Consider the following 55,987-nt stretch of genomic DNA (forward strand, 5'->3'; position numbering starts at 1 on the left):
GCCTCGATGCGGCCCGCCGCCAGCTCGATCGCCAGGGCGATGCCGTCGAGTTCGCGGCACAGCTGCGAGGCCAGCAGCGCGTCGCTGTCCTTCAACTCGAAGCCCGCGCCGCTGGCCGCCGCGCGTTCCACGAACAGCTGCACGGCAGGATAGGCCAGCGCCGCCCGGGCAGTGGCGCCTTCGCCCGGTGGGGGAAAGGCCAGCGGCGGCAGGCGGTAGACGAACTCGCCCTCGGCTCGCAGCGCCTCGCGGCTGGTGGCCAGGATGTGAACGAAGGGGCAGTGGCGAACGAGCCATTCGGTCAGCTCCGCGGCGGCCACGACGACGTGCTCGCAGCAGTCCAACACGATCAGCGCCTTGCGCTCGGCCAGGTGGGCGGCGATGAGCGGCAGCTCGTCCTGGCCGTTCTGCAGGCCGACCGCATGGGCCACGGCGGCGCGGATGGAGCCCATGGCGCCGACCTGCGCGAGGTCCACGAAGTGCACGTCGTGCGCGAAGTGCTCCGCCGCCGCCTGGATCGATGCGATGGCAACCGTCGTCTTGCCGATGCCGCCGGCGCCGACCACCGAGACCAGCCGCCGCTGCAGCAGGTTGGTGACGATGGCGTCGATGTCGCCGCCGCGTCCCACGATCGTCGAGCCGAGCGCGGGCAGGGCCGTGCCGGGGCGGGCCGTGGGCGCAGGGACCTCGGCGCCATGGCTCTGGCGCTCGACGGCGGCGACGAAGGTGTAGCCCTTGTTGGCGGTGTTCACGACGTAGCGCGTGCCCGCGACGCCGTCGCCCAGGGCCTTGCGCACCGCGTGCATGTGAAAGCGCAGGCTGCCTTCCTCCACCACCACGTCGCGCCACACGCGCGCGAGCAGGTCGTTCTTGCTGACGACGGCACCCGCGTTCTCGACCAGCACCACGAGCAGGTCGAGGGCCCGGCCGCCCAGGCGCACCGGCACGCCGTCCCGCTGCAGCAGGCGTTCGTCGGGCGAAAGGAGGAACGGTCCGAAGGTGGCTTGCCACCGGGCAGCGGGCGGGGTGGCGGGGCGATTCACGATGGGAAGATCAGGCGTGGACCAGGCGGCAAATTCTACGGCGGGGCCTGCGTTTCATGGGACCTTCCGGATGTCCGCTTCCTCGTCGTCGTCGCGCACCATGAGCAGCTGGAGGCGAACGATTTTTTCGTCCTGGATGGTGAAGTAGATGTCCACCATCACGGGCTGCGACATGCCGGCCACCGCGAAGTCGCCGCGCAGCCCGGCGGCCAGGATCACGACGTCGTAGTGCCGGCGCACGTCCATCGCCGTGATGTGCACCCGCTCGCCGATGATCTCGCGCTCGAGCCATTCGCAGATGGCGTGGATGCCCCAGAAATTGCGCAGCTGGTCGTTCACCTGTGCATCGGGTGCAAACAGGCCAATCACGGCGCGCAGGTCGCCGCCGTTGACGGCGGCGATGAAGTCGCTGACGACGCGGTGGGCGTCCGGCGGGAGTTCCGGCGTGCCGGGGTCGGAAGAGGTGTCCATGGTGCGATCCGCAAGGCCTTCGCGCCATCTTGCGCGTTCGCGGGGCGGCTGCGCGTTAGTTCTTGTTAGGGCCTTGCGGGGCGCGAGGCGAGGGCGCACCACGCGCCCCTCTCCAAGGAGGTAGCCGCGAAGAGAGGCGCCGTGGCTTCGCTGCGCGCCGACGATGCCTGCAGGCCAGCGCCACCGGTTCTCGGCGGCGGGCCGCAACCCCTCAACCCTGGAGTTCGTCATCATGAAACTGAAGACCCGTGCATTGCTTGCCCCCCTGTTCGCCGCCCCGCTCGTGCTGGGCATCGTCGCCGCCAGCCCGGCCGCCAACGCCGCCACCAGCGACCGCATCAACAACGTGGTGCTGGTGCACGGCGGCTTTGTCGACGGCGGGGGCTGGGAGCCCGTCTACAAGCTGCTCAAGGCCAAGGGCTACAACGTCAGCATCGTGCAGAACCCGACGATCTCGTTCGCCGGCGACGTGGCCGCCACGAAGGCCGTGCTCGACGCGCAGGACGGCCCCGTCGTCCTCGTGGGCCACTCGTACGGCGGCGCGGTGGTCACCGAAGCGGGCAACGACCCGAAGGTGTCGCGCCTGGTCTACATCGCCGCCTTCGCGCCGGACAAGGGCGAATCGGTCAAGACCTTGATCTCCAACCCGGTGCCGGGCGCGCCCGTGCCGCCGATCCTGCCGCCGGTGAACGGCTTCCTGATGTTGGACAAGGTCAAGTTCGCGGGTGCCTTCGCCGGCGACCTGCCGGCCGAGCGGGCCGCGTTCCTTGCCAATGCCCAGGTGCCCTGGAGCGTCGAGGCCCTGACGGGCGAGGTCACGACCGCGGCGTGGAAGACCAAGCCCAGCTGGTACCTCGTGGCCACCGACGACAAGATGATCCCGCCGCCCGCGCAGCGCCTCATGTCCCAGCGCGCCGGCGCCACCGTGGTCGAGACGCGCGGCAGCCATGCCGTGTACGAGTCGAAGCCCTCGGCGGTGGCCTCGATCATCGAGAAGGCGGCGCTGGCGAAGGTGCAGCCGCAGTAAGGCCGGGCCGCCAACAAGCTCTAACTGGACCGGCGCACGCCAGAGGCCGAGCATCCCCTTCGGATCGACGCCGTCGTCGATCGCGAAGGAGATGCCATGTGGAATCGTCCGTTGGAACCCGTGAACGTCCTGGTCTGGCTGGCCGAGCCGCTGCTGCGGGCCGGCGTGCGCGCCACGCTCTTCGGCGCCGGGCTGCCGTGGCTGGCCGAGAGCCTGCCGTCGGCGGCGCAGCGCGGCGGCCATGTCGTCGTGACGGACTGGTCGTCCGGCCTGCGCCTGGCGCAGCGGGGCGAGGAGCCCGCGCTCCCGTCGCTGCAGGCGCATTCGAAGATCCTGGTGATCGCCCCGCGGGCGCGCGAGTGCGCCGCGGCCTCGGCGCTGTGTGCCGGTGTCGACGGCCTGGTGCTGTCCAGCTGCACGCCCGACGAGCTGGTGCTGGCCATCCGTTCGTTGGCCGAAGGCGCGCGCTACGTGTGCCCCGAGGTGGCGCAGCGCGTGGCGGCGCGCGACCCCGGCGGGCAGCTGACGCTGCGCGAGGACCAGGTGCTGCGGCTGCTGGCGCGCGGCCAGTGCAACAAGACCATCGCGCGCCAGCTCGGCATCGCGGTCGGCACGGTGAAGACGCATGTCAAGGGCGTCCTGGCCAAGCTCGGCGCGTCGTCGCGCACGGAAGCGGCGAGCATCGCGGCGGAAAAGGGGATGGTGGAAATCCCCGAGTTCCGCAGCCGTCGCGCCGCATGGCCGCCGGGCCCCGCTGGCGCTGCGCACCTACCGGCATGAGAAGCTGGCCGCGCTGGTGATGCTGCCGCTGTCGTAGGCCGGCATGCGCGGGTAGGCGCACATCAGGCCACTGGCCGCGGGCGCGGTGGCCGGTGTGTTCAGCGTGACCTGGTCGGGCGGCGCGATGCCTTTCTCGACCCAGTCGGTCAGCGCCTGGTAGTTGAGCGCCTCCGGGTACAGCGGCGGGTTGGCCTGCGCATTGGCCGTGCCGTTGGTCGGAAAGTGCCCCATGCCCGGGATCAGGTAGAGCTTGTAGAACCCCTGCACCGCAGGCAGGCCGCCCATCTGCGCGGCCACGCGCCGGTAGTAATCGATGGCGCCCGCATGCGGAATCAGCTGGTCGGACGATCCCATGACGGTGATCAGCTTGCCGCCGCGGTCGCGAAAGCGGCTCAGGTCGGGATTGTCGGTGTCGATGTCCGAGAACTGCGGCTGCAAGGCGCGCCCACGGTCGCCCATGTCGGCCAGTTGCGCGTAGCTCAGGCTTTTCCAGCCGTTCGCGCCGTTGCCGGTCGCGTTCACGAAGCTGGGGCCGGCGCGGGTTGGGTCCTGCAGGAACAGGGCCGCCATGTCCGAGGCGATGAAGAACGGGGCCGCACCGGCCACCAGGCCCAGGTTCGCGCCGCGCGGCAGGCCCCACCACAGCTGCTGGGGCGACAGCGTCACGCCCATGCCGTTGTCGACGGCCGGATCGGGCACCGAGCCGTCGGCCGTCGGGCCGAACCACATCTTGTTGACGGCGTTCGCCTGCACGGTGCTCAGGCAGTCCGCCGTGGTGTTGCTGCCGCTGTCGGCGGTGCACAGCAGGGCCGTGTCTTTCGTGGGGTCGTAGCGGCACTGCGCCGGGTCCAGCAGGTAGCCCAGGTGCTGGCCGCCCACGAGGTCGCAGGCGTTGAGCGCCGCCATCGAGACGGCGGTGGACTGCCCGGCGCTGAGCGGCACGCCGCCCAGGTCGCGCTGGATCACGATCTGCGGATAGAGCGCGCCGATGGAAAAGCGCGACCAGTTGATGGCCGGCGAGGTGGCGATGATGCCGTCGAAGTCTTCGGGGTATTTCTGCGCCTGCTTCAGGCCCTGGCGCCCGCCGGTGGAGCCGCCGTGCCAGTAGGTGTAGCGCGCGGGCGCCGCGAAGTAGGCGGCGGCCAGGGCCTTCGCCTTCAGCGTCATCTGGTGGATGCCGCGCTCGGCGAACTCGTTCCAGCCCACGGTGTTGACGCTGCCGTCGGGGTTCATCAGGAAGCTCGAGTTGCCGGCGGGGTGGCCGGTGTCGGTCGTCGCCGCCACCGCGCCTTCCTCGCCCGCCACGCGCCATGGGGAGGCCGTGGGCGCATCGGCGAAGGCCGTGAGCGAGCTCTGAGGACCACCGGCCATGGCAGCGCCGCCGAGCAGGTGCAGGCGCCGGTTCCACTTGGCCGCCGCAGGCAGCCAGACCTCGATGCCGATGCCCCGCGTGGTCGAGGGCGCATCGGCGGGGCCGGCATGGCCCGGCCCGACCAGCAGCTTGACCAGGCACAGGTCCGACGCGACGACGGGCGTGCTGCCCGTGGCCGTGCCCGACAGCAGCAGCGCCTCGCCCGCCTTGAAGGCCTTGACCAGCAGCACCTGCGTGTCGGCATCGGGCTGGAACGCGGTCTTCAACGAGTCGTCGCAGGCCAGCGGTGCCGGCGACGCGGCCGGTGGCGGTGCGGGGGAGGGCGCGGGCGGCGGCACGAAGCCGAAGAGGCCGCCGCCCCCACCGCCGTTGCCGCCGCCGCAGGCCACGAGCGCGGCGCACAGGCCGCCGGCGGCGATGCGTGCGCTGGCGCGCAGCAGGACGTGGATGTCGATCGTCTTGTCCATGAGGCCTCCGGGTTCGAACGGTGAGAAAGCGATCAGAAGTTGTGCGAGATGCCGAACTGCAGCCCGCGCGCCGGACGGCCCGGCGTGCTGGCCGGCGACGAGTCGGCCACCACATAGGCCGCATTGCCGCGGTTGCGCACGAGCGAGTAGGTGCCGTACAGCGCGGTGCGCTTGCTGAGGTAGTGCACGTAGCCGACGGCGTATTGCGTGGCGTCGTCGTTGTCCAGGCCGCCCGGGCCGGAGCGGTTGGAGCGCGCCACCGAGGCCTTGATGACGCCCGGGCCGACGGGCACGCTCACGCCCAGCAGCGTATTGACCTGCTTGTCGCCTTCGGTCTTCTGGCGGTAGTAGTTCGCGTAGAGCTTCACGGGGCCGAAGTCGTAGGTGCCGCCGATGCTCGCCACGCGGTAGTCGTTGGGACCGACCGGCGTGACGCCGTAGGCCAGGGCGATGTCGGCCGTGCCGTTGCTCCAGCCCACGCGTGCGCCGCGGTAGCGTGCGCCTTCCTGGCCTTCGGGCAGGGCGTACATCGCCTGGCCGTAGAAGCCGCCCAGGCCCTTGGGCAGGAAATAGCCCACCGAGTTGTTGGCGCGCGCCAGCGTGCGCGCACCGCCCAGGCCGAAGGGCCAGCCTTCGATGATGTTGGCCGAGCCACCGACGCCCACGGTGCCGAAGGGCGAGAACTGCGAGATGTTCCAGAAGGTGGGCGTGTAGTCGCGCCCGAGCCGCAGCTCGCCGAAGCTGTTGTGCGACAGGCTCACGGTGGAGCGGCGATGAAAGCCGGTGCCCTGGATCTCGCCCGTGTCGGGCAGCAGCGCCATCTCCAGCCAGAAGCTCGCGGCCAGCCCGCCGCCGAGGTCTTCGGTGCCGCGAAAGCCCAGGCGGCTGGGGAAGATGTTGCCGCCCTGGTCCATCGACTTGACCGAGCGCCCGTCGCTCTTGGAGTAGGTGATGTTCATGTCCAGCGTGCCGAAAAGTTGCACGCTCGATTGCGCCGTGGCGCCCGCGCTGGCGGCCAGGCACAGCGCACCGGCGACGGTGTGCGGCAGCCGTCGGTGCAGGCGTTGGAAGGGGTGGTGGGTGATCCTCATGTCTCTATCTCCTTGTTGTAGAAATGGCGTGCGTCGGCACACGGCGCCTGCAGGGAAGGCGCCGCGGCGTGAAAACTGCGGAAGAAAAAGGGCGCGGCCGTCAGCCGCGCGGGGGCACCGTCGTCAGTCGATGCGGATGTTCTTGGCCTTGATCAGCCGGCCCATGGCCTGCGATTCGCGGTCGATGGCGGCCGCGGCTTCGGCGGGCGTGCTGCCGATCGGGTCGAGGCCGGCGTCGCCGAGCAGCTTGCCCATTTCGGGCGAATGCGTGATGGCGACGATCTCCTTGTGCAGCCGCTCCACGATGGCCGGCGGCGTCTTCGCCGGCACCCAGAAGCCCAGCCAGGTGAACACCTCCACGCCCGGGTAGCTTTCCGACAGCGTGGGCACGTTGGGCAGCGCCGCGCTGCGCTTGTTGCCGGTGTAGGCCAGCGCCTTGAGCCGCCCCGACTTGATGTTCGGCAGCGCCGACACGGGCGGCTCGAAGCCCAGCTGCACCTGGCCGGCGATCAGGTCCGGCGCGGCGCTCTGCTTGTAGGGCACGTGCAGCAGCTCGATGTCGGCCGCGTCCTGGAACAGCTCGAAGCCCAGGTGCGAGGTGGTGCCCGAGCCGTACGACGCGAACGAGATCCTGCCCGGCTCCTTCTTGGCAAGCGCCACCAGCTCGGGGATGTTCTTCGCCGGCATCGCGGGGGTGGCCACGATGAACGAGCCGCCCTTGAGCGCCTGCGTGACCGGCACGAGGTCGTGCTTCGCGTCGTAGGGCATCTTCGAGAGCAGGAACGGCGTCATCGTGAACGGGTTGCTCGTCGAGAACAGCACCGTGTAGCCGTCGGGCGCGGCCTTGGCGACCGCGTCGGTGCCGATGGAGGCCAGCGCACCGGGCCGGTTCTCGACCACAACGGGCGTGTTGAGTGCGCGGCTGAGGCGGTCGGCGTAGGCGCGCGCGAACAGGTCGGAGCCGACGCCCACGGGCGTGGGCGTGATGATCTTGATCGGACGCGAGGGCCAGGGCGCGCCCTGGCCCCAGGCGGGGGCGAGCATGCACGACGTGGCCAGCACGGCGAGCAGCGAGTGAACGAGTCTTTTCATGGGTTGTCTGTCTCCGGTGTTTCTTGTGTTCGAGCTGATGGCGCTCAGGCGGCGTCTGGCAAAGGCGGGTAGTCGACGAGGTCCAGGCCCGGCACCGTCACCCGCGCCGGGTCGTTGCCGTTCGCCTGCAACTGCTCGACGGCGTAGTCGGTCACGCAGCCCGAGAGCAACTGGCGCGGGTCTTCGAGCACCACGCGCAGCCGCGTGTTCAGCGCGCGCCAGTCGTCGGGACCGGCAATGGCCGGCATCTCGGCGACCGCGCGGGTGTCGGCATCGAGCACGGGGCGCACGGTCGAGCCCGGTTCGTAGCGCGGGTAGCCGTCGTACATCAGCGAGCCCAGTTCGCTCACGGCGCGCGTGTGGGCCCACAGCTGGCGCATCGGCGTCTCGAAGGCGCGCACCGCGGCCACGTCGGCACCGGGCTGGAATTCGCCGCCGACGTGCGGCGCGATGAAGAGCCGGTCGAGCGAGAGCGTGTGGCGCGAGGCGCCGAGGATCATGGCGCACACCGAGTTGGTGGTCCACGTCACGCCGGCGGTGGGCCGGCCCTGGCGCCCGACGACCAATGCCATGGCGCGCGACCAGTCGATGGCATGCCGGTCGAGCCAGCCGATCACGCGGTGGCTGATGTCCATGCCGACGAGGAAGAAGGTCGCGATCATCACCGCGTTCATCGGCACCGTGGCGCCGACGGCGCTGCCCGTGCCTTCGAGGTAGTGCGTGCGCATGTCTTCGGGCGTGAAGAGGGCGGGCTGTGCGAGCACGCGCTCGAGGTAGCGTTCGGTGAGCACGCACGAGTAGTGCACCAGCTCGGCGATCTTCTGCTCGCGCCCGCGGTAGGCCGGAACGGCGATCGTGTCGCGCCACAGGGCGACCGAGTTGGCCTCGCGTGCAATGCGCGTGGCCACCAGCAGCCGCTCGGCTTCCTTGCGCCACAGCGGGCCGCCGGGGTCGACCATGCGCATCTTGAGGATCGACGCCACGGCCGGCCCGTGGTGCGAGATGCCCGCCAGCTCCTTGAAGCCGCGCGTGGACAGGCGAAAGCCCTGCACCTCGGGGTCGCGGCCGTTGCCCGGGAACAGCACCACGTCGGCGCTGGTGGCCACGATGAGCGGATCGCCCGCCGTCGCGGCGCCCGTCAGCGCGGCCAGGTTCGCGCCGATGCCTTGCGGCCCGCCCGTGTAGGTTTCGAAGAGCCGCAGCAACTCGGGGCTCTGGTGGGGGTTGGCAGGGGCGTTCATGCAAGCTCCTTGTCTGCAGCGAGGTCAAGCCGGTAGACGCGGCTCGGCGTGCGAAAGCGCACCTCGCCGCTGAGGCTGTTCGTGACCACGAGGTAGTGCTGGCCTTGCGCTTCGAAGCAGGTCGCGTCGGTGCCGCCGGAGGTCGGAAATTCGGCGACAGGCACCAGCTGCCCTTGCGCCATGCGGTAGACCACCGACTGCAGCTGCGGAATCGGCGCCTCGCGCGTGCCGTGCAGGAAGTTGACCTGCACCAGCCGGCCGCCGTCCGCCGTGGCGATCCATTCGAACTCGCGCCCGCCGGGGCCGCTGAGCACCTGGTGCGGCACGAAGCGGCCGTCGCTCCAGCGCAGCAGCACGGTGTTGTCATGCAGGCAGGCGAACACCAGCCAGGTGGCGCCTTCCGCCTCGAAGCAGCAGAAGGCGCGCCCGCTCTTGCCCTCGAAGGTCTGGAACGGCTCGAAGGCCTCGCCGTTCCAGCGCAGCAGGTGCGAGGGCACGGCCTGGTCGGCATACGCCAGCAGCTGCTGGCCGCCCACCTCGATGAAGGCCCAGTTGTAGCCCCAGCCCGAGTGCGCCGTCTGGAACTTGACGAAGCGCTCGCCGTCCCATTCGAAGATGCACGACTCGGCGCCCGGCGCGAGCGGCGTGTCGCCATGGGTCACGCCCTGTGCGAGCGCGAGGAAGTGGCGCTCGCCGATCTGGAAGTGGGCCCACTGCTTGGCGGCCGAGGTGGGCACGCGCTGGAAGACCTCGAAGCGGCCGTCGATCAGCTCGAAGATCGTCGAGTGCGTGTCCAGTGCATAGGGGCCCGATCCGGTGCGCAGGCTGGCGGTGGCCAGGAAGGCGCGCGTGCCGATGCGAAAGAACGCGGCGTCTTCGCCGCCCGGCACCGCAAGGCGCGTGTGTTCCACGAAGCGGCCGTCGTCCCAGCGGTAGACCAGCGCATCGACGTCGCTGTTGCCCAGCGTCATCTGCGCGGGCTGGCCGGCAACGTCCTGGGCCAGTTGCGGCACCACGAGGTAGCGCGTGCCGTCGTGTTCGAAGACCTCGGCGGCGCGTGCGCCCGAGGTGTCCAGTTCCTGGATGCAGTGCATGGTGATGTCGGACATGGTTCAGAAGCCGAAGAGGCGTGCAGGGTTGTCGGCCAGCACCTTGCGGCGCGCGGTGGCATCGGGAATCCAGTCGGCCAGCAGGTTCAGCAGCTCGCCGGTGTCGCGTCCGCCTTCGGGAATGTGCGGCCAGTCGCTGCCCCAGATCACGCGCTCGGGCACGGCCTCGACGATGGCCTGTGCGAGTGGGCGCAGCTTCGCGTAGTTGCCGTCCTTCGCCAGGCGGTACGGGCCCGAGAGCTTGAACCAGCCGCGCCCGTCGGCGACGGCGCGCAGCAGCCGGTCGAAGTCGGCGCGTGTGAGGCCGTCGCTTTCGAGCATGTAGCCCATGTGGTCGATCACGAAGTCCGAGTCGAGATCGGGCAGCACCGGGATCAGGTCGCGCACGACCCAGCCCGGCGTGTAGAACTGCACGTGCCAGCCCAGCGGGCGGATGCGCCGGATGCTGCGTTCGATGTAGGCATGCAGCTCGGCCGTGGGCAGCTGGGCGCGCAGGAACAGGTCGAGCCGCAGCGCGCGCACGCGGCGTGCGTGCATGGCGCGCAGGGCCTCGTCGGACACGCTGTCGTCGACCATCGCCACGCCGCGTGCGCGGTCGCCGGCGGCGTCCAGGGCGTCGAGCATGCAGCGGTTGTCGGTACCGTAGAAGCTGGGCTGCACGATCACGAAGCGCTCGATGTCGAGCACGCCGAGGGCGGCTTGCAGCTGCGCCAGGTTGCCGTCGGGCAGCGTGTAGTGCGGGTGGTCGACGCGCGGGTAGCGCTCGGCAGGGCCGAAGACATGCACGTGCGCGTCGCAGGCGCCGGCGGGCACCTCGAAGGCGGCGCGGGTCAAGGTCTGCGCGTCGCGCATGGGCTTGGAAGTCAGGATCTCGTGGGTCATGGTCAGGCGGTGGCGGGAGAAAGAGATGAGGAAGACGAGCCGACGGACGCATGGCCGGCCAGCGCGCCGCGCACGCGCTCTTGCATCGCGGCGAGCAGCACGTCGGTGTCGATGCCCGTCATGAGGAAGGGCGCCGCGCCGCGTGCCAGCAGCTCGGCGTTGAGCGCCGCGTCGGCGATGCCGCCGATCGACAGCGGCGTGCCGGCGCGCGCGCAGGCGGCGAGGGCGGTGTCCAGCGCGTGCTGCATCAGCGGATGGCGGTAGTCGCCGGGCACGCCGAGTTCGGCGCTCAGGTCGTTGCAGCCGATGCTCACCAGGTCGATGCCGGGCACCCGCGCGATCGCTTCGGCGTTCTCGATGCCCAGCGGGCTCTCGATCAGCACGTTGACCACCACGGCATCGTTGGCCAGCCGGTAGGTCTCGGCCGGCGGCAGGCGGCGGTAGCCGAACTGCGGCAGCGCGGCGATGGCCGAACGGTGGCCGTGCGGCGCAAAGCGGCAGGCTGCGGCCAGGTCGGCGGCCTGCGCGGCGGTCTCGACGCGCGGAAAGATCAGGCCCGACGCACCCGCGTCGAGCAGCCGGCCGATGGCGCCGTATTCGCGCTCGGGCACGCGCACCAGTGCCATCAGGCCCAGGTCATGCGCCGCGGCGCAGATGGCGCCCGCCGCGTCGAGCGCGATGGTGCTGTGTTCGAGGTCGATCCAGACTGCGTGGTGGCCGCTGGCCTTGGCCAGCCGGGCGATGTCGGGCGTGCGCGCCATGCGGATGCCGAAGGCCGTCAGCGGTTCGCCGCGGGCCAGCCCCCGGATCAGCGGATGGCCCTGGAAGGGCTGGGGTGCAGGCGGTTCCTGCGGCGTGTCTCTGCGTGTCATGCAGGCATCGTAGGCAAGCTGTCTTATATTTGGAAATACTGTTTATCGTCGCTTTCTCATACCTGGTAGATATCATGGAACTGCGCCATCTCCGCTATTTCGTCGCCGTCGCCGAGGAGCTCAACTTCACGCGCGCTGCGCAGCGCCTGCACATCGCGCAGCCGCCGTTGAGCATCCAGATCCAGGCGCTCGAGGAAGAGCTCAAGGTCCGGCTGCTCGAGCGCGACAAGCGGCGCGTGTTCCTCACGCAGGCGGGCCGCCACTTCCTGGAGCGTGCGCGCGGCATCCTGCAGGAGGTGGAGACGGCCAAGGGCGAGGCGCAGAGCGCGGCCTCGGGCGAGGTCGGCAGCATCGCGCTGGGCTACACGGCGTCGTCGATGCTGTCGCCGGCCATGCCCGCGGCCCTCCTGCGCTTTCGCAAGCAGCACGCGCGGGTGGTGCTCACGCTGAAGGAGATGACCTCGCTCGACCAGCTCGACGCCGTGCACGGGCACGCCCTCGACGTGGCCGTGCTGCGCCGCCCGAACGTCGAGATTCCGACCGGCCTGATCGTCGAGGAGTGGTACCAGTCGCCGCTGATGGCCGTCGTGCCGCGCGACCACCGGCTCAGCGGCAAGCCGCTGCGCATCGCCGACCTGCGCGACGAACCGCTGGTGATGTACCCGCGCAATGCCGGCATCGGCCTGTACTGGAAGGTGCAGGACCTGTGCGCCAAGGCCGGCTTCAGGCCGCGCATGGTGCAGGAAGCGCGCGAGGCCTCGACCATCGCCGGGCTGGTGGCCGCCGGCGTCGGCATCGCGCTGGTGCCGGGGGACACGCGCTGCATCCAGCTCGATGGCGTGGTCTACCAGTCGGTGCTCGACAAGGAGGCCGTGTCGAGCCTGTACCTGGCGCACCGGGAGGCGGACCCGAATCCCTATGTGGGGCTAATCCTCAAGGAACTTCGGGCGGCGTTGAAGCGCAGGCCGGCCCGCAGCGCAAGGTGACAGGGCGCCTGGCGACCGAACCAGGCGCGCGCCCCGTCACCCGTGCGCGCAGTGGCAAGACGCCCGGTAGCCGCGCAGGCCGCCCAGGTCGAGCACCGTCAGCCCGCGCGTTTCCAGGCGGACGAGTCCCTGCGCCTGGAAGCGTTGCAGCGCCACGTTCACGCGCTGCCGCGACACGTTCGCGAGCAGGCCGATCTCGGTCTGTCCCACTTCCAGCAGGCGCGGCGCATTCGGATAGAGCTCCGGGTTGAACAGGCTCGCCAGGCAGTTCGCGACCCGCGCGTCGGTGTCGAGCAGGCGTTCGTGTTCCAGCGCGCCGATGAACAGGCTGAGCCGCGCGTTGAGCAGCTCCTGCAGGTAGTGGTTGAACGGCACGCTGGTGTCGCGCAGCCATTCGAAGGTGCGGCGCGGCATGAGGGCCACGCGCGTGGGCCGCAGCGCGAACACGTCGTAGCGGCGCGCCTCGTGCTTGAACAGCGAGCCTTCCCCGAACCACACGCCGGACGACACGCCCGTGAGGGTCGAGATGCGCCCGTCCTCGGATGCGACCGACATCTTGGCGAAGCCGTCGATCAGCCCCATCCAGTGCTCGACTTGCTGGCCCGCCCGCGCGATGCAGCCGCCGCGCGAGAACTTTCGTTCCTGCATGCTGCCGAGCACGTGCTCCAGGTCGGCGGGTGACAGGGCCGACGCCCATTTGGAACGCCGAACCATTTCTTCCATGGCCTGCGCCACGCAGGGGAGGGGAGCGTCGGAAGGGTCAGGGATTACCTGTAGCAATTCGCGCGTCATCTGTCGTCGCAACGACCGCGGGCCGGGATGTCCATTCGTATTCTTTCCAAGACATACAACACAGGAGACCTTCATGTTCGCTGCACCCCCACGCCCCCGCAAGCGGGTTTTTCCGTGGCCTCGCCGGCCCCGCGCGATCGCCGCGGGCCTGGCGATGGCCAGCGCGCTGATGCTGGTGGCGGGATGCGGCGGAGGCTCTTCCGGAGGCGGTGTCACGTTTCCGTTCTTCCCCGGCACCAGCACGCCGCCCCCGACACCGGCGCCGGCCGCGTTCCAGGTGAAGACGCTCTCGTCGCCGCCCGACATGGTGAGCGGGGGCGATGCGCTGATCGAGATCACCGCGCCCGCCGGCGTGCCGCTCGACAAGGTGCGCGTGAGCCTGAACGGCACCGACGTGAGTGCGCGGGTGCCGGTGGCCGATGCCGCGGCCCGCGTGCTGCGCGGCCTCGTCACGGGGCTGACGACGGATGCGTCCAGCACCACGGGCAGCAGCAACTCGCTGGTGGTGAGCAACGCCGACAACGCCGCGCAGCGCACCGAGACGAAGCTGGTCAACTACCCCATCACCGGGCCCATCCTGTCGGGCCCGCACATCTCGCCCTATGAATGCCGCACGGTGCAGAACGGCCTGGGCGCGCCGCTCGATGCCAACTGCTCGGCCACGACGCAGGTGCTCTGGTACTACCGCACCAAGGCCAACACCTTCGTGCCGCTGACCGACCCCACCGGCCCGCGCCCGGCCGACCTGGTGACGACCACCACCAACGACGGTGCCACCGTGCCCTACATCGTGCGGGTGGAGTCGGGCACCATCAACCGCGGCGTGTACCGGCTCGCGGTGCTCGACAACCCGGCCAAGGATGCGCCCGCCACTTGGAAGCCCGGCCCGGGCTGGAACAAGAAGTTGGTCGTCTACTTCGACTGCTGCGGCTCGGCCCAGTACAACCAGGGCGTGCATCCCATCGAGTCGATCCTCGGTGACTTCGGCCACGTGCAGCTGTCGCGCGGCTTCGCCTTCATGAACTCGACCGAGCTGTGGAACAACCAGCACGCCAACCCGCACCTGCAGGGCGAGACGCTGATGATGCTGAAGGAGCACGTCATCGAGGAATTCGGCACCGTGCCCAAGTGGACGGCCGGCTTCGGCGGCTCGGGCGGCGCCATCCAGCAGTACCTGATCGCGCAGCTCTACCCGGGCCTGCTCGACGGCATCCAGCCCATCGTGTCCTTCCCCGAGACGCTGATGCCCGAGGTGATGGAGTGCCGGCTGCTCAACAACGTCTACAAGCTCGACGCCGTGACCTGGACCCCGGCCAAGAAAGACGCGGTGAACGGCTTCAACCGCGGCACCTGCGACGCCTGGGACTGGTCGTTCGCGAGCATCATCAAGTCGGACAACGCGGTGGGCTGCGGCTTTCTCGAGCCGGCCCACGCGGCCAACGTGTTCAACCGCACGACCAACCCGGGCGGCATCCGCTGCGACCTGTTCCAGACCAACGTGAACCTGCTGGGCAAGCGTCCTGGCACGCAGGAGGCGCGGCGCCCCATCGACAACGTCGGCGTGCAGTACGGCCTGGCCGCGCTGAACAGCGGGACGATCTCGGTGAAGGAGTTCCTCGACCTGAACGAGAAGGTCGGCGGCTACGACGGCGACGGCAACACGCAGGCCGCCCGCTCCGAGGCGGACGCCGAGGCGCTGAAGCTCACCTACGCGGGCGGCTTCAAGAACGGCTTCAAGGGGCCGGGCCTGGCGAACATCCCGATCATCACGCAGCGCAACAACGCCGACGCGACGGGCGACATCCACGACACGATGCAGGACCTGATCATCCGTGCCCGCCTGCAGCGCGCCAACGGCCGCAGCGACAACCAGATCATCTGGACGATGGGCGCGAACACCCCGCTCGTCGACATGACGGCTTGGTCGATCGACCTGCTCAACCAGTGGCTCGACAACATGGCGGCCGACCCCGCGCCGGCCTCGGCCGACAAGGTGGTGCGCAACAAGCCCGCCGGCGCGAACGATGCCTGCTGGGACAAGGCCGGCAAGCGCATCGACGAGGCCGCCTCGCAGGACCCGGCGGCGAGCTGCAACACGGTCTACCCGCGCTTCAGCACGCCGCGCCTCGTGGCCGGCTCGCCGCTGGTCAACGACGTGCTCAAGTGCCAGCTCAAGCCGGTCAACGCGGCCGACTATGCGGTGACCATCGCCGGCGCCGACCTGGCGCGGCTGCAGTCGCTCTTCCCGAGCGGCGTGTGCGACTGGAACAAGCCGGGCGCGGGCCAGGAGGCGCTGCGCGGCACCTTCCTGCGGCTGCCGCTGAACTGAAGGGGCGAAAGCCCGGGCGGCCCGCACCCCGCCCGGGCTTTCAAAAATTAACGCTGCTCTAACGATTCGGCGCTAGTCTGCGGCCTCCATCGGGAAATTGGGGGCCAGTGTGCGGGTGCTGCTTGTCGAAGACGACGAAATGATCGGGAAGAGCCTGCTGCGCGGCCTGGAGCGCTCGGGCTGGGCGGTGGACTGGGTGCGCGACGGCCTGCTGGCGCGCAGTGCGCTGGCCGACGGCGACTACACCTGCGTGCTGCTCGACCTGGGCCTGCCGGGCCTGGACGGTGTCGAGGTGCTGCGCCACGCGCGCGGCATGGGCAATGCCACGCCGATCCTGATCCTCACGGCGCGCGACGGCCTCGGCCAGCGCGTGGAAGGGCTCGACCTGGGCGCCGACGACTACCTGCTCAAGCCCTTCGAGCTGCCCGAGCTGCTGGCGCGCATGCGCGCGGTGGTGCGCCGGCGCCACGGCGCCGCCAACTCGATCATCGGCAGCGGCAGCGTGCAGCTCGACCTCACCACGCGCGAGGTGCTCTTTCGCGGCACGCGCGAGACGCTCACGGCCCGCGAGTTCGCGCTGATGCACGCCATGCTGGAGCGCCCGGGCGCCATCCTGTCGCGCGAGCAGCTCGAGAACCGCATCTACGGATGGGGCGAGGAGGTGATGAGCAACGCGGTCGACGTGATCATCCACAACATGCGGCGCAAGCTCGGCGCCGACACCATCCGCAACGTGCGCGGCCTGGGCTGGCGCGTGGTCGACGCATGACCACCGGACCCGGCCGGCCCTGGTACTCGCCGAGTTCGCTGCGCAACAAGCTGCTGGCGTGGCTGGTGCTGGTGCACCTGGTCGCGGCGGCGGGCTTTGCCTGGTTCACCTACGAGAGCTACGACCGGCTCATCGTCACCTTCAAGGACGACCAGATGCAGATGCTGGCCGACGCCTACGCCAGCAACGCAGCCGTGCCCGAGCTCAAACCGGCGGACGAACGCAGCACCTTCGAGCGCGGCACCTTCGTCATCCAGGTCTGGAACGGCCGGGGCGAGCTGCTGGCCAGCTCCTGGCCGGCGCTGCCCGTGGTGCGCCAGCCGGCGGAAGGGCTGACCACCGTGCGCACGGGCCCGGGCAGCGAGGGCCTGTGGCGCGTCTACTCGACCGCGCCGGTGGCCGACCCGGGCCGCTTCCAGGTGCAGGTGATCCAGAACGGCGGCGTGGTGCGCCGGCTGGTGGCCAAGCGGGCGCTGTCGTCCATCGCGCCCATCGCGCTGCTGCTGCCGCTGTCGCTGGCCGTGCTGTGGTGGGTGGTGTGGGCCACCTCGCGCAAGCTGCGCAGCGTGGTGCTCGACGTGGCGGCGCAGGACGAGCGCAGCCTGTCGGAGCTGTCGGTGTCGCGCGTGCCCGACGAGATCGCGCCGCTGGTGGAAGCCTTCAACAGCCTGCTCGGGCGCCTGCGCCAGGCCTTTGCCGCGCAGCGCCGTTTCGTGCAGGACGCCGCGCACGAGCTGCGCACGCCCATCGCCGCCATCGGCCTGCAGCTGGACAACATGCGCGCCGAAGTGCCGGGCGAGGCCGTGGCCGAGCACTACACGCACCTCAAGGGCGGCGTGACGCGCGCCCAGCACCTGATCGAGCAGCTGCTGCGCCTGTCGCGCCAGGAAAGCAGCACCGAACCCGAAGCGCCGGTGGCGCTGGACGTGGCCTCGGTGCTGCGCGACAGCGTGGCCCAGCTCATGGTGGTGGCCGACCGGCGCCGCATCGACATCGGCTTCGAGGGCCAGGCCGCCGCGACGGTGACCGCGCCGCCGGCCGAGCTGCGCAGCGTGTTCGACAACCTGATCGACAACGCGCTGCGCCACTCGCCCGAAGGCGGCGTGGTCGACGTGCGGCTGCACGAGGTGGACGGACGGCCGGTGGTCGACGTGATGGACAACGGGCCGGGCATTCCGCCCGAACTGATCGACCGCGCCTTCGACCGCTTCTTCCGCGTGCCGGGCAACCCGACCGAGGGCAGCGGGCTGGGCCTGGCCATCGCGCGCATGGCCGCGCTGCGCAACGGCCTGCGCATCGTGCTGTCCAACCGCCATGACGCACAGGGCCGCCCGGCGGGGCTGCGCGCGCGCGTGCACCTGCGCGCCGCCGATGCGGGCCGCGCGGCTTAACGCTGGGTTAACTCTCGCATAAAGGTCGCATAAAGCGGCCTTCCTACAGTGACTCCTGTCGCGACAGCGGCCGTGCCGCAAGGCGCGATCCCCATCCCCAACAAGGAGTTCACATGCGAAAGACCCTCGGCCTCCTGGCCATCCTGACCCTGGCCGGCGCGGCCTCTGCCGAAACCTACGACGGCGTGCACCAGGGGGGCGGACTGCTCTCGCGCGACGACGTGGCGGCCCAGGCCGTGGCCGCGGCCCATGCCCCCGACCAGAACGTGACGCGCGGCTCGCGCGGGCCCGATCCCTTCACCTCGACCGTCTCGCGCGAGGCCATGCGCCAGGTGGCGGTGGCGACCGCGCATGCGCCCGACCAGAACGTGGTGAGCGGTTCGCGCGTCAACAGCACGATCGTCTCCACGATGCCGAACACGCGAACGGCCGCAGGCGCTGCTGTCGACCGCCAGCCCTGACGCTCACACGCCGAGCGAGCCCTCGATGACAACCGAAACCGGAGACGGTTGCACCCGTCGCACGGTGCTGGTGACCGGCGCAGCCGGCGTTGCAGCGGTCGCGCTGCCGTTGGCGGCGAGTGCCGAACCGGTGGCGCGAGCCGCTGCCGCGCCAGGGCCGACGACCGCCGCCAGCCTGCGCATCAACGGCACGCCGCATGCGCTGTCGATCGACCCGCGGGTCACGCTGCTCGACCTGCTGCGCGAGCAGCTGCAGCTCACGGGCTCCAAGAAGGGCTGCGACCACGGCCAGTGCGGCGCCTGCACGGTGCTGGTCAACGGGCGGCGCATCAACAGCTGCCTCACGCTCGCGGTGTTGCACGAGGGCGATGCGGTGACGACCATCGAGGGCCTAGGCGAGCCGAAGAAGCTACATCCGATGCAGGCCGCCTTCGTCAAGCACGACGGCTACCAGTGCGGCTACTGCACGCCGGGCCAGATCTGCTCGGCGGTCGGCATGCTCGGCGAGCTGCGCGGCGGCATGCCCAGCCATGTCACGCACGACCTGGCGGCGCCCGTGGCCTTCAGCGACGAGGAGGTGCGCGAGCGCATGAGCGGCAACATCTGCCGCTGCGCGGGCTACCCGAACATCGTCGCGGCCATCCGCGAAGTGGCGGGAGCCGCGACATGAGAGCCTTCACCTTCGAACGCGCCGCCACGCCGGCTGCCGCTGCGCTGGCGATGCAGCAGCACCCGGGCGCGCGCTTCATCGCGGGCGGCACGAACCTGCTGGACCTGATGAAGCTCGACATCGAGCAGCCCCCGCACCTGATCGACGTCAACCGCCTCGGGCTGGACCGCATCGAGGCGCTGCCGGGCGGCGGCCTGAAGATCGGCGCGCTGGTGCGCAACAGCGACCTCGCGGCCGACGCGCGCGTGCGGCAAGGCCATCCGCTGCTGTCGCGCGCGCTGCTGTCGGGCGCCAGCGCGCAGCTGCGCAACAAGGCGACCACCGCGGGCAACCTGCTGCAGCGCACGCGCTGCTTCTATTTCTACGACACGACCAAGCCCTGCAACAAGCGCACGCCGGGCAGCGGCTGCGCGGCCATGGAGGGCTTCAACCGCATCCACGCGATCTTCGGCGCCAGCACGCAATGCATCGCGGTGCACTCGTCGGACATGGCGGTGGCGCTGCGTGCGCTCGACGCGCAGGTGGAGACGGTGTCCGCCAGTGGCACCACGCGACGCATTCCCATCGCCGAGCTGCATCGCCTGCCGGGCGACACGCCCGAGATCGAGACCGTGCTCGCGCCCGACGAGCTGATCACCGCCGTGACCTTGCCACCGCCGCTGCGCGGCACGCAGCTCTACCGCAAGGTGCGCGACCGTGCGTCGTATGCCTTCGCGCTGGTTTCCGTCGCGGCCGTGGTGGTGCGCGAGGGCGGCACGGTGACCGCCGCGCGCCTGGCCTTCGGCGGACTGGCCGCGAAGCCCTGGCGCAACGAAGAGGCCGAGCGCCGGCTCGTCGGCACCGACGGCGGTGCGCAGGCGCGCGAGGCCGTGGCCGACCTGCTGTTGGCCGAGGCGCGCGGCCACGGGCACAACGATTTCAAGATCCCGCTGCTGCGGCGCACCCTGCACGCCACGCTGGCGCAGGCGATCGACACCTGAACACAGGAGGGCGACGACATGCAATTCACCGAAGCCGCCGGGCCCAGCGCCCTGGACCGCGAGCGCGTGCTGGGCCGCCCGCTCGACCGCATCGACGGGCCGCTGAAGGTCAGCGGCCGTGCCCGCTACAGCTACGAATACGGCAACGAGGTGCCCGATGCCGCCTATGGCTGGATCGTGCTGGCGGGCATCGCCAAGGGCCGCATCACGCGCATCGACACCGCCGAGGCGCAGCGCGCGCCAGGCGTGCTGCTGGTCTACACCTACGCCAACGTGCCGCGCATGGCGCCGAAAGGGCGCGCCAATGTGGTGTCGCAGCTGTCGGGCCCCGAGGTGCAGCAGCACGGCCAAGCGGTGGCCTTCGTGGTGGCGCAGAGCTTCGAGCAGGCCCGCGCGGCCTCGTTTCTGATCCGCATCGACTACGAGCGCGGCGCGGGCCGCTTCGACCTCGCGGCCGCGCAGGCCGGCGCCCCCAAGCCCGGCGACGACCCCAGCGCCGGCAGCGAGAGCGCGGCCGACACGGCGGTGGGCGACTTCCAGGGCGCCTACGACGCCGCACCCGTCACGATCGACCAGACCTACACCACGCCCGACCAGCACCCCGCGATGCTGGAGCCGCAGGCCACCACCGCGCGCTGGGACGGCGACCGGCTCACGCTCTACACCTCGCACCAGATGCCCAACTGGGCCGCGAGCGACGTGGCCGCCATGCTGGACGTGCCGGCGGCCCAGGTGCGCGTGGTCTCGGCCTTCGTCGGCGGCGGCTTCGGCTCCAAGCTGCGCACGCATGCCGATGCGGTGCTTTCGGCCTTTGCCGCGCGCGAGCTGCGCCGGCCGGTGAAGACGGCGCTGGCGCGCGAGCAGCTGCTCAACCACACGACGCGGCGTGCCGCGACCATCCAGCGCGTGCGTCTGGGCGCCACGCCCGACGGCCGGCTCACGGCCATCGGCCACGAGACCTGGACCAGCAACCTGCCGGGCCGCAGCTACTACGAGGGCGCCTCGCGCCAGACGCGCCTGCTGTACGCTGCCCCGAACCGCATGACGGCGCACCGCGTGGCTGCGCTCGACCTGCCCGAGGCCGCCGCCATGCGCGCGCCGGCGACCGCCAGCGGGCAGATGGCCTTCGAGGTGGCGCTCGACGAGCTGGCTGAAAAGCTGCGCATCGACCCGGTGCAGCTGCGCATCCTCAACGACAGCCCGCACGATCCCGAGCGCGGGCCGTCGCGCCCGTACTCGGGGCGCAAGCTGATCGAGTGCCTGCGCGAGGGCGCGCGGCGTTTCGGGTGGGCCCAGAGAAGCCCTGAGCCGGGGAGGGTGCGCGACGGCCGCTGGCTGGTCGGCATGGGCGTGGCCAGCGCCATCCACCACCACTCGGTGCGCCCGTCGAACGCCAGGCTGAGCCTCGATGCGCAGGGCCGGCTCTTGATCGAAACCTCGATGACCGACATCGGCACCGGCACCTACACCGTGCTGGCGCAGATCGCGGCCGAGATGACCGGCATCCCGATGGACCGCATCGGCGTGCGGCTGGGCGACACCGCGCTGCCGGCCGGTACGGGCTCGATCGCCTCGATCGGTGCCTCGAGCGCGGGCGCCTCGGTCTTCGACGGCTGCCAGCAGCTGTGCCGCCTGCTCGCGCAGCGCGCCGGCTTCGATGCGCAGACGGCGCGCTTCGAGCGCGGCCGCATCGCCCTGGGGCGCCGCTCGCACGCGCTCGGCGAGCTGGCGGGCGCGGAAGGCCTCAGCGTGCTCGGCAACGTCGAGCCCGGCGACCTGCACCGCCGCTATGCGCAGGCCGCGTTCGGCGCCCACTTCTGCGAGGTGGGGGTGGACATCGACACTGGCGAGACGCGCGTGCGCCGCATGCTCGGCGTGTTCGCGGCGGGCCGCATCCTCAACATGAAGACCGCACGCAGCCAGGCCATCGGCGGCATGGTGTTCGGCGTGGGCGCGGCGCTGCACGAGGAGGCCGTGGTCGATGCGCGCCACGGCTACTTCGTGAACCACGACATGGCCGAGTACCTGGTGCCGGTGCATGCCGACATCCCCGACATCGACGCCGTGTACCTGCAGGACAGCGACGACCTCGCGAGCCCGATCAAGTCGAAGGGCATCGGCGAGCTGGGCACCTGCGGCTCGGCCGCGGCGGTGGCGAACGCCATCTTCAACGCCACCGGCGTGCGCGTGCGGAACTACCCGATCACGCTCGACAAGCTGCTGACGGGGCTGCCGATGCGTGCTTGAATGGCTGCGTTGCCAGCGCTTCCACTTGGAGACAAAAGGTGTAGCGCGGACGGCACGAGTCGCGACGGTGTACAAGGCAGATCGGCTCAGCGACCACGCACCACTGACGATGGACTACGAGCTATGCCTGTAGTCTTGGCACTCGCACCAGATACCCAACCCGCTGCGCCGAAGCGCCTCAACCAGCCGACGGCGCAGGGGCTCCCAATACTTGAAGTAGATGCGCTGCAGCGCCCGATACGCGTGGGGGTTGGCGGTGTCCTGCGTGCCGTGCGAGCGTGGCTTCCAGTCCCGGTCTGATCTGGCCATGCGAATCTCATTGGTAGAGGCGGAGTGCTGGGAAGGGTGTGACGGGTCGTGTCGCGGGGATGGACCGACCTTGCTCTCGCATACCCGGATTGGGTGCGGCCTGAAACGCAAGGTAACATTTGGGCCAAGACAGAAGGGAAGTTGGACGGATGTACCTGAGCGAGTATGTGATGGTGGACACGAAAGGGGGCTTCCTCGATCCACTCGGTTTCATGCGGCCGGCAAGTGCGTTCCAGGCCAGCCTGTTCCGGCAGTTCACCGTGCTGTCAAACCACCCGGCCTACCACGGCGTCTTGTGTTCCGTTTGGAAGTACCTGCACGACAAGGGCAGTTCGCCTGCACAGCCCGGTTTCTCGCGCAAATTTCGCGAGATCGAGATCTTCTGGGGGCTGCTCAACGCGCTGAAGGGCGTCGCCGTCCTGAACGTACGCAAGTACAAGAGGCTGACCGAGGACGGCGAGTTCAGCTTGCGCAAAGTGCGGGGGCAGCACAGCCTGTATGCCCGGCTGGCCTATGGGACGCTGGGCCACTACACCCAACCCAGCATTGCGTGGGGCTTCCTGCAACCCGGGGGAAAGGCGATGTCGGAGAACGGGTTCAAGCTCGCGCGTGCGATGGAAGACCGTTGCGATCTTGGATTCCAGCATTGGTTGGGCCGCTGGTCGCAAGGCGACACGTTCGATGCACAAGGGTGCGAACAGCTAGCCGAGTCGCTGCATCTCCTGGCCGCCGCGACGCCTGCCGAACATACGGTCTGGCAGGCGCAGATCGATGAATGGGTCGAACGCAACCCGCGCGGCCGTCCGATCTGGGAGGACCCGGTACCCCTGTCCGAGCTGGAGGAGGCGCAAGCTTCGGCCGAGGCTTACACCGCGCAGTACGTCAAGCTGACCGATCGCTATCCAACCTTGACCTCGGACATCATTGCGATGGCCGAGTTCGAGCGGCTGTCAGGTGCCGTGCAATTCGTCTTCGACCGCAAGCTGCTCAAGCTCCAGTTCACCTCAGGCACCGCGCGCGGCGAGCCGGCAGTACTGGAAGAGCTGCCTCGGGCGATGGTCAAGCTGGCCGCGCGAGCGGCTGAGCGCGGCAGCTCGTTCGAGCCTGCCAAGCTGTTTTCCACGCTCGCAGAATCGGAGCCGACGCTGGAAGCGATCGAAACAGCGATCTGCGACCATCACGCACGCCACCAGAAGCGAAAGGGTGTCAGTGCGTTCCTCGATGAATCCGGCTTGCTGGTAGAGGACACCGTCGACCAGCCCGAGTTCGCGGAAGTTCTCGAGTTGCTGCAGGCCGCCGACACTGTCGATGCCGCCATGGACAAGCTGCAGTTCCGGTCGCGGCGCGACTGGCATTTCCGCCGATGCCGGGTGTATTCGGATTGGGCGAGGGCCAGTGCATGAGCAAGGCACCTGCCCACCAATCGCTGCGCGATTCGTTCGCGGAGGCGATGGACGATTCACAAGGTACGCTGGAGCACGTGCTGGCGCTCACCTACGAGTTCCAGGACCAGCAACTGCTGAACCTGCTGGCGGGCAGGCCGCTGGACGACAACTACGAGCCGCGCAAAAGCGACCTGCAGCGGATTTCGGCCATTGCGCCGGTGGTGATCTACGACTCGCGCAAGACTGGCGAAATGGGGCAGGTTCCGCATTTCATGGAACTGTTGCCAGTGCGTATGCCCGCTTTCAGCTGTCACCACCCGAAGGCTTACCTTGTCGTGCGCGAAAAGGCGATCCACCTGATTCTGGGCTCGATGAACCTCACGCGCTCGGGCATGTTCTCGAACAGGGAGGTGTTCCAGCACTTCAGGTGGCGGCAAAAGGAAACCGCGAACCTGCCTTTGCTGGCCGAATTCGCTGACCTGATCGAGCAGGGCTACCAGGTGCAGGCTTCGACTTCGCTGGCCGGCGTTGTCAAGTCGGTCCGCCGGTGCATCGAGCGGTGGAGCGACGAGCACGCGAAGTCTTCGTGTTTTCTCGTGGCGTCAGGCTATGGGGAAAGCAGCGGGCTTGAAAAGCTGGCGCGACTTTGGGAGAAGAACTTTCCTGGTGCTGAAGTTGAACGCGTGTTCGCGGTCAGTCCTTTCTTCGACACAGGCGAGGCAAATTTCGCGACGGACCTGCGCAAGGCATTCCACGATTTTTCCGAACTACGGATCGTGACCGATGCCGCTCAAGCCAAGGGCTTGGCCAAGCATCATTTCGGCGGTGCCACGGCCTGCACCCTGAACTTCATCGCCGAAGAGCTTGGCGACCAGGAGCGGCTGCGCATCCAGCAGGCCAACGACGGGGCTTCGGTGGACAACATGATCCTGCGGCGCAACCTCCACGCGAAGATCCTTGTGCTGCAGGGCCAGGGTCATGCGCTGGTCTACATGGGTAGCGCAAATTTCACCCGCCGCGCCTGGGATGGCACGAACCGGGAATTGGGCATCGCCTGGGTGCAGGACGAAGACCCCAAGCGTTTCGTGAAGCGGCTGGCCGAAGCTTTCGGAGCGGACGAGACCAACCAGTATTCCGGACTTTGCGATGTCGCCGAAAAGGTGAAGGACGAGGAGGGCTACGAAGATTGGCTCGCCTACCCGGACTTCATCGAACGAATCGAACTGGTCGCGCTGTCGGAGGACGAGGTGCGGTTCGTGGTGGTGGGCGAAGGCCTTGAACGCTTGGCCGATTACGACATCAGCTGGGGCAAGGAGACACTGGCTTTCACGCAGGACCGCAGCGCGCCGCTGCTGGCCCGTACCGTGTTTGCCCGCTTGGTTGGCGGTCGCAACCTGCGATTCGCGTCAAGGACCGTGGTGGACGCGGTGTACTACCTCCCGTTTCGCCACTCGGCCGAACTTTTCGAACAGCGCGAATGCCTGCTGAATGAAACCGCGGCGGACTGGATCGCCTTCCAGATTGGCCGTCAGCCGAAAAACTCGGCGATGACGCCGGGTGAGCTGCTGCCAGACGAAGAAGGCGATGGCGACGATCAGGGCGGCGACGGGCGCATCGGCGAGGACCGGGCCGGCAACGCCTCGATCCGCATGCAGAGCTACCTGCACCTTTTCGGACAACTGGAGGCCGAGTACCGCAAGCGCGCGGATGCCGTGCTGAAGGAGCCGCTCGAGACCCGCGCCGAGCGCTGGGAAGGAATGATCGGCCGTCCGCTGGCCACGCTGGTCAAGGTGCTGCAACGCGAACGGCAGACCGGTGCGTCGACAGACGTACAGCACCTCTTCAAGCTGGGTGAACTTTCCTTGATGTTGAGGACCTTGCCGGCGCCAGCTGGCACACAGGCCATTGCCGATTTGGCCTCACCCATGCCGTTCAGCTCGTCGCTGCTGAAAACCTACATCGATCATTGCCTGTCGTCCCATGTCCGTTGAATCTTTCGATCGCATCGTCAAGGCCCATGCCGCCCGGCCGGAACTGGCGGCGGACTGGAAGCGCCAGCGCGCCACAGCCCGGGAGTTCTGCCGCCGGTTCGCGCAAAACAGCGACACCCAGATGCTGGGCGACCAGGTGGGCATGGGCAAGACCTACGTTGCCATGGCGGTGGTCGCGCAAGCCGTCCTGGGTGAAGGAGGCAAGGCGCTGCTGGTAACGCCGCCGAGCGCGGTGCTGCGCGCCAAGTGGGAGCAGGAGATTCGCGGGTTCGCCGGCGCGTACCTGCATGGGGATGCCGGACTGCTGCGACCGTTGGTGGTCAGCGACCACTGGAGCCTCATCGCGAACCTGCACGACCATTCGGACAAGTCGGTTCCCAAGGTGGGCGGTAAGACTCTGCCTTCCCTCCTGTACTCGCTGTGGGAATGGGCCTGCAAGAAGGGGTGGGTCAAGAACAGCCAGAACTGGTGGCCTCAGCTGAACGGTTTCGATCCGGAGTCCGGTGACGCCCTGGGTTTCTATGCCAGATACTGCATCCCGGCCTGGGAAGCCTTTCTTGAGAAGGAAAACGCGGAGCGCAACAATTTCCTGCGGCGGATGCTGGAGCCCAAAGGCAGGCTGTGGACCCACGACGCAGCGTCCATCCAGCAAGTGAAGGCCTTGTTCAGGGATTTCGCCGCACAGCAGGAAAGCTTCGAGCCGAACGTCTTCATCCTGGGCATGAACGCGCTGCGCAGGCCCAAGAGCAACAGCGTTGAAACCCAACGCTTCGCCGGATTCGTGTTGTCGGAACTGTTGCGAAACAAGCATCAACAGACGTGCGAAAAAATGATCGAGGTGCTTCAGGGCAAAGGGCTGGTGATCTCGCCGAAGCTCAGAGCTTCGCAGTTTGGGGAGATGCGGCAGTCCAACCTCTACAACTTGAGCAAGTGCGTGGAGTCGGCGCTCGAGAACGATGAGACGCTGCAAGAGCGTTGGTATTCGCTAGAGCGGAACGCGCACAAGTTGGCTCAGAACAAGATCGCCGCTTTTTTCTCCGACGTGCTGGATGCGGTGGTCCTGCGCAAGCTGCATGAATCGAAGATCAAGCTCGCGGTCGTCGACGAAGTGCACAACTGGAAGGGCGGCGCGAACGGCAGCAGCCAGTTCAGGGCGAGTTTCGCCAAGGCGGTGCCGCACAAGCTGCTGATGACGGCAACCCCCTTGCAGTTGGGCCCGGAAGAAATGGCGCGCATCCTCGGCTACGCCGTGACGCCGGGCGGTTCCACTTCGGAGGTGTTGAGCCTCGTCGCCGGCGATGACGGGCTGGTGTCGAAGTGCCTGGCCGCCAACGACAGGTTCCTGCAGGCTCTCGAGGCGCTGGCCCCGGTGGAGGTGGCGCAGCTGGCCGCCATGGACCAACAGCCGATCGACGACCTCCGTTCGTGGATGGAAAGCGCCGCGCAAGCGCACGACCTGCCGCCCGCCCTGGCAGTCTTCTACCGCCGTGCCTGCGAGTACAAGTCCGCCGTCGATGCCCTGCTTGCTCAGCAAGGCCGGATCATGATCCGGCACACCAAGGACCAGGGTCACCGCAGTTTCCATGCGGGCAGCGAGTTCAGCGTGGGCCAGGAGCGGCTGCGCAATTCGCTGTACGCCATCGGCGGCATGTGGGACGAACGGCACGAGCTGGTGAATTACATGGCGATGCGCCTCGACCAGCGGCTGCGCGAAGCGGCGCAGGGTGACAAGGAAGACGAAAGCAGTCGCGCCCACCTGGTGCGAGGCCTGACGTCCAGCTATTCCGCCTATGCAGTCAGCAGCAAGAAAACGCGCCGGGCCGGCGCTGCCTGGCCAGGGCCGGTCCTGGACTACATGAAGCTTTTCGACGCGGCCATCAGCCAGTCCGAGCACCCCAAGGTAGCCGCGACGGTGGGCCATGCGGTCGCGAACTATCGCGCCGGCAAGAAGACGCTGGTTTTTTGCGAGCGGGTCAGCACGGTCGCGGAAATCAAGGACGCCATCGAGAAGGAGATCGCCTTCGCCGGTTCATCGCCTGCGGCCACGGAAGCGCGCAACCTTCTGCTGGACCACAGACACCTGTTCGTCGACGTGCAATTGCACCGCAGTTGGTGCGCAAGCCGGTCGGTCGCGGGGGCATGGGACCAGCCCCGCCTGTTCGATTCCGCCAGAGCGTTCGCCGAAAGGTGCCTATGCCGCGAGCAGGCGATTCCGACCTCCCGGCGTGTGCTTCGACTCCTTGACCTCTGGTTCCTGCGGCACGAGTTCCGAAATGGCACGGCCGTGGGGCCGGCCGTCGAAAGCTTGGCGGGGATCGCCGATGACCTCGAGCAGGCGGACGTGAAGGGCGGTCCACAGGCCGCGGAGGTACTCGTCTCCAAAGGGGGCGAGGCGGCGTTCGACGTGGTGGCGTTCGACGTCGCCGTCCAGGAGGTGCACCGCGCCGTCGCGGGGTGCAGCACCAACCTCTGGGCGGATGGCGCCTCGGCCGATTTCGACCGCGCTTTCTGGGCGCTGCTCGACAACGAAGCGTTGTTGCTCGCCAAGGGCGACGCGGATGCCCATGCCGAACACCGGGTCACGTTCTACCGGCTGGTGCTGGACCTGGAAACTGGCTTGCGGCGCGTCGCGCTGCGCCCCGATTTCGTGGGGCGCTTTGCCGAGGGCGAACGCGATGGGCTCCTGGATGCATTGCATGGCGCCGTGCGTGAGCGCGGCGGTACCGAAAGCGTGCTGCAACGGATCGAGCGATTTCTTCGCGCACTGACCCAGGCCAACGGCACGATCAACGATCTGGACAAGACGAACACGGCGCGGCGAAGTCTCTGGCGGGCCGTCGAGCTGAAGGACGACACCACGGTGCAGGTGCTGGATGGCGACGTCGCGGCCGACAAGCGGGTGCGGCTGTGCGCTGCGTTCAACTCGCCGCTCGCGCCCGACATCCTGGTGTGCACGGGCATCGGGTCGGAAGGCATCGACTTGCACCGCGAGTGCGGGGAGATCATTCACCACGACCTGCCCTGGAATCCGGCCAAGCTCGAGCAGCGGATCGGCCGCATCGATCGCGTGGGGCGGCTCGGAGAAGGATCGAACGGCCTCGTGCGCGTCGGCATTCCATTCCTGGCCCAAAGCTACGAGCAGTTCCAGTACGAACGGGTGTTGAGCCGCGCCAGGTTGTTCGAAGTGTTGCTTGGCAAGCCGGACTTCGATATGGATGTGGATGAGGAGGTCTACGACCCACAGGAAAGCGGCGTGGTCAAGGACCCGGACGCCGACGATCCGCTGTCCGATGAGGCCTTGCCTGTTCTTCCGGAAGTGCTTGCCGACTGGTTGCGGGTCGACTTGTCATTGGCGGCATTCGAGGCGCGGCGAAGCTTGGTCACAACCGGCTAACCCGGCATCGCTACCCCATACCCCTTGTCAGATGCGGCAGTCCTTTTCGATCGCGCCCTCGAGTTACCGCCGCTACTGCGCGCACTTGCTGCAGGGCGGCATGCGCATGCACGAGATCCGCCCGAATGCGGGTCGGGCGCTGTTCCTCGGCAGCATCGGTGCGGGTGCGCATGTGCGGGGAGAGGCGAGCGCCTTTTTCAACGAGCTGATGCTTCACGCGGCGTACCAGGTGCGCTGAAGCCGGGCAGCGACGATGCGCTGGAATGGTGGCGCATCGACAGCGACCCGCCCGCCAGGGTGACGGACGACGAGTCCGGCGCGGACCTGCCGACCCGCGTCAGGCTCTACCTGCAGTCGCTGGTGATCCCCGAGTCGATGCTGTAGCGGGCCCGGTCTACCGGTCGAACGCGGCCTGCAGGTCTGCCTTGCTCGTGACACCGCGCTGCAGCTGCAGCATCAACAGCAGGCGCGCCTTCTGCGGGCTCAGGTCGCCGGCCATCACCGCGCCGGCTTCGTCGCTGGTCTTGCCGCCGCCCACGAAGCCGTAGACCGGCCGCGTGCGGCCGTTGTGCACACGCGTGGAGACGACCACCGGCACGCCCTTGGACAGCGCGTACTTGAGCGCCTCGAACATCGAGACGTTCATGTTGCCCATGCCCACGGCCTGCACCACGATGCCCTTGGCGCCCTGGTCGACGGCGTAGCGCATGAGCGAGCCGTCGGCACCGCCGAACATGGCCACGATTTCCACGCGCGGCATCTCGGCGCTGCCGATGTCGATGTGCTGGCGGCGCAGCGGCGCGCGCGTGAAGATGACCTTGTCGTCCCACACCTCGCCCAGGAAGCCGAAGTCGCCCGAATTGAAGGTCTCGACGTTGGCGGTGTGCGTCTTGGTCACGTTGCGCGCCGCGTTGATCTGGTTGTTCATCGCCAGCATCACGCCCTTGCCGCGCGCCTCGGGCGTGGTGGCGATGCGGATGGCGTTGAGCAGGTTGCGCGGGCCGTCGAAGTCGGGCGACGAGGCGTTGCGCTGTGCGCCGATGAGGATCACCGGCTTGTCGGACTTGACGGTCAGGTCCAGCCAGTAGGCCGTTTCTTCCATGGTGTCGGTACCGTGCGCGATGACGACGCCGGCCACCTCGGGGCGTGCGAGCGCATCGTCGACGGCCTTGGTCAGGCGCGTCCACCATTTCGCCTCGATGTAGTTGGACGACATGGCCGAGAAGTTGTTGACCTCGATGGTGGCGTACTTGCCGGCATCGGGCACCGTCTGCATCAGGTCGTCGCCCGAGATCGCGGGCACCACGCCCTTGGTGACGGGGTCGATCTTCATCGCGATGGTGCCGCCCGTGGCGATGAACTGCACGACGGGCCTCGTCTGTGCCTGCGCGTGTGCCGAGGTGGCCACCGCCGCCAGGCCGATCGTCGCGAGAGCCAGTGTCCTCTTCAGTGTCTTCATGGGTGTCCTTGTGTGGTGGTGAAGATAAGCGAGCCGTTGCGCCCGCCGGCCACCCGGCCATCGGGCCGGCGCGGTGACGGGCGAGGGGAAACAGTACCAGCAAGCCCGCCGCGACGGGCGAGGCGCGAAGAAGACCATCCGTTTTTTCGATGGATTCCATCGAATCAAACAGGCTTCCGCGAGAGATGCCTGGCTCCTACGCTAGCGCCATGTCATCGAAGTTGAGTCTTCGTTCTTCGCCCGCCGGCGTTCGGCGATTCCTTTCCAGGAGATACCCATGAGCAAAGTTCTTGTCCTGTACTACTCGTCCTACGGCCACATCGAAACGATGGCCCGGGCCATCGCCGAAGGCGCCCGCAGTGCCGGTGCCGAGGTCGACATCAAGCGCGTGCCCGAGACCGTGCCGCTGGAAGTCGCGAAGGGCGCGCACTTCAAGCTCGACCAGTCGGCGCCGGTCGCTGCCGTGGCCGACCTCGAAAAGTACGACGCGATCATCGTCGGCACCGGCACGCGCTTCGGCCGCATGTCGTCGCAGATGGCGGCGTTCCTGGACCAGGCCGGCGGCCTGTGGGCGCGCGGCGCGCTCAACGGCAAGGTGGGGGCGGCCTTCAGCTCGTCCGCCACGCAGCACGGCGGCCAGGAGACCACGCTGTTCTCGATCATCACCAACCTGCTGCACTTCGGCATGACCATCGTGGGCCTGCCGTACAGCCACAAGGGCCAGATGAGCGTGGACGAGATCGTCGGCGGCGCGCCCTACGGCGCCACGACCGTGGCCGGCGGCGACGGATCGCGCCAGCCGACCGAGATCGACCTGGCCGGCGCACGCCACCAGGGCGAGCTGGTGGCCAAGACCGCGGCCAAGCTCTTCGGCTGAGCGCCGGACCGCCAAGGAGAACCACCATGAACCCGCAGAACACCGCAGGCGAAGCGGCCAAGGCCGTCGTGCGCCGCAACACCGAAGAGGTCCAGGGCGGCGGCAACTACGCGCTCTTCGACGAGCTCTTTGCCGACAGCTTTCTCGACCACACGCCGCAGCCCAACTGCACGCCGGACAAGGCGGGCGCCCTGGGCCTGTACAAGACGCTGCGCGCCGCATTCCCCGACTTCCATGCCGACATCCACTGGCAGCGCGTGGACGGCGACGTGGTGACCACCTTCAAGACCTACCACGGCACGCACCAGGGCGAGGTGTTCGGCATCGCACCCACGGGCCGCAAGATCCACTTCGAGACCGTCGACGCGATGCGCGTGCAGGATGGCCAGATCACCGAGCACTGGGGCGTGGCGAATCTCTTTTCGCTGCTGCAGCAGCTCGGCGCCTGGCCGCCGGCCGCCGCGAGCGCCCGTCAGGGAGCACGGCAATGACCGACATCCTCAAGGACAAGGTCGTCGTCGTCACCGGCGCCGCCAGCGGCATCGGGCGCGCGATCGCCATCGGCGCCGCGCAGCACGGCGCCAGGGCGGTGATCGTCTCGGACATCACCGAAACATCGAACGAAGGCGGCCGCACCACGACCTCGGAGATCGAGGCGCTGGGCGTGGCCGTGCGCTTTCACCGCACGGACGTGAGCCAGCGCGCGCAGGTCGATGCGCTGGTCGAAGCGGCGGCGGAATTCGGCGGCGTCGACGTGATGGTCGCCAACGCCGGCATCACGCTGCGTTCGGACGGCCCCGACGTGGCAGAAGACGACTACCGGCGCCTGATGAGCGTCAACCTCGACGGCGTGCTGTTCAGTGCCCAGGCGGCTGCACGCCAGATGAAGGCGAACGACAAGGCCGGCAGCATCGTGCTGATGGCCAGCGTGGGCGGGATCGCGGGCGCCGGCATGACCGTGGCCTATTCCACCAGCAAGGGCGGCGTGGTGCTCATGGCCAAGGCCCTGGCGGATGCGCTGGGGCCCGACGGCATCCGCGTCAACGCGGTCGCGCCCGGCGTCATCGACACCCATTTGGTGCGCACGAACCCGGGCATCGCAGCCGCGTCCGAGGGCTTTCGCCAGCGCACGCCATTACGCCGGCTCGGCAAGCCCTCCGAGATCGCGGATGCGGTCGCGTGGCTCGGCTCTGACATGGCCAGCTATGTGAGCGGCATCGCGCTGCTCGTGGACGGCGGCTTGCTGTCGGTGATCTGAACCGCGTCTGGACAGGAGAAACACCATGTACGCCGAGCCCGTGAACCCGAAGAACCAGCGCCTGGACACCGCGGACGCCTTGACGCTGATGCACGTGCCGCCGAAGTTCGACGTCACCGAGTGGCCGCGCCAGGTCGAGGCTTTTCTGCAGGCGACCGAGAAGCCGCTGCACCGGGCCATCCTGAAGAACTACCTGCGGCATCTGCTGCTGGAGGTGGCGGGCTACTGGGACCGGATCATCGTGCCCGAGCTCACGGTCGACGAGCCCGAGTACCGCGTGGGCGACCGGGGGACGGTGCACGTCCTGTCGGGCAGGGCGGCGGTGGAGGGCTTCTACCGGCAGACCTTCGAGACCCGGCAGAACGTCATGGGTGCCCGGACGATGAACATGGGGGTGGAAGACTACGGCGTGACCACCGAGGCCGTCTGGACGCACGTGGTGCCCGGCGCCTGCCTGAAGGACCACCCGGTCGATGCCGACCCGCAGGCCTGGTACCTCATGAACCACCACCTGTTCCAGATCTTCACGTACACGCGCGACGCGCAGCCCAAGCTGATCTCGGAGCGCATCTACGACGATCCGCAGAGCTACAGCTACGAGAAGCTCGCGCCCGCGGATGTCGTGACGCCGGAGATGGCGCGCGCGCAGCTGGCGCCGTTTCTTGCGCGGGCGACGCTGGCATAGCGCCGCCTTGCTTCATCACGCGCGGGCGGGCGCATCGGCCTGCTTGAGCTGCTCGAGGAACCAGCGCCCAGCCGGCCCCGGCGGCGCATCCTTGCGGTAGGCCGCGAACATCGCGATCGGCGGTGTGCGCGGCTGGAAGTTCTCGATCTGGATCTGCACCAGCGCACCCGTGTCCAGGTCGTGCCGCACCATCGCTTGCGGCATGTGCCCCCAGCCGAACCCCGCACGCAGGAAGGCGTGCTTGGCGCCCAGGTCCGCCAGGCGCCAGGTCGAGGGCGAGAAGACGCCATAGCTCTTGCCGTCCGACAGGCTCGTGCGGTCCGTGAGGACCAGCTGCACGTGCTCTTCCAGCTCGCGCATCCGGATCAGCCCCTTGCGGCGCGCCAGCGGATGCGCGCTGCCCGTCACCGTGACCATCGGCACGTCGAGCAGCTTCTCGGCTTCCACGGCATCGGGAACGACAGGCATCGACCCGATGATGCCCAGGCGGCACGTGCCCTGCAGCACGGGCTGGATGACGGCGCCCAGCGCCTCCACATAGAGACGAAGCGGCGTGTGGGGAAAGGCCGCGCGGAACAGGCCGACGGCCACCGTCAGCGACTCCATCGGGTACATCACGTCCACAGCGACCGACAGCTCGGGCTCCAGCCCTTCGGCCATGGTGCGCGCCTTGGCCTTGAAGCCGTTCATGCTGCTCACGACCACGCGGGCTTCCGCGAGGAGGGCGGTGCCCTGCTCGGTGAGCTGCGGGTAGCGCGCCGAGCGGTCGAACAGCTGCACGTCGATCTGCGCTTCGAGATTGGCCAGCGTCTGGCTGACCACCGACTGCGCCCGTCGCAGCTTGCGGCCCGCCGCCGAGAAGCTGCCTTCGTCCGCCGCGGCAATGAAGGTGCGCAGCTGGTCCATGGATAAGCCGTCGAGCATCTATCGTTCCTTTGGATGGATCACATCGAAAGATATAGGCTTCTCAGGGGGATGTCCAGCTCCTAACCTTCAGGCCATCTCATCACCTGAAGGAAATTTCATGGAGCACGCCCTCAGCGAATCCCCGCCGGCCCTGTCTGTTCAGACGCGCCGCATCGTGGCCCGCACCCGGGGCCGGGCGCACGGACCGGTCACGCGCGTCGTCAGTCCCTCGGACATCGGCGAGCTGATCAAGCCGTTCGTCTTTCTCGACTACTTCGATTTCAAGCCGACCGGCAACGCGCTGTTCCCGATGCACCCGCATTCGGGCATTGCGACGATCACCTTGCTGCTCTCGGGCGACCTGCGCTACGAGGACACGACCGGCGCCTCGGGCACGCTGTCAGCGGGCAGCGTCGAATGGATGCGGGCCGGCAACGGCGTGTGGCACGACGCGAGCCCGAGTGGCTTCGAGCGCTTCCAGGGCTACCAGGTGTGGGTGGCGTTGCCGCGCAGCCTGGAGAACCGCATGGCGCACAGCCAGTACCTGCCCGCCGAGGCCGTGCCGCAGGTCGGCCCCGCCCGCATCGTGCTGGGGCGCCATGCCGGCGCGCACAGCCGCGTGGCCGCGCCGGAAGGCATGAACCTGCTGCACGTGCGGCTGGCTGCGGGCGAACGCTGGCGCTACCAGCCGCCCGCGGGGCACGAAGTGGCCTGGACCCACGTGCACCGCGGCGAGCTGCGCGTGGCTGGCAAGCAGCTGCAAGGCGAGCTCGCGGTGTTCGATGAATCGAACAGCGCCATCGATTTCACTGCCGAAGGCGACACCGACTTCATCGTCGGGTCGGCCGTGAAGCACCCGCACGACCTCGTGCTGGGCTACTACTCCGTTCACACCTCGCCCGAGGCGCTGCAACAAGGCGAGGCGGAAATCGCCCGGCTCGGGCGGCAGCTTCGTGCGGACGGACGCATCCGTTGACTCGCCGTTCGGCTTTCAGTTTCTTCAACCCCCGTGCTTTCAATCCACTCACTTACTTAGGAAATTCATCATGACCACGACCACCACTCCCACCACCCAAACCACCGTCCTGCCGTTCGTCGGACGCATCCTGCTGGCGGCGATCTTCATCGTCAGCGCCCTGGGAAAGATCGCCGCGCCCGAGGCGACCCAGGGCTACATCGCGTCGGTGGGCCTGCCCGCGCCGCTGCTGGGCTACCTGGCGGCCATTGCCATCGAACTGGGCGGCGGCCTGTTGCTGCTGGCGGGCTACCGCACCCGAGTCGTCGCGCTCGGGCTCGCCGTGTTCTCGATTGCCTCCGCGCTCATCTTTCACCACGCGCTGGGCGACCAGAACCAGCTGTTCCACTTCCTGAAGAACCTCGCGATGGCCGGTGGCCTGGTTCAGGTCGTGGCCTTCGGTGCCGGGGCCTTCAGCATCGACAACCGCAAGCAGGTGCTGCGTCATTCGCTGGCCACCCGCTGAGCTGACGTGAACACAAGGCCCGCCCCAGCGATGGGGCGGGCTTTTTTTCGTGGGTACGGGGAAGGCGAACCCCGGCAGATGGCGTTGGAGTTCGGTCGCTATCCATCGTTCGAATCGATGGCTCGGATCGAGAAATTCAGGCTTCTGCGCGAGGCGAAATCTCCCTAACCTGTCACTTGAATCACCCACCAGGAGATCGAAATGAAGCTCTGGAATTTCATCGACAAGCACCACGAAGACCTCGGCGTTGCGCTCTTCATTCTTCCTTGTCTGTTGACGGCGTTCGCGACGGCCGGGATCGTTTTCGGCATCGGCCTGCTGTTCCGCTAGGACCTCGCGGTATCGGCGTTGGGGCGTCGGGTGGAGGAGGGCGGTCGATGCTTCCGCCTTTCGTGCCCGCCGGCTTCAAGGACGCAAAAAAGCCCGCCAGTGCTGCTGGCGGGCTTTTCCTTCATATGGAAGCGCCGAAGGCGCGTCGGGTCACGGCACCAGGATGGCCGACCCCGAGCGATTGCGGGCTGCGATGTCTGCGTGCGCAGTGGCCGCAGCCGACAGCGGATAGCGCGTGACCTCGATCTGGCCGAAGACGCCTGCACGCAGCGCATCGAACACCGCGCGTGTCGCCTGGGCGCGCGCATCGCCTTGCAGATGCTGTGCCATCGGGCCGCCGAGCACCTTCACACCCCGGGCCGCGAGCGAGGGCGCTTCGATCTCGGGAGCACCGGAGGCGGCGCCGATGTTGACGATCGTCCCGCCGTCGCGAACGCTCGCTTGCGAGGCCGCGAAGGTGGCTTTTCCGACGAACTCGTAGACGACGTCGACACCCTGCGGTGCGATCGCGCGGATCTGCGCCGCGAGGTCGGCGTCGCTGGAGACCAGCGCGTGGTGCACGTCAGCGCGCAGGGCATCGCGCTTGCCGGCGCCCGCGGTGCCGATGACCGTAGCGCCCCGTGCCTTGGCCCACCGTGCAAGCAGCAAGCCGACGCTGCTGGACGCGCCCTGCACCAGGATCGTTTCGCCGGCCTGCAGGCGGTGGAACCCGTTCAGCGCGGTCCAAGCCGTCAGTCCCTTGGTCAGCACGGTGGCCGCCTGTTCGGTCGAGATGTCGTCGGGCAGCTTCACCAGCGCCTCGGCGTCGATCAGCCGGTCGGACGCGTAGCTGCCCGGCGCCAGGAAGTACGCCACGCGATCGCCCGCGGCGAAGGTCTCGACGCCGGGACCGACAGCTTCGACCACGCCGGCACCCTCGACGCCCGGCACCGACGGCAAGGCCACCGGGTAGATGCCCTGGCGAAAGATCGTGTCGATGAAATTGACGCCGATGGCGTCGTGGCGCAGGCGCACTTGGCCGGGACCCGGCGCGCCGACGCTGCGGTCTTCCACCTGCAGGACTTCGGGGCCGCCATAGGCGTGGAAACGGATGACTGTGCTCATGAGGGGCTCTCTTCTGGACGTAGGGGGTTGGGATGGTTGTCAGCAGGGCGCCCACGTCGGCGATCTGCGTGTCCGAAGAGTAGGGGCGCTCCATCCATCGGAACAGCCTGTTTTTCCAGATAGGTTCTATCGAGATGAAAGATGGATCGCCAACGCGGGGCGCGCCATTCGCCCGACGTTCAGGAGAGCCGCACATGCAGAAACTGCACGGCGGACTGGACGGCAATCCTTAGGCGAACTCAATGATCAAGCGATGGAATATGCATTGTGGACCGGCATGACCGTCTCTAACCTTGGGCGACATCCTCCACCGCCCAAAGCTTCGACATGTCCTTTGACGAACCGGCCATTCACGACTTTCACGCCCGAACCTATCCGCTGAGAATTTACTCGGGGACGGATGCGCTGATTGAACTCCCCCGGGAACTCCAGCGCGCCGGCGCCTCCCGTGCGCTGATCCTGTGCGGGCGCAGCGTCCGTGAGCGCACCGGGCTCACGCAAGTGATCGAAACCTTGGCGGGTGGCCGCATCGTCGGCATCTTCTCGGGCATCTCCGAAGGCGCGCCTGCGGAGTGCCTCGAGGAGGCTGCTGCGAAGGCGCGCGAGGTGCAGGCCGATGCGCTCATTGCTGTCGGTGCAGGCAGCGTGATCAAGGGCGTGCGCATCGTTGCCATGTTGCTCGGGGAGAACCGTTCCCTGCTGGAAATGGCAACGGTCCATCGCGATGACGAGCCGCCGGTGAGTCAGCGCCTGGCTGCGCCGAAGATGCCCATCTTCAATGTGCTGACCTCGCCAACCTCGGCGCAGAACCGTGGCGGTTCGGCAGCGCGCTATCGTGGATCGGCGCATCACCTGGAATTTTTCGATCCGAAGACCCGACCACGCGCGGTGTTCTGGGACACGAGGGCGCTGGCCACTGCGCCGGCGGCGCTCGCGCGCTCCACGAGCTTCGAGATCTACTGGTGGGCCTTGATGTGCATGGGGGCCGTGCGCACAGCCAACCCGCTGGTCCAGGCCAGTCGACGTCACGCGTGGGAGCTGGCACGACACGCTTATCCGAAGCTGGGCGAAGCGGACGATGCGGCTGCCCGGATCGACCTGTGCGCTGCTGCGTTGCTGCAAAACCGCGACGAGGAAGATGGCGGGCGGCCCTGGTCGTGCCAGCTTCTGGCGCGCGCGGCTTACGCATCCGCCGTCGGCGTCTTCAACCACTACGAAGGGGTGACGCAATCGCGCGGCTATGCGGCCTTTGCACCGGCCATGATCCGTGAACTGGGCGCGGCGGTGCCCGAGGTGCTACACGCGATGGGCGAGGCACTGGGCATGGAACTGCCATCGAACGGCAACGGCACCGAGGCGGCCGAGCAGGTCGCGGCCCAAGTGGCTCGCAACTTCCAGGCGCAAGGGTGGCGGACTGACTTGCACGATTGTGGAATCCCCGCCGCCGATGCGCCCCGGCTGCTCACGCTCGCACTGCGCAACTTCAACGCCAATCACGACCGGCTGCTGGATCGCCATCGCGAGGCGATGCTCGCCGCCATCACCAGGACGATCGCGCCCTAGCGCTCAGGTGGTGCTGTTTCGCACCTCCTGCCGGATCCATTGAAGAAAGGATCCGAAGGCCGGTGTTGCCGCACGCGCCGTGGACCACACGAGGTAGTAGCCGTTGTCGCTGCGCGCGACCAGGTCGAAGGGGGCGACGAGTGTGCCGACCTTGAGCAACTCCACAGCGTAGGCGCGCTGGACGATGGCGACACCCAGCCCATCGACAGCCCCCTGGATCGCCAGCGAGGAGTTCTCGAACGACAAGCGGCGCTTGGGCTTGAGCTTCGTCAACCCGGCGTGGTCGAGCCAGCGTTGCCAGTCGTCCATGCGACGCACGGAATGCAGGAGCGTCGCCTTCGACAGGTCGGCGGGTGTCGCGAGCGGGCATGTGTCACGCAGGAACGCGGGGCTGCAGACGGGTTGGAAGGCGTCGTCGAACAACCTCAGACCGTCAAGGCCTGGAGGTACATCGGTTCCCATGAACGAGGCCATGTCCACGTCCTCGGCTTCAAAGCGGATTTCGCGAAAGCTCGTCATGAGCTGGATGTCCAGCTCGGGATGCGCCCCGTGGAAACGGGACAGGCGGGGCACCAGCCACTTCTCTGCGAGCGTGGGCAGCAGGCACAGCTTGAGCGTGTCGTGACGCGGCCCGCGAGCGATGGCGTTCAGCGTCAGTTCGATCGTCTGAAATGCCTGCGTGAGCGCGGGCCGCAGCACCTGGCCCGCGTCCGTCAGTTCGACCGAGCGGCCCTTGCGCCGCAGCAGCGGAACGCCCACGACTTCCTCGAGCAGCTTGACTTGCTGACTCACCGCGCCGGGCGTAACGCACAACTCCGCTGCCGCATTCGAGACGCTTTGATGGCGCGCGGTGGCTTCAAAGGCTCGCAGGCCGAGAAGGGGCAGGCGGCTACGGTTCATTTGATTTAGTACTTCTAAAAGGTGCGAAGGAAAAAACTGCCTTGTTTGAGGATGGGCAGCTACATAAACTGAAATCTAGCCAATCTAAAACGACGAGGCAAGACATGGAAATCACCAAGTACCCTGAACCTCACTTCCGCAATGATGCGGACGGCGTGACGCTGCTGGGGGCGCGCTATCGCGACACCGGCGAGTTGCGCTTCCCACCACCCGAGTTTCTCCAGGCCGGAGAGGCCGCGGAGCCGGTCTCCATGGGCGCCAGCGGGCGTCTGTACACCTTCACCACGGTTCACCCCGCCAAGGCGGCCGCGTATGCGCTGGGCATGGTCGACTTTGCCAACGGCCTGCGGGTGTTTGGGCGCCTGGCCTGGCCCGAGGGCCGCGAGCCCGCCATCGGTGACCTGGTGCATGCCGTCGCGTTCGAACTCGCGGATGGCACGCCGGATTACGCCTTTGCGCCGCTGAAGGGAGCCGCAGCATGAACGAGCCGTTGATCACCGGTGTCGGCATCTCCGACTTCGGCCGCTTTGCGCATCTCAACGAAGAGGCGCTCGCGCAGGCCGCCATCCTGTCCGCGTTGAAGGACGCGGGTGTGGGCATGCGCGATGTGCAGGCCTTTTACTGCGGCAACGCCCTCGGCGGCCACCTGCCCGGGCAGCGCGCGCTGCGCGAGCTGGGCACCGGCGGCGAAGCCGTCTACAACATCGACAACGCCTGCTCGAGCGGGGCCACCGCGTTTCACCTGGCGCTGCAGGCGCTGCGTGCCGGACAGTACGAGACGGTGCTGGTCTTCGGCATGGACCACCTGAGCGGTCTCGGCGGCGGCGCGCTGCCCATGAACGAGCGCGACTGGAACAACCGGCGCGGCATGATCATGCCCGCGCTCTACGCGATGCGCGCGAAGCGCTACATGCACGAGCGCGGCGTTCCGGCCGAGGTGTTGGCCGATGTGGCGGTGAAGAACCGGCGCCACGGCATGCTCAACCCCATCGCGACCTTCTGCCGCCCCGTGACGCGCGAAGAGGTGCTGGCTTCACGCATCGTGGCCGATCCGCTGACGCTGCTGCAGTGCTGCCCGGGCGTGGTGGACGGCGCTGCCGCACTGGTGCTCAGCACACGGCCTTCCCGGGGCACGGCGAAGCCGGTGCGTGTGCTGGCCTCGGTGGTGCAGTCGGGCCTGTTCGAGATCCACCAGGTGGACATGACCGAGGCGGAAATCACGCGGCGCGCGGCGCGGCTGGCGTACGAGCAGGCTGGTGTCGGCGCTGGCGATCTCAGCCTGATTGAGCTGCACGATGCCTTCACCATTTCCGAGCTGCTGTACTACGAGGCACTCGGCCTGTGTGAGCCCGGGGAAGGGCCAGAACTGCTGGCCAGCGGCGCCACGACGCTCGGCGGGCGCATTCCCGTGAACGCGAGCGGCGGTTTGCTGGCCAAGGGGCATCCGCCGGGCGCCACGGGTGTCGCGCAGATCGTCGAACTGTGCGAGCAGCTGCAGCAGCGCGCCGGCAAGCGGCAGGTGCAGGGCGCTCGCCTCGGGCTGAGCCAGGTGACGGGGGGCGGCATCTGGGGTGTGGACCATGCCGCGTGTTCCATTCACATCCTCGCCGCCTGAAGAAGGAGCCCGTGATGACAGACCACATCATCCCCAACGAGCTGACCGGCCTGACCGCCATCGTGACGGGCGGCGCCCGGGGCATCGGCCTGGGCATCGCCCGAAGCCTGGCCGAGGCCGGATGCCGCATTGCGCTGTGGGACATTGACGCAGACGCACTCCATGCCGCGACCGAACAGCTCATGGCAGAGGGCGCTGAGGTGTCCGCGCGTCGCGTGAGCGTGACGTCGCCAGAGGACGTCCAGGCCGCCAGCGCCGAGCTGCTGGAGCGCAACGGGCGCATCGACGTGCTCGTCAACAACGCGGGCATCGGCGGCGACAAGCTCGTCACGAAGATGGAGCTCGACTTCTGGCAGCGTGTCATCGAGACCAACCTGACCTCGCAATTCATCTGCTGCAAGGCGGTGCTTCCGACGATGGTCGCGCAGAAGTTCGGCCGAATCATCAACCTGTCTTCGCGCGCCTGGCTGGGCAACCGCGGCCAAGCCAGCTACTCGGCGTCCAAGGGCGGCGTCGTCAGCCTGACCCGCAGCCTGGCGCTGGAGTTCGCGCGCAGCGGCGTCACGGCCAATGCCATTGCGCCGGGGATCGTGGAAACCCCGCTGTTCGGCACGCTCGCGGCCCAGGCCCAGGAAGACCTGAAGCGCACCGTTCCCATGCAGCGCATCGGCCAGGCCGAAGATGTCGCCAACGCGGTGCGCTTTTTCGCTTCGCCCGCATCCAGCTATGTGACGGGGCAGGTGTTGTACGTGTGCGGCGGGCGCAGCCTGAGCAGCGCATCGGTCTGACACCGGCCTCACAAGGAAAGGAGACAACATGAAAAGAAGAGAGTTCACGTTGGCAGCCGCCGCCGCGCTGCTGGCACCGGCAGCGTCCGTGCGGGCAGACAACTATCCGTCGAAGCCCGTGCGCCTGATCGTGCCGTATCCGCCCGGTGGTGGCACCGACACCGTGGCTCGCGCCGTGTTCGAGCGTGTCGCCACGCTCATGGGACAGCCCTTCGTGGTGGACAACAAGGCCGGCGCGGGCACCACCATCGGCCTGGGCGAGCTGGCGCGGTCCCGCCCCGATGGCTACACCGTCGGCGTCGGCGGCACCAGCGACCCGCTGCTGCCCCTTCTGTACGACAGGCTGGCGTTCAATCCCTCGGCCGACCTGGCCTTCGTGGCCACGCTGGCGACCGTGCCGATCGTGCTGGCTGCCGGCCCGAGCATTCCTGCCAAGACCCTGCAGGAACTGCTCGCCGCCGGGCGCGCAAAGGGGGCGCAACCCCTGGCCTATGCCTCGCCCGGGACCGCCTCGCCGCACCATCTGGCAGGCATCTACCTGGGCGAGATGGCGGGCCTTCCGCTGGTGCATGTGCCATACAAGGGCACCTCGCAGGCGCTGACCGATCTGGTCGGAGGTCACGTGCCGCTCGCCATGCTGGGCCTGCCTTCGGCCTTGCCGTTCGCACGCCAGGGCAAGCTGAAGATCCTCGGCGTCGCGACCGCGCAGCGCTCCGCCCTGGCGCCCGAGATCCCCACGATCAGCGAGAGCGGGGTGCCGGGCTTCAATGCCGGTTACTGGTGGCATGTGACCGTGCCGACCGGCACGCCCCAAGCGGTCATCGCGCAGCTGCGCGATGCCGTGGACAAGACGCTGCGCACCCCGGCGCTGACCGAGTCCCTGCTCAAGAGCGGCTTCGAGCCGATGCTGCTGTCGCCCGCCGAGGCGGAGAAGGCACTCAGGGAGGACACCGCCAAGTGGACGAAGGTGATCCGCGCGAACAACCTTCGCGGCGGCTGACCGAGGAGACGAACCGACATGCTTGGAGACTCCCTCAACGGCATCCGCGTCATCGACTTCACCCAGGTCGCCGCAGGACCGGTGTGCACGCAGACACTCGCCGACCTCGGCGCGGATGTCGTCAAGATAGAGACGCCCACGGGCGAGCTATGCCGCGCCTTGGCGCCCTTCGTCCAGGGGCAGAGCCTCGGATTCATGGCGCTCAACGGCAACAAGCGCAGCGTGGCGCTCGACCTCAAGAATCCGCAGCAGCGCGAAGCGGCGCTCCAGCTCGCCGCCGACGCGGACGTGGTGGTCGAGAGCTTCCGTCCCGGCGTGATGCAGCGGCTCGGGCTGGGCTACGAGGATGTGCGGCAACGCAATCCGGGCGTCATCTATTGCTCCGTCTCCGCTTACGGGCAGGAGGGGACGTGGCAGCACAAGCCAGGCGTTGATGGCGTGCTGCAGGCGGTCTCCGGCCTGATGAGCGTGACGGGCTTGCCGGAGGCGCCACCATGCAAGGTGCAGGTGCCGGTCGTCGACATGGTGACCGGCTACGTCGCCGCCATCGGCGTGCTGGGAGCGCTGGCGCGGCGCCGACGTGAGGGAGAGGGCGATCGCGAAGGCCAATGGATCGACGCCAGCATGTTCGCGTCCGCCATCGCGTTGCAGCAGATGAGTTTCGCCAGCTACTTCGCCGACGGGGTTCCCCCGGCGCGCATCGGCAGCGCCGCGCCCTATGCCGCGCCCAACGAGGCGCTGCGTTGTGCGGATGGCTGGATCATGCTTGCCGCCTACCACCCGTCGCGCTGGGAGGCGCTGTGCGGTGTCCTCGAATGCCCCGGGTTGCTGACCGACCCACGCTTTCGCGAACTGTCGGGCCGCATTGCGCACCGTCGCGAGCTGGTGCAGTTGCTGGAAGAGCGCATGACGCGCCGCCCGCGCGCCGAATGGCTGAAGCGCTTCGAGGCGGTGGACATCATCTGCGCGCCGATCAACGACTACTCGGAAGTCATCGCCTCGCCGGCATTCACGGATGCGAGGTTGTCCGAGACGGTACGCCATCCGATTGCTGGCGAACTGACCCTGCCCGGGACGCCGTTGCGCGCGGTGGGCGAGGTGCCGCGCGCCCGACGTCCCGCGCCGCTCGTGGGCGAGCACACCCGCGAGGTGTTGCGTGCCGCCGGGATCGCTCACGACGACGAAGGAGACACGACATGCCTGTGACGCTCGAGGTGCGCGATTTCATTGCCACCGTGACCCTGAATCGCCCGGAAGCGATGAACGCGATCGACCCGGAGTCCGCCGCGCAGTTGCACGAAGCCTGGAACGAGATATCGGTCCGCAAGGACGTGCGGGTCGGCATTCTCACGGGAGCGGGCGAACGGGCCTTCTGTACCGGCGCCGATCTGAAGAAGACCATGCCGCCCGCAGAGAGCTTTGCTGAACTGCATTTCGGTTCGCGGGCCAGCCTTCCGCCGGTCTCGACCCTGCAGACGCCCAAGCCGATGATCGCGGCGATCAACGGCTTCGCGTTGGGAGGCGGGCTCGAGATGGCGATGCTCTGCGACATCCGGATCGCTGCGAGCACCGCGGTATTCGGCCTGCCGGAGGTCTGCATCGGGAGCATCCCGGCCGGCGGTGGTACGCAGCGCATCGTGCGCGCGGTGGGCCAGTCGGACGCGATGCTGCTGCTGTTGACCGGCGAGCGCATCGACGCCCAGGAGGCGTTGCGCATTGGCCTGGTTAGCCGGGTGGTTGCGCCACCGGATCTCGCGGCGGCTGCGCGGTCGATCGCGCAGCGCATCGCCTCGAATGCACCCCTGGCCGTGGTCACTGCCAAGAGGCTCGCCCAGGTCGGCCGCGAGTTGCCGTTGACGGCCGGCCTCGAATTGGAGCAGCAGAGCTTCGGCAACCTGCGCGATTCCGACGATCGGATCGAAGGGCGCCGTGCCTTCGCCGAAAAGCGCGCGCCGAGCTTTCAGGGGCGTTGAGCCGCACGAGCTGCGCCGACCAAGACCATTGGAGAGACATGACCCAGGACGCCAAGAATTTCGCCGGCACACGTGCCATTTCCCCGCAGCATCGATTCGATGTGAACGCGCTCGCTGCCTGGCTCGAAAGCAACCTCGAAGGTTTCACCGGCCCCCTCGCGGTAGAGATGTTCAAGGGCGGGCAATCCAACCCAACTTACAAACTGGTGACGCCCACGCGAAGCTACGTGATGCGCGCCAAGCCGGGCCCCGCGGCGAAGCTGCTGCCTTCTGCGCATGCGGTGGAGCGTGAGTTCAAGGTCATGAGCGGCCTTGCCGGTACCGCCGTGCCGGTGCCGCGCGTGTACTGCCTGTGCGAAGACGAGTCGGTCATCGGCCGTGCGTTCTGCATCATGGAGTTCGTCCAGGGCCGCGTGCTGTGGGACCAGTCTCTGCCAGGCATGAGCAACGTTGAGCGCGCAGCGATCTACGACGAGATGAACCGCGTGATCGCCGCCCTGCATGCGGTGAAGTTCGCGGAGCACGGCCTCGCCGATTTCGGAAGGCCCGGCAACTATGTCGAGCGCCAGATCGGCCGCTGGAGCAAGCAGTACGTTGCATCCGCCACTCAGGAGATTCCCGAGATGGACCGGTTGATGGCCTGGTTGCCGGCGCACGTGCCCGAAAGCGCTCGCGATGAACGGATGGTCTCGATCGCGCACGGCGACTTCCGCCTCGACAACCTGATCTTCCACCCCACCGAGCCACGTGCGATCGCCGTGCTTGACTGGGAGTTGTCCACGCTCGGCCATCCGCTCGCGGACTTCAGCTACCACTGCATGTCGTGGCACATCACGCCCCGGATGTTTCGCGGCATCGGCGGACTCGACCTGGAGCGCCTGGGCATTCCGACCGAGAGCGATTACATCCGCAGGTACTGCGATCGCACCGGCATCACGACGCCCGAGGCGCTGGCGCCCGATTGGAATTTCTACCTGGCCTACAACCTGTTCCGCATGGCGGCGATCCTGCAGGGCATCGCCAAGCGGGTCGAGGCGGGCACGGCGTCGAGCGCGCAGGCCGAGGCCGGGGGTGTGCGGCCGATGGCTGAACTGGCGTGGCGTTTCGCGCAGCGGGCCTGAGCACGATGGCGGCCTGCTGGACTCCTTGCCCGTACGGGTTCAGAGCGACTGCAGCCAGGAGAGGTAGCCGGCAGCTCGCCGTTCCGCGCTGCCGTCGAGAAGGAAGATCATTGCCGCCTGCACCGCAAGACCAGCTCCCGCGCCTTGCCAGACGGAGCTCTGCGGCGCCAGGATGACGAGCAGGATCCCGGCTGCGGCGAGCGCGAACTCGATCCAGCGATTCCTCGCAAATTCGTTCATGACGACCTGCATGCGAGGAATTTCCTCGATGCCCAGGCGCACCCGCTCGTTCGCGACGATGTGCTGGACGCGCGCGAGGTCTTGCGGGCTGCGCCACCAGACGGAGCCGCCGACACCCAGCTGGACCAGCGCCGCCAAGACAAGCGGGCCCGCCGCACCGCGCCAGAACGCGCTGTGGCGCCAGGTCCATGCGGCCACGGCGATCGCGGTCACCGCGACGGCGACGAACATCAGGCCACCCCATCGCTCCGCATGGAAGTAGGTCTCGGCCGTGTTCATCCGAAGGTCCGGCGCGGGGAGGCGCTGCATCACGCCTCAGGCCACGGCCGCTCTGGCGAGGGCGGCGTCCTGTTCCGGCGTTCCACCGGACACCCCGAGCGCTCCGGTCAGTGCCCCCTCCGCGTCGAAGATCGGCAGGCCGCCGCCCATCAACAGCAGGCCCCCTGCATGGACGTGGTCGAAGTGCGGGACCGGGGCTCCTACCTGCGGCGGTGCGTTCAGCGATTCGCTGGGCATGCGGAACATCACCGACGCGCGCGCCTTGGCCAGCGCCAGTTCGTTCGACGCCAGCCATGCATCGTCCATGCGCGAGAAGGTCACGAGGTTGGCGCCGCGATCCAGGATCGCGAACACCGCATTGAGGCCTGCATCCTTGGCCGCCTGGCGGCCGCGGGCCACGATGCGATGCGCCTCGTCGATGGCGATGTCAGGCATTCTGGGTCCACTCCGTCTCCTGCCATTGCTTGGCCACGTCGACGGTCGCGAACGGGCGCATCGTGCGATACAGGTGTTCCTTGGCGGGGATGATCTCGACCATCGCGTCGATCATTTCCTGCGGGTCTTCCTGGTTGGCCAGGCCTTCTGTGAAGTCGGGCATCGGAACGACCGCAGTCTTGGGGTCGTACCACTGGACATGGCTTTCCACGCCCGTGTCGTTGAACCCGGTGAGGAAGGCGCCCGGGTTGACGGTGGCCACCTTGACTCCGAAGGGCGCGAGCTCGACCTTCATCGAGCCGGCGATGGCCTCGATCGCGTGCTTGGTCGCGCAGTAGATGCCGAGGAACGGCACCACCAGGATGCCGCCCATGGACGAGGTCCACACCACCTTGCCGGCGCGGCGGGCCACCATCTTGGGCACGATGGCCTGGACCAGTTCGAGGTGCCCGAACACGTTGATGTCGAACGACTCGCGCGCCCGCTGCATCGGGATGTCGGTGATGGGCCCGGCCTCCATGACGCCGGCGTTGAGCACCAGCACGTCAGGATCGAAGGAACCCGCGTGGGCGATATCGATCTTGTCGAGCAGGTTGAGCTTGATCACCTCCAACTCGACGCCTGCTTCGGCCGCATCGGCACGCAGTTCGCGAACCTGCGGCCATGTTTCAGCGCCGGCCACCACCTTGTGGCCGAGCCGCGCCAATGCAATGGCCGTGCCGCGGCCGAAACCCGAGCTTGCGCCCGTCATCAAGATCTTCTGGGACATGAATGAGTACCTGCGAGTGAATCGTGCATTCAGTCTAGGAAGACCGTACGATCAAAACAATCCCATCAATTCTTGTTGTGCCGGTGAATCCCATTCATCAATTCAAGGGCTGTGACCTGCTCTCCCTGAATGTGTTCCTTGCCGTCGCGGCGCATGCCAGCTTTCGCGAGGCAGGAAAGGAACTCGGCATCACCGCATCCGCGGTGAGCCATTCCATCAAGGTGCTGGAGCAGCGCCTGTCGGTCAGGCTGCTCAACCGGACCACGCGCAGCGTGTCGCTGACCGATGCAGGGGAGCGATTGGCGGCCACGCTGCGGCCCGCACTCTCGTCAGTGGCCGGCGCCCTGCAGGAGATCGACAGCTTCGGCGGCATCCCGAGCGGCACCCTGCGGATCAATTCCAGCGAAGGCGCGGTCCGCCTGGTGCTGCAACCGGTGCTGGCACGCTTTCTGCGCGAGAACCCGCAGGTTCACCTCGACATCGTGTGCGACGGAAAGCTCAGCGACATCGTGGCCCACGGTTTCGATGCGGGCATCCGGCTGGCGGAGGCCGTTCCCCAGGACATGGTGTCGATCCGCGTGGGTGCGCCGGTGCGTTTCGCCGCGGTGGCTTCGCCGGGCTATCTGGCGGCACGTGGACGACCTGCCGTGCCGCAGGATCTGCATGGGCATGACTGCATCCGCTTCCGCTTCGACAGCGGCGCGATCTATCGCTGGGAGTTCGAGCGCCACGGGAATGCCGAGACCGTCAACGTCAACGGTCCGCTCACCCTGACCGACCAGCCCTTGATGGTCGATGCAGCCATCGACGGCATCGGCATCGCCTTCGTGCCCGATCACCTCGCAGCCAGCGCGCTGAGCGACGGGCGACTCGAGCGTGTGCTGGATGCGTGGTGCCCGGCATATCCAGGCCTGTGCCTCTACTACTCCGGCCACCGGCATGTTTCCAGCGCGTTGCGCGCGCTGATCGCGATGTTGCGCGAGGCGCTCCAGAACGACGTTCAGCACGAGCGCGCCTGAATTCGTGCGCGTGAGCGCAGGGCGCGCAGTCATCTGCGCAGCCACGATTTTTCCCAGCTGAATCCGCGGGCGAAGGGAACGCTCTCGGCATCTCCCTGGGGCGGAAGTCCCTCGTCATTTCAACGCGCCGAAGCCTTGCGTATCGCTGCACGAACGACACCCATGAACCCCGCGGCGTCGAGGGTGAAAAAGGGCAGGGTCGTTTCAATAGAACTAAAGACAAGGCAGATTATTTGTGCATTGTTCCAGCAGTGCGCGCGGCCTAAAGTTCCGGCACCGAACAACGAAGAGACAAGCTTTCTCTGCAAGGAGGAAGCCAACGCGAATGCAACCGGTGCATGTGGGCTTCCGCCTGCGAAGCCGTGCGCTGCGCGTGTGTGCGAATGCCATGAACCCTTCCCTGGAATCGATCACCCGGCCCGACCCGAACGCACCGCTGCTGCGTGTGCGCGACGTGGTCGTCAGGTTTGGCGGCATCGTCGCGCTCGATCAAGTGAGCTTCGATGTGCCCAAGCAGAAGATCGTTGGACTCATCGGGCCCAACGGCGCGGGAAAGACCACGCTGTTCAACTGCCTGAGCAGACTGTACGAGACCACTTCCGGCGGCATCGAACTCGACGGCCTTTCCATCCTGGACCTGCCGGCCCATGCGATGGCGGCACGCGGCATCGGACGCACGTTCCAGAACCTCGCGCTGTTCCCGAGTGCGACCGTGTTCGAGAACATCCTCATCGGCTGCCATACGCGCAAGCACGGCAATCTCCTGGCCGACATGCTCAGCCTGCGGCGCAGCCGGCAGGTCAACCGCGCAGCGGCTGCCGTGGCGAACGAACTGATCGCCTATCTGCGACTGGGCGACGTCGCGCACCGCAAGGTCGCGCAGCTGCCCTTCGGCACGCAGAAGCGCGTGGAGTTCGCGCGAGCGCTGGCGATGAAGCCCCGGCTGCTGCTGCTCGACGAGCCGGCTTGCGGCCTGAACCACGAAGAAGTCGAGGGCCTGGCCGAGCTCATCCGCGGGACGCAGCGTGACTTCGACCTGACGGTGTTGCTGGTGGAGCACCACATGGGCCTGGTGATGGGCATCTCGGACTGGATCGTTGCACTCAACTTCGGCCGCAGGATCGCCGCCGGGACACCTGCCCAGGTGCAGGCGAGCCCGGAGGTCATCGCGGCATACCTGGGGGAATCCAAATGACGCCGCTGCTGCAGGTGAAGAAGTTGTCCGCCTCCTACGGGGCCATCACGGTGCTGCACGGCATCGACCTCGACGTGATGCGCGGCAGCGTCACGGCGCTGCTTGGCGCCAACGGAGCGGGCAAGACGAGCGCGCTGAGAGCCATCTGCGGCCTGCTGACGCGCAAGGGTTCCATCGAGCTGGACGGCCGGTCGCTCACAGGCATGAGCACGGAGGACATCGCCCGCCTGGGCATCAGCCACGTGCCCGATGGGCGCGGCACCTTCACCCATCTGAGTGTCGAGGACAACCTGCGCCTGGGCGGGATCTTCCAGAAAGACAAGAAGCAACTGGCGTCCGACATCGAGCGGATGTACGCGTACTTCCCGATCCTCAAGGCGCGCCGCCTGCAGCAAGCCGGCCTGCTTTCGGGAGGGGAGCAACAGATGCTTGCCGTGGGCAGGGCTTTGATGTCGCACCCTCGCTTGCTGCTGCTCGACGAGCCGTCGTTTGGTCTGGCGCCCAAGGTTGTCGCGGAGATCTTCGCGATCTTCCGCCAGCTCAACGAGAAGGAGGGCCTGAGCATTCTGCTGGTCGAACAGAACGCAGCCCTGGCCCTCGACATCGCGCAGGAGGCCTACCTGATCGAGACCGGCCGCATCGTCTTCTCGGGTTGCGCCGCCAGCGTGCAGAACAACGAAGACATCCGTCGCGCATACCTGGGAGGCTGAACATGGAACTGCTCGTTCAACAGGTCACCGCCGGTCTTGCGACCGGTGCCATCTATGCCTGCGTCGCGCTGGCGATCGTCATGATCTACCGGGCCATCGGCCACGTGAATTTCGCGCAGGGCGAGATGGCCATGGTCTCGACCTACCTGGCCTGGCAGCTCATCGAGTTCGGACTGCCGTACTGGCTGGCCTTCGTGCTGACGCTGGTGCTGTCCTTCGTGCTGGGCGCCATGGTCCAGCACCTGCTCATCCGCCGGATCCGCAACGCATCGGACATCAACCAGATCATCGTCTTCATCGGCGTGCTGCTGGTGCTCAACAGTGTGGCCGGGTTCATCTGGAGCTACACCGTCAAGCCGTTTCCTTCGCCCTTCGGAACGGCACCTTTCATGGGCAGCCCTCTGGCCAGCGCGCACCAGGTGGGAATGATCGGCGTGATCCTCGTCGTGCTGCTGCTGCTGTTCCTGTTCTTCCGCTTCACCCGCACCGGTCTGGCGATGCGCGCGGCGGTGAGCAATCCGAACTCCGCGCGGCTGCTGGGCATCCGGGTCAAGGCGCTCGAAGCGCTGGGGTGGGGCATGGCCGCCAGCATCGGGGCCATCGCGGGCATCCTGGTGGCGCCCATCGTTTTTCTCGAACCGAACATGATGGCCGGCATCGTCATCTACGGCTTTGCAGGTGCCGTGCTCGGCGGCTTGAACAGCCTGCTCGGCGCGCTGGTCGGCGGGCTGCTTCTGGGCGTGCTGGAAAACCTCATCAGCACCTTCGTTCCGGTCGTCGGCGGGGAGCTGAAGTCCACCATCGCACTGATCGCGATCGTGGTCGTGCTTCTGGTCCGTCCGCAGGGCCTCATCGGCAAGCCAACAACGCACAGGGTATGACCGCTTCATCCAACTCCCGCTCCCCAGCCGGCCGGTACGGCCCTGTGATCGCGATCCTCATTGCTGTTCTGGTGCCCGTGCTGGCGAAGGACTTCCTCGTCTTCCAGGCCACGCAACTGATGGTCTATGCCATTGCCATCATGGGCTTGAACATTCTGGTCGGCATCAACGGGCAGCTCTCGCTGGGGCATGGCGCTTTCTATGCATTGGGCGCCTACACCGTCGCCATCCTCATGGACGGCTACGGAATGTCCTATGGGTGGGCGCTGCCCGCCGCGGCGTTGATCACCTTCGCCGCGGGCTTTGCCTTCGGACTGCCGGCGCTTCGCCTGGAGGGCATCTACCTCGCGCTGGCCACTTTCACGCTCGCCATTGCGCTGCCTCAGATCCTGAAGCTGTCGGTGCTCGACCCGTGGACCGGCGGCGTGCAGGGCATCTCCATCGCGAAGCCGGAGGCGCCGGCTTTCCTGCCGCTCAATGCGGACCAGTGGCTGTATGTGCTGACCCTGGCCATCACGTGTCTTGTCTACTGGCTGGCCCGCAACCTCATCGGCAGCAGGACGGGCCGGGCGCTCACGGCCGTGAAGGACAACGCGCTGGCCGCGCGCACGATGGGCATCAACGTGGCGCTCTACAAGACGCTGGCGTTTTCCGTCAGCGCCTGCTTCACCGGCATTGCGGGGGCTCTCAGCGCGATCGTCGTCCAGTACGTCTCGCCGGACAGCTTCAGCTTCTATCTGTCGGTGGCCATCCTGGTCGGGCTGGTGGTCGGCGGCGTCGGATGGCTGCCGGGCGCTTTTCTCGGTGCCGCCTTCATCCTCTTCGTGCCCAACATCGCCGAGGGCGTGTCCAAGGGCCTGTCGGGCGCCGTCTACGGCGTGCTGCTCATCGCACTCATCGTGCTGCGTCCCGGCGGCTCGGCAGGGTTCGGCGCCGCCTGGCGCGGACTGCTTTCACGCACCGGGCGCACGACGCGCCAGATATCGCTTTCACAAGAAAAGGAGACAGGATCTTGAACACGCACACGCGCTTTTCCAGAAGAACCGGCCTCACGGCCCTGGCCGCACTGCTGATAGGGGGGCCGCTGACCGGACGGGCTCAGAAACGATACGGCCCCGGCGTCACCGACACCGAGATCAAGATCGGCAACACCAGCCCTTACAGCGGCCCGGGGTCGGCCTACGGCGCGATCGCGAAGATGCATGCGGCGTACTTCAGGATGATCAACGAGAAGGGCGGGGTCAACGGCCGCCGGATCAACTACCTTTCCTACGACGATGCATTGAGCCCACCCAAGACCGTCGAGCAGACGCGCAAGCTGGTCGAACAGGACCAGGTGCTCGCCGTGTTCAATTCGGTCGGCACCGCGGCCAACCTGGCGGTCCAGAAGTACCTGAACAACAAGAAGGTGCCGCAGCTCATGATCGGCGCCGGCTCGACGCGGCTGATTGATCCGAAGACCTTCCCCTGGACCATCGGCTGGCAGCCGACGTACCACAGCGAAGGCGCGATCTACGCGAAGCACATCCTGGCCAACATTCCCGATGCGCGGGTCGCCATCCTGTCGCAGAACGACGATTTCGGTCGCGACTATCTCGGCGGCCTCAAGGCGGGATTCGGCGACAAGGCCAGGAGCCTGATCGTCTCGGAGACCACCTACGAGCCCACGGACGCCACCGTCGACTCGCAGATCCTCAAGATGAAGGCTTCGGGTGCCAACGTCCTGGTGAACATCACCACGCCGAAGTTCGCCGCCCAGACCATCAAGAAGGTGGCCGAGATCGGCTGGAAGCCGACGCACTTCCTGACCAGCATCTCGATCTCGATGGGCGCCGTGATGCGGCCCGCGGGCCTGGAGAACGGGCAGGGGATCATCAGCGCGGCCTACCTGATGGAGGCGACCGACGACCGCTGGAAGGACTACCCCGAGATGCGGGAGTGGAACGCCTTCATGGACAAGTACCTGCCCGACGCCAACAAGGCCGACTGGATGAACGTCTTCGGCTATGTGGCTGCGCAGGCATTGGTGCATGTGCTGCAGCAGTGCGGCGACGACCTCTCGCGCGAGAACCTGATGAAGCAGGCCGCCAGCATGAAGAACGTGCGCTTCAAGCTGATGCTGCCGGGCATCTTCGCCAACAGCAGCGACAAGAACTTTTTCCCGGTGCGGCAGCTGCAGATGGTGCGCCTGAATGGCCAGAAATGGGAGCCGTTCGGCTCCGTCATGGGCAGCGACGAATAGACCACGGAATCCAGGAAAGAACCATGCACGACTACAAGATGCTCATCGACGGCCAATGGCTGGGCGCTCGTTCCGGCCAGACGCTCGACACAGAGAATCCCTACACCGGCAAACCCTGGGCCCGCATTCCCAAGGCGGCGCCCGAGGACGCGGATGTCGCCGTGCGCGCGGCCCACCGGGCCTTGAAGCAGGGGCCCTGGGGGGCGCTCACCGCCAGCGGGCGCGGCGCGCTGCTGCGCCGGCTGGGCGACCTGATCGCCGGCGAGGCCGAGGCACTGGCGCGCACCGAGGTCCGCGACAACGGCAAGCTCTTCGCCGAGATGCGCGCGCAGCTCAATGCCGTGGCGCACATGGCGCACTACTACGCGGGCCTGGCGGACAAGGTGGAGGGCAGCGTCCCGCCGCCCGACCGCAGCGGCATGTTCACCTACACGCGCCGCGAGCCCGTAGGGGTCGTCGTCTGCATCGCACCGTGGAATTCACCACTGGCTCTGCTCGCGTCGAAGGCCTTTCCCGCACTGGCCGCCGGCTGCACGGTCGTTGTCAAGCCGTCCGAGTACACCTCGGCTTCTTCGCTGGAGTTTTGTCGATTGTTCGAGCAGGCCGGCTTCCCGCCGGGTGTCGTGAACATCGTGACCGGTCTGGGTGCCGACCTGGGCGAAGCGCTGGTGACGCATGCACTGACGGCCAAGATCGCCTTCACCGGCGGCGAGGCGGCCGGTCAGCGCGTCAACGAATTGGCCGCGCGCGATTTCAAGAGCGTGACGATGGAGTTGGGTGGAAAGTCGCCCAACATCGTCTTCGACGATGCGAACCTGGATGACGCGGTGAACGGCGCAGTCGCGGGTATCTTCGGGGCCGCGGGCCAGACCTGCATCGCGGGCTCGCGCCTGCTCGTGCAGGAGAGCATCCACGACGCATTCGTCGAGCGACTCGTGGCGGTCGCCAAGGTCGCACGCCTGGGCGATCCGAACCTGCCTGACACCCAGATCGGTCCGATCGCGACCCGGCCCCAGTACGACAAGATCCTGAAGTACATCGAGATCGCGAAGAGCGAAGGCGGCCACTGCGTGCTGGGCGGACGCCCGAGCGCAGAGCTCGGCGGCCTGTTCGTCGAGCCGACGATCTTCACCCGCATCCACAACGGCATGCGCATCGCGCGCGAGGAGGTCTTCGGGCCCGTGCTGTCGATCCTCACCTTCAAGGACGAGCGCGAGGCGCTGGAGATCGCCAACGACACCTTCTACGGCCTGGCTTCGGGTGTCTGGACCCAGAACATGGGCCGGGCGTTCCGGATGGCCAACGCACTGGAGGCTGGGACGGTCTGGATCAACACCTACCGGGCGCTGGGCGTGCACATGCCGTTCGGCGGCTTCAAGCGCAGCGGGCTGGGGCGCGAGAACGGCCTGGAGGCCATCGAAGGCTACCTGCAGACGAAGAGCGTATGGCTCAACTACGACGCGCCGACCGCGAATCCGTTCGTGATGCGCATCTAGTGCCAGCCCAGCCCCAAGCCATCAGGAACAACGCCTCTCATGACACAGACAGAACAGTACGACTACATCATCGTCGGCGCGGGATCGGCGGGCTGCGTGCTCGCCAACCGGCTTTCGGAAGACGCTTCGAAAACGGTGCTGCTGCTCGAAGCCGGCCCCGAAGACCGCAGCATGTGGATGAAGATCCCCGCCGGGACGACCAAGGTCTTTCGGCCCAGCGCCGTCAACTGGGGCTACTTCACCGAGCCCGAACCGAACCTGCGCGGCCGGAAGATCTACTGGCCGCGCGGCAGGACGCTGGGCGGATCGAGCTCGATCAACGGCATGGTCTATCTGCGCGGCCATCCGGAGGACTACGACCAGTGGGCGCGCCTGGGCAATCCGGGCTGGGGATGGAACGACGTGGTGCCGTACTTTCGCAAGAGCGAAGATCAGCAGCACGGCGCCAGTGCACTGCATGGTGCCGGCGGCCCGCTGGCCGTGACCGACCCGGTCATCGACGACCCCGCT

The 55,987-nt window shown here is 67.7% G+C and carries 54 protein-coding genes (2 of these 54 running past the window's edge); 37 read left to right on the forward strand and 17 right to left on the reverse strand.

The genetic code is table 11. The annotated features are described in order from the left end of the window. Together AC07OH_RS06065 and AC07OH_RS06070 are read right to left on the reverse strand one after the other, a co-directional pair. Positions 1–1,043 carry the beginning of an ATP-binding protein gene (locus AC07OH_RS06065; protein WP_495299942.1) on the reverse strand. Its footprint begins 1,783 nt before the window's first position, so the window shows 1,043 of its 2,826 coding nt (coding positions 1–1,043); its start codon is at positions 1,041–1,043; the stop codon falls past the left edge of the window. 54 nt (positions 1,044–1,097) lie between these two features. Beyond that, on the reverse strand, positions 1,098–1,514 hold the full coding sequence (locus AC07OH_RS06070; RefSeq protein ID WP_495263004.1) for a nuclear transport factor 2 family protein: 417 nt from the start codon (positions 1,512–1,514) through the stop codon (positions 1,098–1,100). A 232-nt stretch (positions 1,515–1,746) separates the two neighbouring features. Here AC07OH_RS06070 and AC07OH_RS06075 point away from each other — a divergent pair, with 232 nt between their 5' ends. Then, entirely contained in the window at positions 1,747–2,541 is a 795-nt protein-coding gene (locus AC07OH_RS06075; protein ID WP_495299943.1) for an alpha/beta hydrolase, read from the forward strand. A 96-nt stretch (positions 2,542–2,637) separates the two neighbouring features. After that, entirely contained in the window at positions 2,638–3,321 is a 684-nt protein-coding gene (locus AC07OH_RS06080; RefSeq protein WP_495299944.1) for a response regulator transcription factor, read from the forward strand. Here the strand turns inward: AC07OH_RS06080 and AC07OH_RS06085 are convergent. The 7 genes from AC07OH_RS06085 to AC07OH_RS06115 form a co-directional block, all read right to left on the reverse strand. Next, positions 3,310–5,160 (reverse strand): tannase/feruloyl esterase family alpha/beta hydrolase, encoded by a 1,851-nt coding sequence (locus AC07OH_RS06085; RefSeq protein WP_495299945.1) that lies wholly within the window; start codon positions 5,158–5,160, stop codon positions 3,310–3,312. The two genes, AC07OH_RS06080 and AC07OH_RS06085, sit on opposite strands and share 12 nt — an antisense overlap. A gap of 32 nt (positions 5,161–5,192) precedes the next feature. Next, positions 5,193–6,251 (reverse strand): porin, encoded by a 1,059-nt coding sequence (locus tag AC07OH_RS06090; RefSeq protein WP_495299946.1) that lies wholly within the window; start codon positions 6,249–6,251, stop codon positions 5,193–5,195. A gap of 123 nt (positions 6,252–6,374) precedes the next feature. Beyond that, positions 6,375–7,343, reverse strand: a complete 969-nt coding sequence (locus tag AC07OH_RS06095; RefSeq protein WP_495299947.1) for a Bug family tripartite tricarboxylate transporter substrate binding protein — start codon at positions 7,341–7,343, stop codon at positions 6,375–6,377. Between the two features lie 44 nt (positions 7,344–7,387). Beyond that, positions 7,388–8,584 (reverse strand): DUF5624 domain-containing protein, encoded by a 1,197-nt coding sequence (locus AC07OH_RS06100; protein ID WP_495299948.1) that lies wholly within the window; start codon positions 8,582–8,584, stop codon positions 7,388–7,390. Further along, positions 8,581–9,693 (reverse strand): hypothetical protein, encoded by a 1,113-nt coding sequence (locus AC07OH_RS06105; protein ID WP_495299949.1) that lies wholly within the window; start codon positions 9,691–9,693, stop codon positions 8,581–8,583. The genes AC07OH_RS06100 and AC07OH_RS06105 overlap by 4 nt, the downstream gene beginning before the upstream one ends. 3 nt (positions 9,694–9,696) lie before the next feature. Next, complete coding sequence (locus AC07OH_RS06110) at positions 9,697–10,575, reverse strand: amidohydrolase family protein (protein ID WP_495299950.1); 879 nt, start codon at positions 10,573–10,575, stop codon at positions 9,697–9,699. 2 nt (positions 10,576–10,577) lie between these two features. Next, the gene (locus AC07OH_RS06115) at positions 10,578–11,447 is read right to left on the reverse strand and encodes an HpcH/HpaI aldolase family protein (protein ID WP_495299951.1); all 870 of its coding nucleotides are present in this window, start codon (positions 11,445–11,447) and stop codon (positions 10,578–10,580) included. 74 nt (positions 11,448–11,521) lie between these two features. Between AC07OH_RS06115 and AC07OH_RS06120 the strand changes: the two genes are divergently transcribed. Beyond that, complete coding sequence (locus tag AC07OH_RS06120; protein ID WP_495299952.1) at positions 11,522–12,433, forward strand: LysR substrate-binding domain-containing protein; 912 nt, start codon at positions 11,522–11,524, stop codon at positions 12,431–12,433. A 36-nt stretch (positions 12,434–12,469) separates the two neighbouring features. Here the strand turns inward: AC07OH_RS06120 and AC07OH_RS06125 are convergent, their stop codons facing one another. Then, positions 12,470–13,156, reverse strand: a complete 687-nt coding sequence (locus AC07OH_RS06125; RefSeq protein WP_495299953.1) for a Crp/Fnr family transcriptional regulator — start codon at positions 13,154–13,156, stop codon at positions 12,470–12,472. 142 nt (positions 13,157–13,298) lie between these two features. On the opposite strand from AC07OH_RS06125, the gene AC07OH_RS06130 reads away from it, so the two are divergent. From AC07OH_RS06130 to AC07OH_RS06180, 11 genes are all read left to right on the forward strand, one after another. Beyond that, a complete protein-coding gene (locus AC07OH_RS06130; RefSeq protein WP_495299954.1) occupies positions 13,299–15,554 on the forward strand; it encodes a DUF6351 family protein in 2,256 nt (751 codons plus the stop codon). 109 nt (positions 15,555–15,663) lie between these two features. Beyond that, positions 15,664–16,323, forward strand: a complete 660-nt coding sequence (locus tag AC07OH_RS06135) for a response regulator (RefSeq protein ID WP_492683357.1) — start codon at positions 15,664–15,666, stop codon at positions 16,321–16,323. After that, positions 16,320–17,714 (forward strand): sensor histidine kinase, encoded by a 1,395-nt coding sequence (locus AC07OH_RS06140; RefSeq protein WP_495299955.1) that lies wholly within the window; start codon positions 16,320–16,322, stop codon positions 17,712–17,714. The genes AC07OH_RS06135 and AC07OH_RS06140 overlap by 4 nt, the downstream gene beginning before the upstream one ends. A gap of 113 nt (positions 17,715–17,827) precedes the next feature. Next, positions 17,828–18,175, forward strand: a complete 348-nt coding sequence (locus tag AC07OH_RS06145; protein ID WP_495299956.1) for a DUF4148 domain-containing protein — start codon at positions 17,828–17,830, stop codon at positions 18,173–18,175. A 25-nt stretch (positions 18,176–18,200) separates the two neighbouring features. Beyond that, positions 18,201–18,845, forward strand: a complete 645-nt coding sequence (gene paoA / locus AC07OH_RS06150) for an aldehyde dehydrogenase iron-sulfur subunit PaoA (protein WP_495299957.1) — start codon at positions 18,201–18,203, stop codon at positions 18,843–18,845. Further along, positions 18,842–19,825: an FAD binding domain-containing protein gene (locus AC07OH_RS06155; RefSeq protein ID WP_495299958.1), complete on the forward strand. Its 984-nt coding sequence runs from the start codon at positions 18,842–18,844 to the stop codon at positions 19,823–19,825. The genes paoA and AC07OH_RS06155 overlap by 4 nt, the downstream gene beginning before the upstream one ends. 18 nt (positions 19,826–19,843) lie before the next feature. Continuing rightward, the gene (locus AC07OH_RS06160; protein WP_495299959.1) at positions 19,844–22,072 is read left to right on the forward strand and encodes a molybdopterin cofactor-binding domain-containing protein; all 2,229 of its coding nucleotides are present in this window, start codon (positions 19,844–19,846) and stop codon (positions 22,070–22,072) included. 458 nt (positions 22,073–22,530) lie between these two features. Continuing rightward, the gene (locus AC07OH_RS06165; protein ID WP_495299960.1) at positions 22,531–23,784 is read left to right on the forward strand and encodes a hypothetical protein; all 1,254 of its coding nucleotides are present in this window, start codon (positions 22,531–22,533) and stop codon (positions 23,782–23,784) included. Then, positions 23,781–25,757, forward strand: a complete 1,977-nt coding sequence (locus AC07OH_RS06170) for a phospholipase D-like domain-containing protein (RefSeq protein WP_495299961.1) — start codon at positions 23,781–23,783, stop codon at positions 25,755–25,757. Before AC07OH_RS06165 ends, AC07OH_RS06170 begins: the two co-directional genes overlap by 4 nt. Further along, complete coding sequence (locus AC07OH_RS06175) at positions 25,747–29,151, forward strand: C-terminal helicase domain-containing protein (RefSeq protein WP_495299962.1); 3,405 nt, start codon at positions 25,747–25,749, stop codon at positions 29,149–29,151. Before AC07OH_RS06170 ends, AC07OH_RS06175 begins: the two co-directional genes overlap by 11 nt. Before the next feature lie 31 nt (positions 29,152–29,182). Next, the gene (locus AC07OH_RS06180; protein WP_495299963.1) at positions 29,183–29,389 is read left to right on the forward strand and encodes a hypothetical protein; all 207 of its coding nucleotides are present in this window, start codon (positions 29,183–29,185) and stop codon (positions 29,387–29,389) included. Positions 29,390–29,545: 156 nt separating this feature from the next. On the opposite strand, the gene AC07OH_RS06185 is transcribed toward AC07OH_RS06180, so the two are convergent. After that, positions 29,546–30,610 (reverse strand): asparaginase, encoded by a 1,065-nt coding sequence (locus tag AC07OH_RS06185; protein ID WP_495299964.1) that lies wholly within the window; start codon positions 30,608–30,610, stop codon positions 29,546–29,548. A gap of 277 nt (positions 30,611–30,887) precedes the next feature. Between AC07OH_RS06185 and wrbA the strand changes: the two genes are divergently transcribed. From wrbA to AC07OH_RS06205, 4 genes are read left to right on the forward strand one after another with little or no spacing between them, the layout of a single operon-like run. Continuing rightward, positions 30,888–31,487 (forward strand): NAD(P)H:quinone oxidoreductase, encoded by a 600-nt coding sequence (wrbA, locus tag AC07OH_RS06190; RefSeq protein WP_495299965.1) that lies wholly within the window; start codon positions 30,888–30,890, stop codon positions 31,485–31,487. Between the two features lie 26 nt (positions 31,488–31,513). After that, complete coding sequence (locus AC07OH_RS06195; protein WP_495299966.1) at positions 31,514–31,978, forward strand: ester cyclase; 465 nt, start codon at positions 31,514–31,516, stop codon at positions 31,976–31,978. Further along, positions 31,975–32,745, forward strand: coding sequence for an SDR family NAD(P)-dependent oxidoreductase (locus tag AC07OH_RS06200; RefSeq protein ID WP_495299967.1), 771 nt, complete (start codon positions 31,975–31,977; stop codon positions 32,743–32,745). Before AC07OH_RS06195 ends, AC07OH_RS06200 begins: the two co-directional genes overlap by 4 nt. 25 nt (positions 32,746–32,770) lie before the next feature. After that, positions 32,771–33,430, forward strand: a complete 660-nt coding sequence (locus AC07OH_RS06205; protein ID WP_495299968.1) for a hypothetical protein — start codon at positions 32,771–32,773, stop codon at positions 33,428–33,430. Positions 33,431–33,445: 15 nt separating this feature from the next. Here the strand turns inward: AC07OH_RS06205 and AC07OH_RS06210 are convergent, their stop codons facing one another. Next, positions 33,446–34,354: a LysR family transcriptional regulator gene (locus tag AC07OH_RS06210; RefSeq protein WP_307636464.1), complete on the reverse strand. Its 909-nt coding sequence runs from the start codon at positions 34,352–34,354 to the stop codon at positions 33,446–33,448. A gap of 100 nt (positions 34,355–34,454) precedes the next feature. Between AC07OH_RS06210 and AC07OH_RS06215 the strand changes: the two genes are divergently transcribed. The 3 genes from AC07OH_RS06215 (at position 34,455) to AC07OH_RS06225 (ending at position 36,147) form a co-directional block, all read left to right on the forward strand. Further along, positions 34,455–35,312 (forward strand): pirin family protein, encoded by an 858-nt coding sequence (locus tag AC07OH_RS06215; protein WP_495299969.1) that lies wholly within the window; start codon positions 34,455–34,457, stop codon positions 35,310–35,312. 70 nt (positions 35,313–35,382) lie between these two features. Beyond that, positions 35,383–35,817, forward strand: coding sequence for a DoxX family protein (locus AC07OH_RS06220; RefSeq protein ID WP_495299970.1), 435 nt, complete (start codon positions 35,383–35,385; stop codon positions 35,815–35,817). Between the two features lie 201 nt (positions 35,818–36,018). Beyond that, positions 36,019–36,147: a hypothetical protein gene (locus tag AC07OH_RS06225; RefSeq protein ID WP_307636462.1), complete on the forward strand. Its 129-nt coding sequence runs from the start codon at positions 36,019–36,021 to the stop codon at positions 36,145–36,147. 150 nt (positions 36,148–36,297) lie between these two features. Here the strand turns inward: AC07OH_RS06225 and AC07OH_RS06230 are convergent, their stop codons facing one another. Beyond that, entirely contained in the window at positions 36,298–37,251 is a 954-nt protein-coding gene (locus AC07OH_RS06230) for a quinone oxidoreductase family protein (protein ID WP_495299971.1), read from the reverse strand. Positions 37,252–37,578: 327 nt separating this feature from the next. Between AC07OH_RS06230 and AC07OH_RS06235 the strand changes: the two genes are divergently transcribed. Continuing rightward, entirely contained in the window at positions 37,579–38,814 is a 1,236-nt protein-coding gene (locus tag AC07OH_RS06235; RefSeq protein WP_495299972.1) for an iron-containing alcohol dehydrogenase, read from the forward strand. 3 nt (positions 38,815–38,817) lie between these two features. On the opposite strand, the gene gcvA is transcribed toward AC07OH_RS06235, so the two are convergent. Beyond that, positions 38,818–39,714: a transcriptional regulator GcvA gene (gene gcvA, locus AC07OH_RS06240; RefSeq protein ID WP_495299973.1), complete on the reverse strand. Its 897-nt coding sequence runs from the start codon at positions 39,712–39,714 to the stop codon at positions 38,818–38,820. A gap of 104 nt (positions 39,715–39,818) precedes the next feature. Between gcvA and AC07OH_RS06245 the strand changes: the two genes are divergently transcribed. Genes AC07OH_RS06245 through AC07OH_RS06275 form a run of 7 tightly spaced genes read left to right on the forward strand, consistent with a single transcriptional unit; the run spans position 39,819 to position 46,211 of the window. Continuing rightward, positions 39,819–40,196: a Zn-ribbon domain-containing OB-fold protein gene (locus AC07OH_RS06245; protein WP_495299974.1), complete on the forward strand. Its 378-nt coding sequence runs from the start codon at positions 39,819–39,821 to the stop codon at positions 40,194–40,196. Continuing rightward, positions 40,193–41,329, forward strand: coding sequence for a thiolase family protein (locus AC07OH_RS06250; RefSeq protein WP_495299975.1), 1,137 nt, complete (start codon positions 40,193–40,195; stop codon positions 41,327–41,329). Before AC07OH_RS06245 ends, AC07OH_RS06250 begins: the two co-directional genes overlap by 4 nt. 14 nt (positions 41,330–41,343) lie before the next feature. Beyond that, on the forward strand, positions 41,344–42,117 hold the full coding sequence (locus AC07OH_RS06255) for an SDR family NAD(P)-dependent oxidoreductase (RefSeq protein ID WP_495299976.1): 774 nt from the start codon (positions 41,344–41,346) through the stop codon (positions 42,115–42,117). Positions 42,118–42,145: 28 nt separating this feature from the next. Beyond that, a complete protein-coding gene (locus AC07OH_RS06260; RefSeq protein WP_495299977.1) occupies positions 42,146–43,117 on the forward strand; it encodes a Bug family tripartite tricarboxylate transporter substrate binding protein in 972 nt (323 codons plus the stop codon). An 18-nt stretch (positions 43,118–43,135) separates the two neighbouring features. Then, positions 43,136–44,323: a CaiB/BaiF CoA transferase family protein gene (locus AC07OH_RS06265; protein WP_495299978.1), complete on the forward strand. Its 1,188-nt coding sequence runs from the start codon at positions 43,136–43,138 to the stop codon at positions 44,321–44,323. Continuing rightward, entirely contained in the window at positions 44,314–45,090 is a 777-nt protein-coding gene (locus AC07OH_RS06270; protein WP_495299979.1) for an enoyl-CoA hydratase/isomerase family protein, read from the forward strand. Before AC07OH_RS06265 ends, AC07OH_RS06270 begins: the two co-directional genes overlap by 10 nt. Before the next feature lie 38 nt (positions 45,091–45,128). Further along, entirely contained in the window at positions 45,129–46,211 is a 1,083-nt protein-coding gene (locus tag AC07OH_RS06275; RefSeq protein ID WP_495299980.1) for a phosphotransferase, read from the forward strand. Positions 46,212–46,250: 39 nt separating this feature from the next. Here the strand turns inward: AC07OH_RS06275 and AC07OH_RS06280 are convergent, their stop codons facing one another. From AC07OH_RS06280 to AC07OH_RS06290, 3 genes are read right to left on the reverse strand one after another with little or no spacing between them, the layout of a single operon-like run. Next, positions 46,251–46,730, reverse strand: coding sequence for a hypothetical protein (locus AC07OH_RS06280; RefSeq protein WP_139702312.1), 480 nt, complete (start codon positions 46,728–46,730; stop codon positions 46,251–46,253). Between the two features lie 36 nt (positions 46,731–46,766). Then, positions 46,767–47,165, reverse strand: a complete 399-nt coding sequence (locus AC07OH_RS06285) for a GlcG/HbpS family heme-binding protein (protein ID WP_495299981.1) — start codon at positions 47,163–47,165, stop codon at positions 46,767–46,769. After that, positions 47,158–47,934 (reverse strand): SDR family oxidoreductase, encoded by a 777-nt coding sequence (locus AC07OH_RS06290; protein WP_062482489.1) that lies wholly within the window; start codon positions 47,932–47,934, stop codon positions 47,158–47,160. Before AC07OH_RS06290 ends, AC07OH_RS06285 begins: the two co-directional genes overlap by 8 nt. An 83-nt stretch (positions 47,935–48,017) precedes the next feature. Between AC07OH_RS06290 and AC07OH_RS06295 the strand changes: the two genes are divergently transcribed. The 8 genes from AC07OH_RS06295 to AC07OH_RS06330 form a co-directional block, all read left to right on the forward strand. Continuing rightward, the gene (locus AC07OH_RS06295) at positions 48,018–48,953 is read left to right on the forward strand and encodes a LysR family transcriptional regulator (protein WP_495299982.1); all 936 of its coding nucleotides are present in this window, start codon (positions 48,018–48,020) and stop codon (positions 48,951–48,953) included. Between the two features lie 388 nt (positions 48,954–49,341). Continuing rightward, positions 49,342–50,148: an ABC transporter ATP-binding protein gene (locus AC07OH_RS06300; protein ID WP_159276182.1), complete on the forward strand. Its 807-nt coding sequence runs from the start codon at positions 49,342–49,344 to the stop codon at positions 50,146–50,148. Further along, positions 50,145–50,858: an ABC transporter ATP-binding protein gene (locus AC07OH_RS06305; protein ID WP_495299983.1), complete on the forward strand. Its 714-nt coding sequence runs from the start codon at positions 50,145–50,147 to the stop codon at positions 50,856–50,858. The genes AC07OH_RS06300 and AC07OH_RS06305 overlap by 4 nt, the downstream gene beginning before the upstream one ends. Positions 50,859–50,860: 2 nt before the next feature. Next, positions 50,861–51,739, forward strand: a complete 879-nt coding sequence (locus AC07OH_RS06310; RefSeq protein WP_495299984.1) for a branched-chain amino acid ABC transporter permease — start codon at positions 50,861–50,863, stop codon at positions 51,737–51,739. Further along, complete coding sequence (locus AC07OH_RS06315; RefSeq protein WP_495299985.1) at positions 51,736–52,755, forward strand: branched-chain amino acid ABC transporter permease; 1,020 nt, start codon at positions 51,736–51,738, stop codon at positions 52,753–52,755. The genes AC07OH_RS06310 and AC07OH_RS06315 overlap by 4 nt, the downstream gene beginning before the upstream one ends. Then, entirely contained in the window at positions 52,752–53,981 is a 1,230-nt protein-coding gene (locus AC07OH_RS06320; RefSeq protein WP_495299986.1) for an ABC transporter substrate-binding protein, read from the forward strand. Before AC07OH_RS06315 ends, AC07OH_RS06320 begins: the two co-directional genes overlap by 4 nt. A gap of 23 nt (positions 53,982–54,004) precedes the next feature. After that, positions 54,005–55,477 carry an aldehyde dehydrogenase gene (locus tag AC07OH_RS06325; RefSeq protein WP_495299987.1) on the forward strand — a complete coding sequence of 491 codons (1,473 nt, stop codon included), beginning with the start codon at positions 54,005–54,007 and terminating at the stop codon, positions 55,475–55,477. 39 nt (positions 55,478–55,516) lie between these two features. Beyond that, positions 55,517–55,987 carry the start of a GMC family oxidoreductase gene (locus AC07OH_RS06330; RefSeq protein ID WP_495299988.1) on the forward strand. Its footprint extends 1,143 nt past the window's final position, so only the first 471 of its 1,614 coding nucleotides appear in the window; its start codon is at positions 55,517–55,519; its stop codon lies off the right edge, out of view.

The sequence above is a fragment of the Variovorax sp. GW821-FHT10C12 genome (assembly GCF_059415405.1).

Coding starts and splice junctions, on each gene's coding strand:
- AC07OH_RS06095 (WP_495299947.1), bottom strand. CDS start 7,343: ATGAAAAGACTCGTTCACTCGCTGCTCGCCGTGCTGGCCACGTCGTGC.
- AC07OH_RS06200 (WP_495299967.1), top strand. CDS start 31,975: ATGACCGACATCCTCAAGGACAAGGTCGTCGTCGTCACCGGCGCCGCC.
- AC07OH_RS06080 (WP_495299944.1), top strand. CDS start 2,638: ATGTGGAATCGTCCGTTGGAACCCGTGAACGTCCTGGTCTGGCTGGCC.
- AC07OH_RS06140 (WP_495299955.1), top strand. CDS start 16,320: ATGACCACCGGACCCGGCCGGCCCTGGTACTCGCCGAGTTCGCTGCGC.
- AC07OH_RS06175 (WP_495299962.1), top strand. CDS start 25,747: ATGTCCGTTGAATCTTTCGATCGCATCGTCAAGGCCCATGCCGCCCGG.
- AC07OH_RS06215 (WP_495299969.1), top strand. CDS start 34,455: ATGGAGCACGCCCTCAGCGAATCCCCGCCGGCCCTGTCTGTTCAGACG.
- AC07OH_RS06270 (WP_495299979.1), top strand. CDS start 44,314: ATGCCTGTGACGCTCGAGGTGCGCGATTTCATTGCCACCGTGACCCTG.
- AC07OH_RS06105 (WP_495299949.1), bottom strand. CDS start 9,693: ATGTCCGACATCACCATGCACTGCATCCAGGAACTGGACACCTCGGGC.
- AC07OH_RS06180 (WP_495299963.1), top strand. CDS start 29,183: ATGCGGCAGTCCTTTTCGATCGCGCCCTCGAGTTACCGCCGCTACTGC.
- AC07OH_RS06205 (WP_495299968.1), top strand. CDS start 32,771: ATGTACGCCGAGCCCGTGAACCCGAAGAACCAGCGCCTGGACACCGCG.
- AC07OH_RS06155 (WP_495299958.1), top strand. CDS start 18,842: ATGAGAGCCTTCACCTTCGAACGCGCCGCCACGCCGGCTGCCGCTGCG.
- AC07OH_RS06280 (WP_139702312.1), bottom strand. CDS start 46,730: ATGAACACGGCCGAGACCTACTTCCATGCGGAGCGATGGGGTGGCCTG.
- AC07OH_RS06255 (WP_495299976.1), top strand. CDS start 41,344: ATGACAGACCACATCATCCCCAACGAGCTGACCGGCCTGACCGCCATC.
- AC07OH_RS06275 (WP_495299980.1), top strand. CDS start 45,129: ATGACCCAGGACGCCAAGAATTTCGCCGGCACACGTGCCATTTCCCCG.
- paoA (WP_495299957.1), top strand. CDS start 18,201: ATGACAACCGAAACCGGAGACGGTTGCACCCGTCGCACGGTGCTGGTG.
- wrbA (WP_495299965.1), top strand. CDS start 30,888: ATGAGCAAAGTTCTTGTCCTGTACTACTCGTCCTACGGCCACATCGAA.
- AC07OH_RS06290 (WP_062482489.1), bottom strand. CDS start 47,934: ATGTCCCAGAAGATCTTGATGACGGGCGCAAGCTCGGGTTTCGGCCGC.
- AC07OH_RS06070 (WP_495263004.1), bottom strand. CDS start 1,514: ATGGACACCTCTTCCGACCCCGGCACGCCGGAACTCCCGCCGGACGCC.
- AC07OH_RS06110 (WP_495299950.1), bottom strand. CDS start 10,575: ATGACCCACGAGATCCTGACTTCCAAGCCCATGCGCGACGCGCAGACC.
- AC07OH_RS06185 (WP_495299964.1), bottom strand. CDS start 30,610: ATGAAGACACTGAAGAGGACACTGGCTCTCGCGACGATCGGCCTGGCG.
- AC07OH_RS06125 (WP_495299953.1), bottom strand. CDS start 13,156: ATGGAAGAAATGGTTCGGCGTTCCAAATGGGCGTCGGCCCTGTCACCC.
- gcvA (WP_495299973.1), bottom strand. CDS start 39,714: ATGAACCGTAGCCGCCTGCCCCTTCTCGGCCTGCGAGCCTTTGAAGCC.
- AC07OH_RS06265 (WP_495299978.1), top strand. CDS start 43,136: ATGCTTGGAGACTCCCTCAACGGCATCCGCGTCATCGACTTCACCCAG.
- AC07OH_RS06120 (WP_495299952.1), top strand. CDS start 11,522: ATGGAACTGCGCCATCTCCGCTATTTCGTCGCCGTCGCCGAGGAGCTC.
- AC07OH_RS06225 (WP_307636462.1), top strand. CDS start 36,019: ATGAAGCTCTGGAATTTCATCGACAAGCACCACGAAGACCTCGGCGTT.
- AC07OH_RS06160 (WP_495299959.1), top strand. CDS start 19,844: ATGCAATTCACCGAAGCCGCCGGGCCCAGCGCCCTGGACCGCGAGCGC.
- AC07OH_RS06170 (WP_495299961.1), top strand. CDS start 23,781: ATGAGCAAGGCACCTGCCCACCAATCGCTGCGCGATTCGTTCGCGGAG.
- AC07OH_RS06145 (WP_495299956.1), top strand. CDS start 17,828: ATGCGAAAGACCCTCGGCCTCCTGGCCATCCTGACCCTGGCCGGCGCG.
- AC07OH_RS06310 (WP_495299984.1), top strand. CDS start 50,861: ATGGAACTGCTCGTTCAACAGGTCACCGCCGGTCTTGCGACCGGTGCC.
- AC07OH_RS06260 (WP_495299977.1), top strand. CDS start 42,146: ATGAAAAGAAGAGAGTTCACGTTGGCAGCCGCCGCCGCGCTGCTGGCA.
- AC07OH_RS06100 (WP_495299948.1), bottom strand. CDS start 8,584: ATGAACGCCCCTGCCAACCCCCACCAGAGCCCCGAGTTGCTGCGGCTC.
- AC07OH_RS06165 (WP_495299960.1), top strand. CDS start 22,531: ATGTACCTGAGCGAGTATGTGATGGTGGACACGAAAGGGGGCTTCCTC.
- AC07OH_RS06250 (WP_495299975.1), top strand. CDS start 40,193: ATGAACGAGCCGTTGATCACCGGTGTCGGCATCTCCGACTTCGGCCGC.
- AC07OH_RS06090 (WP_495299946.1), bottom strand. CDS start 6,251: ATGAGGATCACCCACCACCCCTTCCAACGCCTGCACCGACGGCTGCCG.
- AC07OH_RS06245 (WP_495299974.1), top strand. CDS start 39,819: ATGGAAATCACCAAGTACCCTGAACCTCACTTCCGCAATGATGCGGAC.
- AC07OH_RS06300 (WP_159276182.1), top strand. CDS start 49,342: ATGAACCCTTCCCTGGAATCGATCACCCGGCCCGACCCGAACGCACCG.
- AC07OH_RS06285 (WP_495299981.1), bottom strand. CDS start 47,165: ATGCCTGACATCGCCATCGACGAGGCGCATCGCATCGTGGCCCGCGGC.
- AC07OH_RS06325 (WP_495299987.1), top strand. CDS start 54,005: ATGCACGACTACAAGATGCTCATCGACGGCCAATGGCTGGGCGCTCGT.
- AC07OH_RS06085 (WP_495299945.1), bottom strand. CDS start 5,160: ATGGACAAGACGATCGACATCCACGTCCTGCTGCGCGCCAGCGCACGC.
- AC07OH_RS06210 (WP_307636464.1), bottom strand. CDS start 34,354: ATGCTCGACGGCTTATCCATGGACCAGCTGCGCACCTTCATTGCCGCG.
- AC07OH_RS06230 (WP_495299971.1), bottom strand. CDS start 37,251: ATGAGCACAGTCATCCGTTTCCACGCCTATGGCGGCCCCGAAGTCCTG.
- AC07OH_RS06195 (WP_495299966.1), top strand. CDS start 31,514: ATGAACCCGCAGAACACCGCAGGCGAAGCGGCCAAGGCCGTCGTGCGC.
- AC07OH_RS06235 (WP_495299972.1), top strand. CDS start 37,579: ATGTCCTTTGACGAACCGGCCATTCACGACTTTCACGCCCGAACCTAT.
- AC07OH_RS06130 (WP_495299954.1), top strand. CDS start 13,299: ATGTTCGCTGCACCCCCACGCCCCCGCAAGCGGGTTTTTCCGTGGCCT.
- AC07OH_RS06315 (WP_495299985.1), top strand. CDS start 51,736: ATGACCGCTTCATCCAACTCCCGCTCCCCAGCCGGCCGGTACGGCCCT.
- AC07OH_RS06305 (WP_495299983.1), top strand. CDS start 50,145: ATGACGCCGCTGCTGCAGGTGAAGAAGTTGTCCGCCTCCTACGGGGCC.
- AC07OH_RS06075 (WP_495299943.1), top strand. CDS start 1,747: ATGAAACTGAAGACCCGTGCATTGCTTGCCCCCCTGTTCGCCGCCCCG.
- AC07OH_RS06115 (WP_495299951.1), bottom strand. CDS start 11,447: ATGACACGCAGAGACACGCCGCAGGAACCGCCTGCACCCCAGCCCTTC.
- AC07OH_RS06220 (WP_495299970.1), top strand. CDS start 35,383: ATGACCACGACCACCACTCCCACCACCCAAACCACCGTCCTGCCGTTC.